This is a genomic window from Streptomyces sp. HSS9-12, from assembly GCF_054963655.1.
Map to the genome: position 1 here is coordinate 1 of NZ_JBUEGC010000049.1, position 49,580 is coordinate 49,580.

At 71.2% G+C, this 49,580-nt stretch carries 45 protein-coding genes and 2 pseudogenes; 23 read left to right on the forward strand and 24 right to left on the reverse strand.

Features of this window, described 5'->3' with window-relative positions:
• Nucleotides 1–10 precede the first annotated feature (10 nt).
• From ACY34J_RS22945 to ACY34J_RS22960, 4 genes are all read left to right on the forward strand, one after another.
• Nucleotides 11–538: a gluconokinase gene (locus ACY34J_RS22945; RefSeq protein ID WP_462728542.1), complete on the forward strand. Its 528-nt coding sequence runs from the start codon at nt 11–13 to the stop codon at nt 536–538.
• A 55-nt stretch (nt 539–593) separates the two neighbouring features.
• A complete protein-coding gene (locus tag ACY34J_RS22950; RefSeq protein WP_462728537.1) occupies nt 594–1,535 on the forward strand; it encodes an MBL fold metallo-hydrolase in 942 nt (313 codons plus the stop codon).
• A 162-nt stretch (nt 1,536–1,697) separates the two neighbouring features.
• Entirely contained in the window at nt 1,698–2,720 is a 1,023-nt protein-coding gene (locus ACY34J_RS22955; protein WP_462728536.1) for a phosphotransferase family protein, read from the forward strand.
• A 6-nt stretch (nt 2,721–2,726) separates the two neighbouring features.
• Nucleotides 2,727–3,941, forward strand: a complete 1,215-nt coding sequence (locus ACY34J_RS22960) for an acyl-CoA dehydrogenase family protein (protein ID WP_462728535.1) — start codon at nt 2,727–2,729, stop codon at nt 3,939–3,941.
• A gap of 418 nt (nt 3,942–4,359) precedes the next feature.
• Here the strand turns inward: ACY34J_RS22960 and ACY34J_RS22965 are convergent, their stop codons facing one another.
• From ACY34J_RS22965 to ACY34J_RS22975, 3 genes are read right to left on the reverse strand one after another with little or no spacing between them, the layout of a single operon-like run.
• Nucleotides 4,360–4,953 carry a TetR/AcrR family transcriptional regulator gene (locus tag ACY34J_RS22965; RefSeq protein ID WP_462728534.1) on the reverse strand — a complete coding sequence of 198 codons (594 nt, stop codon included), beginning with the start codon at nt 4,951–4,953 and terminating at the stop codon, nt 4,360–4,362.
• Between the two features lie 58 nt (nt 4,954–5,011).
• Entirely contained in the window at nt 5,012–6,667 is a 1,656-nt protein-coding gene (locus ACY34J_RS22970; protein WP_462728533.1) for a long-chain-fatty-acid--CoA ligase, read from the reverse strand.
• A complete protein-coding gene (locus ACY34J_RS22975; protein WP_462728532.1) occupies nt 6,664–7,431 on the reverse strand; it encodes an SDR family oxidoreductase in 768 nt (255 codons plus the stop codon). Before ACY34J_RS22975 ends, ACY34J_RS22970 begins: the two co-directional genes overlap by 4 nt.
• A 484-nt stretch (nt 7,432–7,915) precedes the next feature.
• Here ACY34J_RS22975 and ACY34J_RS22980 point away from each other — a divergent pair, with 484 nt between their 5' ends.
• Both ACY34J_RS22980 and ACY34J_RS22985 read left to right on the forward strand, forming a co-directional pair.
• Nucleotides 7,916–9,193 (forward strand): exo-beta-N-acetylmuramidase NamZ family protein, encoded by a 1,278-nt coding sequence (locus tag ACY34J_RS22980; protein WP_462728531.1) that lies wholly within the window; start codon nt 7,916–7,918, stop codon nt 9,191–9,193.
• An 86-nt stretch (nt 9,194–9,279) separates the two neighbouring features.
• Nucleotides 9,280–10,587 (forward strand): serine-threonine protein kinase, encoded by a 1,308-nt coding sequence (locus ACY34J_RS22985; RefSeq protein WP_462728530.1) that lies wholly within the window; start codon nt 9,280–9,282, stop codon nt 10,585–10,587.
• Between the two features lie 59 nt (nt 10,588–10,646).
• Here ACY34J_RS22985 and ACY34J_RS22990 read toward each other — a convergent pair whose 3' ends face one another.
• Nucleotides 10,647–13,478, reverse strand: coding sequence for a penicillin acylase family protein (locus ACY34J_RS22990; RefSeq protein WP_462728529.1), 2,832 nt, complete (start codon nt 13,476–13,478; stop codon nt 10,647–10,649).
• A 182-nt stretch (nt 13,479–13,660) separates the two neighbouring features.
• On the opposite strand from ACY34J_RS22990, the gene ACY34J_RS22995 reads away from it, so the two are divergent.
• Both ACY34J_RS22995 and ACY34J_RS23000 read left to right on the forward strand, forming a co-directional pair.
• A complete protein-coding gene (locus ACY34J_RS22995) occupies nt 13,661–14,272 on the forward strand; it encodes a hypothetical protein (protein ID WP_462728528.1) in 612 nt (203 codons plus the stop codon).
• Nucleotides 14,273–14,604: 332 nt separating this feature from the next.
• The gene (locus ACY34J_RS23000) at nt 14,605–16,050 is read left to right on the forward strand and encodes an amidase (RefSeq protein WP_462728527.1); all 1,446 of its coding nucleotides are present in this window, start codon (nt 14,605–14,607) and stop codon (nt 16,048–16,050) included.
• Between the two features lie 21 nt (nt 16,051–16,071).
• On the opposite strand, the gene soxR is transcribed toward ACY34J_RS23000, so the two are convergent.
• Nucleotides 16,072–16,533: a redox-sensitive transcriptional activator SoxR gene (gene soxR, locus ACY34J_RS23005; protein ID WP_462728526.1), complete on the reverse strand. Its 462-nt coding sequence runs from the start codon at nt 16,531–16,533 to the stop codon at nt 16,072–16,074.
• Nucleotides 16,534–16,640: 107 nt separating this feature from the next.
• Here soxR and ACY34J_RS23010 point away from each other — a divergent pair, with 107 nt between their 5' ends.
• Nucleotides 16,641–17,102, forward strand: coding sequence for a MaoC family dehydratase (locus tag ACY34J_RS23010; protein WP_462728525.1), 462 nt, complete (start codon nt 16,641–16,643; stop codon nt 17,100–17,102).
• Nucleotides 17,103–17,400: 298 nt separating this feature from the next.
• Here ACY34J_RS23010 and ACY34J_RS23015 read toward each other — a convergent pair whose 3' ends face one another.
• Together ACY34J_RS23015 and ACY34J_RS23020 are read right to left on the reverse strand one after the other, a co-directional pair.
• A complete protein-coding gene (locus ACY34J_RS23015; RefSeq protein ID WP_462728541.1) occupies nt 17,401–18,015 on the reverse strand; it encodes a TetR/AcrR family transcriptional regulator in 615 nt (204 codons plus the stop codon).
• 97 nt (nt 18,016–18,112) lie between these two features.
• Nucleotides 18,113–19,264: an acyl-CoA dehydrogenase family protein gene (locus ACY34J_RS23020; protein WP_462728524.1), complete on the reverse strand. Its 1,152-nt coding sequence runs from the start codon at nt 19,262–19,264 to the stop codon at nt 18,113–18,115.
• A gap of 60 nt (nt 19,265–19,324) precedes the next feature.
• On the opposite strand from ACY34J_RS23020, the gene ACY34J_RS23025 reads away from it, so the two are divergent.
• Nucleotides 19,325–19,987 (forward strand): TetR/AcrR family transcriptional regulator, encoded by a 663-nt coding sequence (locus ACY34J_RS23025; protein ID WP_462728523.1) that lies wholly within the window; start codon nt 19,325–19,327, stop codon nt 19,985–19,987.
• A gap of 284 nt (nt 19,988–20,271) precedes the next feature.
• On the opposite strand, the gene ACY34J_RS23030 is transcribed toward ACY34J_RS23025, so the two are convergent.
• The 4 genes from ACY34J_RS23030 to ACY34J_RS23045 form a co-directional block, all read right to left on the reverse strand.
• A complete protein-coding gene (locus ACY34J_RS23030; protein WP_462728522.1) occupies nt 20,272–21,357 on the reverse strand; it encodes a Zn-dependent alcohol dehydrogenase in 1,086 nt (361 codons plus the stop codon).
• Between the two features lie 261 nt (nt 21,358–21,618).
• The gene (locus tag ACY34J_RS23035; RefSeq protein ID WP_462728521.1) at nt 21,619–23,037 is read right to left on the reverse strand and encodes an aldehyde dehydrogenase family protein; all 1,419 of its coding nucleotides are present in this window, start codon (nt 23,035–23,037) and stop codon (nt 21,619–21,621) included.
• Nucleotides 23,038–23,144: 107 nt separating this feature from the next.
• On the reverse strand, nt 23,145–25,388 hold the full coding sequence (locus ACY34J_RS23040; protein WP_462728520.1) for a molybdopterin-dependent oxidoreductase: 2,244 nt from the start codon (nt 25,386–25,388) through the stop codon (nt 23,145–23,147).
• 109 nt (nt 25,389–25,497) lie between these two features.
• Nucleotides 25,498–26,100 (reverse strand): TetR family transcriptional regulator, encoded by a 603-nt coding sequence (locus ACY34J_RS23045; RefSeq protein ID WP_462728519.1) that lies wholly within the window; start codon nt 26,098–26,100, stop codon nt 25,498–25,500.
• A 117-nt stretch (nt 26,101–26,217) separates the two neighbouring features.
• Here ACY34J_RS23045 and hmgA point away from each other — a divergent pair, with 117 nt between their 5' ends.
• Entirely contained in the window at nt 26,218–27,552 is a 1,335-nt protein-coding gene (gene hmgA / locus ACY34J_RS23050) for a homogentisate 1,2-dioxygenase (protein ID WP_462728518.1), read from the forward strand.
• 85 nt (nt 27,553–27,637) lie between these two features.
• The gene (locus ACY34J_RS23055) at nt 27,638–28,384 is read left to right on the forward strand and encodes a GntR family transcriptional regulator (RefSeq protein ID WP_462728517.1); all 747 of its coding nucleotides are present in this window, start codon (nt 27,638–27,640) and stop codon (nt 28,382–28,384) included.
• A 409-nt stretch (nt 28,385–28,793) separates the two neighbouring features.
• Here the strand turns inward: ACY34J_RS23055 and ACY34J_RS23060 are convergent, their stop codons facing one another.
• The gene (locus ACY34J_RS23060; protein WP_462728516.1) at nt 28,794–28,994 is read right to left on the reverse strand and encodes a GntR family transcriptional regulator; all 201 of its coding nucleotides are present in this window, start codon (nt 28,992–28,994) and stop codon (nt 28,794–28,796) included.
• A 26-nt stretch (nt 28,995–29,020) separates the two neighbouring features.
• Between ACY34J_RS23060 and ACY34J_RS23065 the strand changes: the two are divergent.
• From ACY34J_RS23065 to ACY34J_RS23080, 4 genes and pseudogenes are all read left to right on the forward strand, one after another.
• Nucleotides 29,021–29,212 (forward strand): annotated as a pseudogene (locus ACY34J_RS23065) (IS256 family transposase); the annotation flags it as partial.
• 42 nt (nt 29,213–29,254) lie between these two features.
• Complete coding sequence (locus ACY34J_RS23070; RefSeq protein WP_462728515.1) at nt 29,255–29,986, forward strand: HAD family hydrolase; 732 nt, start codon at nt 29,255–29,257, stop codon at nt 29,984–29,986.
• 96 nt (nt 29,987–30,082) lie between these two features.
• A complete protein-coding gene (locus ACY34J_RS23075; RefSeq protein ID WP_462728514.1) occupies nt 30,083–30,550 on the forward strand; it encodes a GNAT family N-acetyltransferase in 468 nt (155 codons plus the stop codon).
• A gap of 753 nt (nt 30,551–31,303) precedes the next feature.
• Nucleotides 31,304–32,530, forward strand: coding sequence for a type ISP restriction/modification enzyme (locus ACY34J_RS23080; RefSeq protein ID WP_462728540.1), 1,227 nt, complete (start codon nt 31,304–31,306; stop codon nt 32,528–32,530).
• A 121-nt stretch (nt 32,531–32,651) separates the two neighbouring features.
• Here the strand turns inward: ACY34J_RS23080 and ACY34J_RS23085 are convergent, their stop codons facing one another.
• Nucleotides 32,652–33,044, reverse strand: coding sequence for a DUF302 domain-containing protein (locus tag ACY34J_RS23085; RefSeq protein ID WP_462728513.1), 393 nt, complete (start codon nt 33,042–33,044; stop codon nt 32,652–32,654).
• 196 nt (nt 33,045–33,240) lie between these two features.
• Between ACY34J_RS23085 and ACY34J_RS23090 the strand changes: the two genes are divergently transcribed.
• The 3 genes from ACY34J_RS23090 to ACY34J_RS23100 are packed head-to-tail and all read left to right on the forward strand — an operon-like array spanning nt 33,241 to nt 35,758.
• A complete protein-coding gene (locus ACY34J_RS23090) occupies nt 33,241–34,608 on the forward strand; it encodes an MBL fold metallo-hydrolase (protein ID WP_462728512.1) in 1,368 nt (455 codons plus the stop codon).
• Between the two features lie 35 nt (nt 34,609–34,643).
• Nucleotides 34,644–35,009, forward strand: a complete 366-nt coding sequence (locus tag ACY34J_RS23095; RefSeq protein WP_462728539.1) for a rhodanese-like domain-containing protein — start codon at nt 34,644–34,646, stop codon at nt 35,007–35,009.
• Nucleotides 35,006–35,758 carry a sulfite exporter TauE/SafE family protein gene (locus ACY34J_RS23100; RefSeq protein WP_462728511.1) on the forward strand — a complete coding sequence of 251 codons (753 nt, stop codon included), beginning with the start codon at nt 35,006–35,008 and terminating at the stop codon, nt 35,756–35,758. The genes ACY34J_RS23095 and ACY34J_RS23100 overlap by 4 nt, the downstream gene beginning before the upstream one ends.
• A gap of 8 nt (nt 35,759–35,766) precedes the next feature.
• On the opposite strand, the gene ACY34J_RS23105 is transcribed toward ACY34J_RS23100, so the two are convergent.
• Nucleotides 35,767–36,045, reverse strand: a complete 279-nt coding sequence (locus ACY34J_RS23105) for a metal-sensitive transcriptional regulator (RefSeq protein WP_462728510.1) — start codon at nt 36,043–36,045, stop codon at nt 35,767–35,769.
• 87 nt (nt 36,046–36,132) lie between these two features.
• On the opposite strand from ACY34J_RS23105, the gene ACY34J_RS23110 reads away from it, so the two are divergent.
• Nucleotides 36,133–36,699 carry a rhodanese-like domain-containing protein gene (locus ACY34J_RS23110; RefSeq protein ID WP_462728509.1) on the forward strand — a complete coding sequence of 189 codons (567 nt, stop codon included), beginning with the start codon at nt 36,133–36,135 and terminating at the stop codon, nt 36,697–36,699.
• Nucleotides 36,700–36,980: 281 nt separating this feature from the next.
• Nucleotides 36,981–38,192 carry a CaiB/BaiF CoA transferase family protein gene (locus ACY34J_RS23115; protein ID WP_462728508.1) on the forward strand — a complete coding sequence of 404 codons (1,212 nt, stop codon included), beginning with the start codon at nt 36,981–36,983 and terminating at the stop codon, nt 38,190–38,192.
• A 45-nt stretch (nt 38,193–38,237) separates the two neighbouring features.
• Here the strand turns inward: ACY34J_RS23115 and ACY34J_RS23120 are convergent, their stop codons facing one another.
• On the reverse strand, nt 38,238–38,510 hold the full coding sequence (locus ACY34J_RS23120) for a hypothetical protein (RefSeq protein WP_462728507.1): 273 nt from the start codon (nt 38,508–38,510) through the stop codon (nt 38,238–38,240).
• Between the two features lie 218 nt (nt 38,511–38,728).
• Nucleotides 38,729–39,532 (reverse strand): SGNH/GDSL hydrolase family protein, encoded by an 804-nt coding sequence (locus tag ACY34J_RS23125; RefSeq protein WP_462728506.1) that lies wholly within the window; start codon nt 39,530–39,532, stop codon nt 38,729–38,731.
• A gap of 209 nt (nt 39,533–39,741) precedes the next feature.
• On the opposite strand from ACY34J_RS23125, the gene ACY34J_RS23130 reads away from it, so the two are divergent.
• Nucleotides 39,742–40,923, forward strand: a complete 1,182-nt coding sequence (locus ACY34J_RS23130) for a DUF5925 domain-containing protein (protein WP_462728505.1) — start codon at nt 39,742–39,744, stop codon at nt 40,921–40,923.
• 93 nt (nt 40,924–41,016) lie between these two features.
• Here ACY34J_RS23130 and ACY34J_RS23135 read toward each other — a convergent pair whose 3' ends face one another.
• The 8 genes and pseudogenes from ACY34J_RS23135 to ACY34J_RS23170 all read right to left on the reverse strand — a co-directional run bounded on the left by ACY34J_RS23135 (nt 41,017) and on the right by ACY34J_RS23170 (nt 48,380).
• Entirely contained in the window at nt 41,017–41,394 is a 378-nt protein-coding gene (locus ACY34J_RS23135) for a GntR family transcriptional regulator (protein WP_462728504.1), read from the reverse strand.
• 159 nt (nt 41,395–41,553) lie between these two features.
• Entirely contained in the window at nt 41,554–42,669 is a 1,116-nt protein-coding gene (locus tag ACY34J_RS23140) for a methyltransferase domain-containing protein (RefSeq protein WP_462728503.1), read from the reverse strand.
• Between the two features lie 51 nt (nt 42,670–42,720).
• Nucleotides 42,721–43,155 carry a GNAT family N-acetyltransferase gene (locus ACY34J_RS23145; protein WP_462728538.1) on the reverse strand — a complete coding sequence of 145 codons (435 nt, stop codon included), beginning with the start codon at nt 43,153–43,155 and terminating at the stop codon, nt 42,721–42,723.
• Between the two features lie 5 nt (nt 43,156–43,160).
• Nucleotides 43,161–44,717: a carboxyl transferase domain-containing protein gene (locus ACY34J_RS23150; RefSeq protein ID WP_462728502.1), complete on the reverse strand. Its 1,557-nt coding sequence runs from the start codon at nt 44,715–44,717 to the stop codon at nt 43,161–43,163.
• A 163-nt stretch (nt 44,718–44,880) separates the two neighbouring features.
• Nucleotides 44,881–45,135, reverse strand: a pseudogene (locus tag ACY34J_RS23155) (hypothetical protein); the annotation flags it as partial.
• A gap of 73 nt (nt 45,136–45,208) precedes the next feature.
• Nucleotides 45,209–46,054 carry a carbon-nitrogen hydrolase family protein gene (locus tag ACY34J_RS23160; protein WP_462728501.1) on the reverse strand — a complete coding sequence of 282 codons (846 nt, stop codon included), beginning with the start codon at nt 46,052–46,054 and terminating at the stop codon, nt 45,209–45,211.
• Nucleotides 46,051–47,436 (reverse strand): MFS transporter, encoded by a 1,386-nt coding sequence (locus tag ACY34J_RS23165; protein WP_462728500.1) that lies wholly within the window; start codon nt 47,434–47,436, stop codon nt 46,051–46,053. Before ACY34J_RS23165 ends, ACY34J_RS23160 begins: the two co-directional genes overlap by 4 nt.
• Nucleotides 47,433–48,380 (reverse strand): carbon-nitrogen hydrolase family protein, encoded by a 948-nt coding sequence (locus ACY34J_RS23170; RefSeq protein WP_462728499.1) that lies wholly within the window; start codon nt 48,378–48,380, stop codon nt 47,433–47,435. Before ACY34J_RS23170 ends, ACY34J_RS23165 begins: the two co-directional genes overlap by 4 nt.
• A 140-nt stretch (nt 48,381–48,520) precedes the next feature.
• Here ACY34J_RS23170 and ACY34J_RS23175 point away from each other — a divergent pair, with 140 nt between their 5' ends.
• Entirely contained in the window at nt 48,521–49,555 is a 1,035-nt protein-coding gene (locus ACY34J_RS23175) for a LacI family DNA-binding transcriptional regulator (RefSeq protein WP_462728498.1), read from the forward strand.
• The last annotated feature ends 25 nt before the right edge of the window (nt 49,556–49,580 follow it).

The following is a 49,580-nucleotide window of genomic DNA, read 5'->3' on the forward strand; positions in this document are numbered from 1 at the left end:
GCCTGTGGGTATGACCGCGAACGACCGCCGGCCGAAGACCGCGTCCGGCCCTCCCGTCGTGGTCATGGGCGTCTCCGGCTCCGGCAAGTCGACCGTCGGCCGGCTGCTCGCCGACCGGCTCGGCGTCCCGTACGCCGACGCGGACGACTTCCATTCGCCGGAGAACATCGCGAAGATGTCGGCTTGTACTCCTCTCGACGACTCCGACCGCGCGCCCTGGCTGGACGCCATCGGCACCTGGCTGGGCGAACACGCGGACTGCGGCGGGGTGGTGAGCTGCTCGGCCCTCAAACGCCGCTACCGGGACCGGCTGGCCGATGCCGAGCCGAAGGCCTTCTTCCTGCATCTCGACGGTTCACCGGAACTCATCGCCGAACGGCTCGCACATCGCTCGGACCATTTCATGCCACCCGACCTGCTCCGCTCGCAGTTCGCCGACCTCGAACCGCTGGAGCCGGACGAGCACGGAGCCTCCGTACCGATCGACCGCTCCCCGCAACAGATCACTGACGCGGCCCTCGCCCAACTCCCCCGCTGAAGGTCCGCTCTGTCATGCTATGCCGGGCCCGTTACTGGCACAGGGGAGGACACCCATGACCGGCGCCACGCGCACGGAGGCAGACGCATCCGGCACGGAGCCGTACCACGTCCGGCTGACACCGGAGGTGGGAGCGTTCATCCAGCCCGACGGCGGCTGGTGTCTGAACAACGCCGGCTTCATCAGCGACGGGGACAGCACCCTGCTCGTCGACACGGCCGCCACCGAGCGGCGGGCGTGTCTGCTGCGCGACGCGGTCCTCGCAAGCGGCGCGCCCCTCCCCGGCACGGTCGTCAACACCCACCACCACGGCGACCACACCTATGGCAACTGCGTGTTCGCCGAGACCGCGACCGTCGTCGGGCACAGCGCCTGCCGCCGCGAGACCCTCGCCGCCGGGAACCAGCTGCACGCACTGTGGCCCGCGGTCGACTGGGGCGACATCCGTATCACCGCGCCGACCGTCACCTACCAGGACCGGCTGACCTGCCATGTGGGAGACCTCGAGGTGGAGTTGATCCACCCGGGCGTCGCACACACCACGGGCGACACCATCGTCTGGCTGCCGCAGCAGAAGATCGTCTTCACGGGCGACCTCATCTTCCACGGCGGCACGCCGTTCATCCCCCAAGGGTCCCTCACCGGCTCCCTCAAGGCGCTGGAGATGCTGCGTTCGCTCGGCGCACGGACGGTGGTCCCGGGCCACGGCGAGGTCACCGACGCCGGGGTGTACGACACCGTCGAGCGCTATCTGCGGTACGTCGCCGAGCTGGCGCAGACGGCGCGCGCGGCAGGCCACACACCGCTGGAGGCCGCCCGGAAGGCGGACCTCAGGGAGTTCGCGGAGCTGCGCGAGAGCGAGCGGCTGGTGGCGAACCTGCACCGGGCGTACGCCGAGCTGGACGGGCAGCCGACGGGTGCGCCCCTGGACGCGGAGGCCATCTTCGGCGACATGACGGCGATGAACGGCGGAGTGCCGATGGCCTGCCACGCCTGAACCGGCCTAAATCACCTTCCGAGCAGCACTTCTCTTCCTTTCGGCGCTGAAATCTGCTTCTGTGCGGCAGCGGACTGCTCTGGGACACTGGACGACATACCGACTGGTCGGCATGATGAGGGGCGACACCGTCCGCCCGCCCTCACGCCAGGAGTGTGCCCGATGAGCAACGACCACCCCCCAGGACTCGACCTCGAGCGGCTCCGCGGCCATCTGGACCGCGAGCACCCCGGACTGGTGCGGGGACCGCTGAGCGCCGAGCTGATCGAGGGCGGCCGGTCGAACCTCACCTACCGGGTCACCGACGGCACCTCCCACTGGGTCGTCCGCCGGCCCCCGCTGGGACACGTGCTCGCCACCGCCCACGACATGCGCCGTGAGCACCGGGTGATCAGTGCCCTCCACAAGACCGCCGTGCCGGTCCCGGAGCCACTGCTGCTGTGCGAGGACGAGTCCGTCATCGGGGCGCCCTTCTACGTGATGTCGTTCGTGGACGGCACCCCGTACCGGAGCGCCGAGGAGCTCACCACGCTCGGGCCGGAGCGGACCCGCGGCGTGGTGCTCGGACTGACGGACACACTGGTGGAGCTGCACGCCGTCGACCCCGGGTCCGTCGGGCTTGGCGACTTCGGCCGGCCCGAGGGCTTCCTGGAGCGCCAGCTGCGCCGTTGGGGGAAGCAGCTCGACGCCTCCCGCAACCGGGAGCTGGCCGGTATCGACGAGCTGCACGCGGGCCTGGGCAAGACCCTTCCGCACTCCCCCGCGCCGACCGTCGTCCACGGCGACTACCGGCTGGACAACGTGCTGGTCGGCGCGGACGACCGGATCCAGGCCATCCTGGACTGGGAGATGTCCACGCTCGGCGACCCGCTGACCGACCTCGGCCTGCTGGTGATGTACAGCCAGCCGATCGATGTGCCCGACTCGCCGGTCAGCACGACGGCCGGCGCCGCCGGCCATCCGGAGCCCGCCGAGCTGATCGAGCGGTACGCGGCCGGTTCGGGCCGGGATGTATCCGATATCGCCTGGTACACCGCCTTCGCCTGGTTCAAGCTCGCGGTGATCCTCGAGGGCATCCACTACCGCTTCACGCTCGGCCAGACCGTCGGTGCGGGCTTCGACCGCATCGGCGCTCTCGTCCCCGTCTTCATCGAGAACGGCCTCACCACCCTTCAGGAGGGCTGAGCATCCATGGACTTCGCATTCGATGCCCGCACGGAGGACCTGCGGGCCAAGCTCCTCGCCTTCATGGACGAGCACGTCTACCCGGCCGAGAAGGTCGTCGAGAAACAGCGCGAACAGCTCTCCTCCCCATGGCTGACGCCTCCGATCGTGGAGGAGCTCAAGGCCGAGGCCCGCAAGCAGGGGCTGTGGAACCTCTTCCTGCCGGACTCCGAGTACGGGGCCGGGCTGACCAACGTCCAGTACGCGCCGCTCGCCGAGATCACCGGCCGCAGCCCGCAACTGGCCCCGACGGCCCTCAATTGCGCTGCGCCGGACACCGGCAACATGGAGGTGCTGGCCCAGTTCGGCAACGAGCAGCAGCGCAAGCAGTGGCTGGAGCCGCTGCTCGCCGGCGAAGTCCGCTCCGCGTTCGCGATGACCGAGCCCGAGGTCGCCTCCTCGGACGCCACCAACATCGAGACCCGGATCGAGCGGGACGGTGACGAGTACGTCATCAACGGCCGTAAGTGGTACATCTCCGGCGCGATGAACCCGGACTGCGCGATCTTCATCGTGATGGGCAAGACCGACCCGGACGGCGCCGACATCCGCCGCCAGCAGTCCATGGTCCTCGTCCCGCGTGACACCCCCGGCCTCGAGGTCCGCCGCGCCATGCGGGTCTACGGCTTCGAGGACCACTACCACGGCGGCCACGCCGAGGTCGTCTTCAACGACGTCCGCGTCCCGGTCAGCAACCTCATCGGCGAGGAGGGCGGCGGCTTCGCCATCGCCCAGGCGCGCCTCGGGCCCGGCCGGATCCACCACTGCATGCGGCTGATCGGCATGGCCGAGCGGGCGATCGAGCTGATGTGCCGGCGGGCCGTGGGCCGTACGGCCTTCGGCAAGCCGCTGGCCCAGCAGGGCGTCGTCCACGAGTGGATCGCCGATGCACGGGTCGCCGTCGAGCAGTTGCGGCTGCTGGTGCTGAAGACGGCCTGGCTGATGGACACCGTCGGCAACAAGGGCGCGCACACGGAGATCCAGGCCATCAAGATCGCGACGCCGCGGACGGTCGTGGACATTCTGGACCAGGCGGTGCAGTTGCACGGCGCGGGCGGCGTCAGCCAGGACTTCCCGCTCGCCGAGCTGTGGGCGGCGGCCCGTACGCTGCGGATCGCGGACGGGCCGGACGAGGTGCACCAGCGGTCGCTGGCGCGGCGTGAACTGAAGCAGCACGTCTAGCGTCAGCCAGGGTGTCCGGTAGCGAGGTGACCTGGTGCGGTCAGCTGCAAGGCGCCGGATCGGCCTCGTAGTGGCCTACTCGGTCGATCGGGCAACGCAGCAGATGGCCGTGCCAGGGCGGCGAGCGGGGCAAACCCTGGCTGACGTGGCACCAGCCCTCCGGGCCGGGCCCGATGTCCCCGTGCCACGGCGCGGGGGCTTTCCCGCCCGCCCCGATGTGGGGCGGGCGGGGAACCCCCCGGCGCGATGTGGGGCGGGCGGGGAAACCCCCGGCGCGAGCACCGGGCAATGAGCAGGCCCAGGCGCGGCCCGGCTTCGCGGCGCGACCGAGGTGCGAGGGCCCGGGGGCGGTCCGCCCGCCCCACATCGGGGCGGACGGACCCCGGCGCGAAGCGCCGGGGTCCGTAGCAGCCGACCGCTAAGGCCGCAGCGCTCGGAGCAGCAGATCCGCGAGATGGTCAGCGACCTGCTGCGGCGAAAGCGGCCCCTCCGGCCGGTACCAGTTCGACAGATGGTGCACGGACCCGAAGTGGTAGTCCACCACCAGGTCCGCAGGCGTCTCCTTGCTGAACACGCCCGCCTGCTGCCCCTCCTCGATCAGCGCCCGGAACCGCTCGTGATAGCGGCGCCGCTCCGCCCGCACCTGCTTGTACTTCTCCGGGCTGAGCTGGTGCATCGAGCGGAAGAAGATCGTGGCGTCGTCCAGGTGCTCGATGGTGGTGACGACCACGTCGGCGGCCGCGTCGCGCAGCCGCTGCTCCACGGGCGCGTCCGCACCCGCGAACGCGTCCAGCCGCTCCTGCTGGAGCCGCAGCAGCCGCCCGTACACCTCGTGCAGCAGATCGTCCTTCGAGCCGAAGTAGTGGTAGAGGGCGCCCTTGGTCACCCCGGCCGCCTCGACGATCTCCTGCACCGACGTCCGGTCGTAGCCACGCTCCGCGAACAGGCGGGTGGCGGCGGCCAGTAGCCGCTGCGGCACGGGTGTCCCGTCGCCCTCCGTCGTTCTGGCCATTGCCACCACCTGCCCCTCTGGTTCGTTCGCTCAGCGCCTCGTCGCCCAGCTGCCCGGCTCACACGCGGGTGCGCAGTTCCCGCCGCAGGATCTTCCCACTCGTCGTCTTCGGGAGCTCGGGCAGGACCTCCACCTCGCGCGGGTACTTGTACGCGGCGAGCCGTTCCTTGCAGTACACCACCAGCTCCTCCGGCGCGGCGGACTCCCCCGGACGCAGGCTCACGTACGCCTTCACCGTCTCGCCGCGGTAGCTGTCCGGTACGCCCACGACCGCCGCCTCGCGCACCGCGGGGTGGGTGTAGAGGACGTCCTCGACCTCCCGCGGCCACACCTTGAAGCCGGAGGCGTTGATCATGTCCTTCTTGCGGTCGACGACGTAGAGCCAGCCGTCAGGGTCCATGAAGCCGATGTCGCCGGTGCGCAGCTCGCCGTCCGGCATCGCGGCGGCGCTGTCCTCGGGGCGGCGCCAGTAGCCGGGGACGACCATGGGGCCGCTGACGAGGATCTCGCCCTGCTCGCCGAAGGGGACCTCCTTGCCCGCCTCGTCCACGATCCGTACGACCGTGTCCGGGCCTGGCACGCCGACGGCCAGGGTGCCGGAGCCCGGGTCGACCGGCGCTTCCTTCTCCGGCGGGACGCTGGCGCAGGGCGCGGTGCACTCCGTGAGCCCATAGCCGTTGCGGATGTACGGGCCGAACGCCGCGCGGAACTTCTCCACCAGCGCGGGCGGCACGGGCGCACCACCGGAGGCGATGATGCTGAAGGAGCTGAAGTGGTCGCGGCTGACCTCGGGGTGGGCGGCCAGGGCCATGTACGCGGTGGAGGGGCCGACGGTGTAAGCGGGCCGGTGCTCGGCGAAGGCGTCCAGGACGACGCCGGGCTCGAAGCGGTAGGCGAGGGCGAGGGTACCGGCGCCGGCGATCGATGCGGCCAGCTGACAGACCATGCCGGTGATGTGGAACAGCGGCGCGAGCGCGAAGATGCAGGAGCCCTCGGGCAGTCCGAGTCCGGTGTGCATCCGCTCGGCGTTGTAGGCGATGTTGCCATGGGTGTTCATGGCGCCCTTGGGCGCGCCGCTGGTCCCGGAGGTGTAGCTGATCAGCGCCACATCGTCGGAGGACAGCTCGCGGCCCATGGGGGCGGCGGCGCCCGTGCGGGCGACGGCCAGAAGGTCATCGGTGTCCTCGGGCCGCGGCAGGCGCGCGCCGCGCAGCACGCGCCGGTCGTCGCGGGACTGCAGGGCGAGATCGCAGGCCGTGAGGGCGATCCGTACGGGCGAGCGGGCGGCGGTCCCGCGCAGATAGTCCTCCCATGCATGGTCGGCGCAGACCAGCGCCGTGACCTCCGCGTCACCGAGGACATGGGCCACTTCGCGGTCCTTGTACATGGGGTTGACCGGCACCACCGTGCCGCCCGCCTTCCACGCACCGAGCAGCGCGAGGACGAACTGCGGGGTGTTCTGGAGCAGGATCGCCAGCCGGTCGCCGCGGGCGAAACCGCGCTCGGCGAGGTAGCCGGCGACGGCGTCGGAGAGCTCGTCGATCTCGCGGTAGGTCAGCCGGCCGTCGAAGTAGACGAGCGCGGGGTGGTCAGGGGCCCGGCGCACCGCGGCACGGAAGGCATGCAGCGGAGTCTCCGGCGGCTGGATCGGGGCCCGCTGGGCCTCGGTGAGCTGCGCGAGCCAGGGCTTGGCGGCGTAGATGGACGAGTTCATGCCCGGCTGCCCCCTTCCCACTTCTGCTGCAGGTGGTTCATGCCGGCCAGCCAGCGGTCCGGCTCGGACGCACGGTTGACGTAGAAGTCGGCCGTCTCGGGGTGCGGAAGGATCAGGAAGCGCCCCTCCGCCATCCCGGCGAAGAGGGCGTCGGCCACGTCCTCCGGCTCGATGGCGGTGGGTGCCAGCACCAGTTCGCCCGCGCTGCCCGCCGCGCGGAGCATGTCCGTACGGACGCCCTGCGGGCAGATGGCGTGCACATCGATACCGCGGTGCCGGTGGGTGAGCGACAGCCACTCGGCGAAGGCGAGCGCGCCGTGCTTGGTGACGCTGTACGGCGCCGCGCCGATCATGGTGAGCAATCCGGCCGCGGAGACGGTGGAGATGAACCGGCCGCTGCCGCGCTCCAGCCAGGCGGGCAGCAGCTCGCGCGCGGCCCGGACGTGGGCCATCACATTGACGTCCCAGGCGGTGGCCCACACCTGCTCGTCGGCCTCGGGGCCGCCGCCGGAGGCAACACCGGCGTTGGCACAGTAGATGTCGATGGCGCCGCCCAGCGCCTCAAGAGCCGCGGGGACGACACCGGAGGCGTCGCCGCCGAGCGCGGTGCCACCGATCTCCTCGGCTATGGCCTTCGCCCTGCTCTCGTCCAGGTCGTTGACGACCACCCGGGCGCCTTCGGCTGCGAACCTGCGCGCGAGCGCGGCGCCGATGCCGCCGCCCGCCCCGGTGACGACCACTGCCTGGTCCCGAAACCCACTCACGATCGGCCTCCCTCGACTCGACTGTCCCAGCGCTCCACGCCGGCTCCCCCCGCCCACCCGCTCAGGGCCGGGTGGGCGGGGACGCTGCGGACATCAACGGCTGGCGCCGCGGGCGAGCCGCAGGCGCGGAATCCTGCGGCAGACTAACCGGTCGGTATGTGCAAACGGAAGAGCGCGAGAGGCCGTCTGCCCGACTCGGACCAAGGCGACCGAGCACGGTTGTTCCCCCGTGGGCGGCAGCGCGCTAGCGTGCGTGGTCTACTCCACGCCTCGCCGGTCTCGGCCGCAGTGCTCCCGGCGCGAGTGAGCCGAAGGGCGCGCCGGTACCGAAAGACGGGGGCACCCCCTGGGGGCACCCCTGGGGACAGCCCTGGGGGCACCCCTGGGGGCACCCCCAGCGGTAGCTGGGGGAGGCAGCTGGGGGAGGCAGCAAGCGTCGGAGCGAGGAACGAGCGACAGGTAACCCGATCCCGGAGGTGCGTGCATGAGTCTGTCCCGAAGGAATCTGCTGGCAGCCACCGGAGCCGTCGCCGCGGCGACCAGTGCCCCACCGGCCCACGCGACCACGGACGCGGACCGGCCCAACCCGGGCCTGCGGCAGGTGCGTACGGGCTTCGCACGGCTCGCGGCCGACGGTTACGCGCTCCTGACCGGGCAGCGCGTCGGCGTCATCACCAACCCCACCGGGGTGACCGCGGACGTCCGGCACATCGTGGATGTGATGCACGCCGACGACCGGGTACGGCTGACCGCGGTCTTCGGCCCGGAACACGGCTTCCGGGGCACGGCACAGGCGGGCGGTTCCGAGGGGCGCTACGAGGACCCGGCGACCGGGCTGCCGGTCTTCGACACCTACCTCAAGAGCGGGCAGGAACTCGCCCGTATCTTCACCGACTCGGGAGTCGACACCCTCGTCTTTGACATCCAGGACGTGGGGGCGCGCTTCTACACCTACATCTGGACCCTGTACGACTGCATGGTGGCGGCGGTGTCGGCGGGCAAGCGCCTGGTGGTGCTGGACCGGCCCAACCCGGTGACCGGGCGCGGCGCGTACGGCCCGGTGCTCGACAAGGCGTACGCGACGTTCGTCGGCCGCGAGCCGATCGCGCAGGCGCACGGTATGACGGTCGGCGAGCTCGCGCTGCTGTTCAACGCGGAGTTCGTACCGAAGGCGACAGGCCGGTCCGTCGAGCTGGAGGTCGTGCGGATGGCGGGCTGGCGGCGCGGGCAGTTCTTCGACACCACCGGGCTGCCGTGGGTGCCCCCGAGCCCCAACATGCCAACCCCGGACACCGCGCTCGTCTACTCCGGCACCTGCCTGTTCGAGGGCACGAACCTCTCCGAAGGCCGGGGCACCACCCGGCCGTTCGAACTGCTGGGGGCGGACGGCATCGACCGCCGGTGGGCGGCGGCCGCGGGTGCGCTGGAGCTGCCGGGTGTGCGCTTCCGGGAGGCGTACTTCGCCCCCACCTTCTCCAAGTTCCAGGGCAAGACGATCGGCGGTGTCCAGCTGCACGTCCACGACCGGGAGTCCTACGACCCGGTGCGCACCGGCATCGCACTGCTCGTCACCGCGAAGGAGGTATGGAGCGGCTTCGCCTGGCGCTCCGACAACTGGATCGACAAGCTCACCGGCTCCTCCACGGTCCGGACGATGATCGATGCCGGGGCCGGGACGGACGAGGTGGTCGCGGCCTGGCAGGACGATCTGGCGGCATTCCGGCGCATCCGGGCGGAACATCTGCTCTATCGGGGGAATTGACAGGCAGTTCTCCCTGCGCGAGCTATGGCCGACTACCAAGCTGGTTGCGATGATATGCGCCACATCGAGCGGGCTCGGGGGTAGCCATGGCGGGAATCGGCGTGGAACCGTACTGGGAGTTGACCTTCGACGCGGACGGCGACGCCTCGCCGCGGCAGCGCGACCGGCTGGTCGAGCAGGCCGCGGAAGGCGTCACCGACCTGGTGGTGTTCGCACACGGCTGGAACAACGACCGGTCGATCGCCACCGACCTCTACAAACGCTTCTTCGCGCCGTTTCCGCGGCTGCTGGCCGGCGCCGACGGCACGAGCGTCGGCTACGTCGGGGTGCTGTGGCCGTCGATGCGGTTCACGGACGAGCCCATCCCCGACTTCCCGGCGGTGACGGGTGACATCGGCGCCACCGCCCTCCGCCCGGGCCTGGATGAGCCGACACGGAGCGCACTGGCCGGTGTCTTCCCCGGCCGCGGGGCGGTGATCGAGCGGATCGCGGAACTCCTGACGCAGCGCCAGGATTCACAGGCGGCGTTCGAGGAGTTCGCCCAGCTGGTCCGGCAGCTCGTCGCCGTAGAACCGCGGACCGCGGCAGCACGCTCCGAGGCCGGGGGCGAGGAGCACCTCGACCTTCCCCCGGCCATGCTGGCCGACGACCCGGTCGAGGTCTGCCGGCTGTTCACCATGACGCTGGAGGAATCCGGCGTGCCCTCGCAGGCCACGTTCCTCGGCGACGGGCTGCGCCGGCTGTGGGGCGGCGGGCAGGAAGTACTGCGCCAGGCCACCTACTACGCCATGAAGCGCCGGGCGGGCACGGTTGGCCAGGCGGGTCTCGGACCCGTACTGGGCCGCCTCGCTGTCGCCGCCCCCCGGCTCAGGATCCATCTGGTCGGGCACAGCTTCGGCGGGCGGCTGGTGTCCTTCGCACTACGGGGGCTGCCCGGCGGCGTGAACGCGGTGAAGTCCATGACGCTTCTCCAAGGCGCCTTCTCCCACTACGCATTCGCGGGCCGGCTGCCGCACGCGAGCAGCCGCGGTGGCGCGCTCGACGGAGCGCACCGCCGCGTGGACGGACCTGTCGTCTCCTGTTTCTCTCGCCATGACACGGCGCTGGGAGTCTGGTACCCCCTCGCCTCCCGTACGGCCGGTGACTCGGCCGGGCTGCTGGACCTCGGTGCCCGCTGGGGCGCCATCGGGTTCGACGGCATCAAGGCCGTGGACGGGGCGAAGCGGCTGTCCCTGGCCCAGGCGCTCGACGGCCCCTTCCCGCGCGGCGGATGCGTGAGCGTCGATGCGGCCGCGGTCGTACGGCGCGGCGGTCCTCCGACGGGGGCGCACAGCGACATCTGTCACGACGAGCTGGCCCGGATCGTCCTGGCCGCGGGCCGTATCGGCCGCTGAGCCACCGCTCCTGTTGCCGAGACCGGGTCGGCAACAGGGGCAGCATGGGTGTACTGGGCTCAGCGGTGCCTCGGGAACTCCACCACCTGCTGGTAGGTCGGCCGGTTCTGCCAGCTGATGAGGGGATGGGTGATCCCGCCCAACGCCCGGTGGGCGATCGTGTCGGAGCACCACTGGTCGCCCGCCTTGCAGACGTCGTCGCCGGGGTATACCTCGGTCGCCGGCTTCGCCACGGCCTGCTTCAGCGTGGCCAGCAGTGTGTCCCGGCACGCACCGGAATCGCCGTTGCCGCAGTACGCCTTCGCCAGCGGACCCTTCACCGGCCGGCCCAGCACCCTCCGCAGGTCCTTGTCGACGTAGGCCCACCAGCCGGACTGGAACGCCGAGCCCGCGTGCCCGCCCATAGGCCCGTGCCCGGCCGACGGCGACTCGTCGATGGACAGCCGGCCGCGCAGCGCGTCGAAGAGCTCACCGCCCAGCCCCGGCCGGAAGGCCGCCTCGACCAGCAGGGGCCACCAGGCATCCATGACCCGTACGGCGTCGGGATGGAGATAGGTGTGCGAGCCGGGTGCGGTCTCGCGGCGCTGCGAGCCCGCCGCCTGCCAGGACTCCAGCTGCTGAACCGCCGTGGCCAGCCGCGGATCGGTGACGGGCTTGCTGCGCAGCACCTTCAGCAGCTCGGGCAGCACATCCTCGCCCCGCAGGTCGGTGACGGCCGCCTCGGCCATGGCGCGGGTGAGCGAGGCGCGTGTCACCCCGCCTCGCTCAGCGAGAGCGGACACCCGGTCGTCGAGCAGATCGCCGCGGTGCACCGAGCCGTTGCCGAAGCCGGCCGAGCTGTAGGCCTTCGCCTGCTTGTTGTTCCAGGAGATGTAGTAGTCCTGGTCGACCGACTGGGGGTGCTGCTCGGGCGGAGTGTACGCGGCGGTGTTCGCCTGTGGGTCGAAGTCTCGCCATTCATAGGCCTCCCGAGCCCACACCGGCAGCGCGGGGTCCACGCTTGCCGCCCGCACCGGGTTCAGGCCGCTGTTGTAGTACGCGGTCTGGCGGGAGTCGGCGTAGAACCAGTTGAAGGTGTAGCCGATGTGCTGGACGGCGTGCTGGAAGGACGCCGCGTCGTGGACGTACCCGGGGTCGTTGAGCATCTGGAAGCCGATGATCGGGTCGGCCTCGTGCCGGTAGGTGGAACGCAGCGCGGTGTACGCGACGGGCTTGCCGTCCACCGTCGCCCGGTGGGTCACCGTGCCGTACGCCGTGCGGTACACCTGCAGCCTGTACGAGCCCGCGGCCGTGGAGTCCGCGAGGGACGGCTTCCAGGCGTTGCGGCGCTCCAGCTTCTCCATCGGTACGCAGCTGCCGCGGTAGCGGTAGTGGGTGGCGTCCTTGCCGGGGGCGGAGCCGTCCGGGGAGCAGAGCTCGACCGCGTAGGTGTCGGTGATGTCCTGGCCTGCGGAGGTGGCGCTCCAGGAGTAGTCCTGTCCACGGCCCAGCTGGACGTACATGCTGATGCCCGCGAACGAGGCGCCACGGGCGCTGATGCCCGGCCCCTGCAACTCCTGGAGCATCAGCAGCTGGGGGGCGAAGTAGCCGGTCTGTGGGCCGAAGACGGCGACAGGGTGGCCGCCGGCCGTGTGCCGTCCGGAGACCAGCAGGGCGTTGGACATGCCGTGCCGTTTGCGCAGCAGGTCCCTGGGCAGCACCCCGTCGTCGTACATCCCCTGCAGGGGCTTGAGCCTCTTCGGCGCCTGCACCCGGTCCTTGGCGCCGGTCCTGGCGCCGCCCTCACGGTCGAACACCAGCGGTTCGGCGGTGACGGATCCCGGGTCGGGCATGGCCGTGCCCTTGGCGTGCCGCGGCTTGCCGGCGTACGGGAAGCGTTGCCCGTCGTGAACGGTCAGCACGGCCTCGGGGTCGTTGCGCTGCCGGAACGACTCCCACACCCTGGTGCCCTCCGCCAGGCCGTACCTCTTCTGGGCGGCCAGGAGGGACAGCGCGGACTCCACCTCTCCTCCCCCGCCGCTGCCGAACAGCCCGCCGACGACGGAGGCGAGGGCGATCAGGTCGGTGAGCTGGAAGGGCTCGATCTCGCCGGCGTTGGTGATGGGGTCGATATGGCCGGTCAGGACGTACTCGCCCGGGAAGTACCGGCCGTTCTTGGCCTTCTCCCGGTAGGCGTTGATGCCGTCGACGTACGCCGTGGCGTCGGCCAGCGCCTGCTTGCCGCGCTCACCGCCGGTCGCCGGGATCCGGTCGATCTGCGCCTGGAGGTCCTGCTCGGTGTACGGGGCCTGGCGGAAGAAGTCCTGCTCCAGGCCCTGATTGGCCGGTGCGCCGCCCGCCAAGGGGGTCAGCTGCCCGCGGCCGGCGTGCCGGAAGAGGTCCATCAGCCACAGCCGGTCCTGGGCGGCCGCGTACCCGGCCCCGAACTCGGTTCCGTAGCGCGTCGTCCCCTTGATGTGGGGCACCCCGGTCTTCTTGTCCCGCGTGATCGTCACATCGCCGCGGGGCTGGGTCACCGAAGCGGCCTGGTCCCCCGGCACGCCGAAGGAGGCGTCGTTGAAGAACGCGGTCAGTGTGTCATCGGTGAGGGACGGGTAGCCGCCCGCCAGGTCGCCGTACGGGCCGAGCTGGTCCGAACTGTGGGCGGGCCGGGTGCCGAGGATGCGGTGCGCGAGGATCTCGACGAGCGTCGCGTTGCCGGCTGAGCCCGGCGGCAGGATGTCGGCGCACTGCCCGGCGCAGTAGTCGGCGTCGGGTGGTGTGGGATCCGCCGACGCCTGCGGCAGGGGTGCGAGCAGCCCCGCTGCCAGCGTGACCAGCGCGGTGGCGACCAGTGATGTGCGGGTACGTATGGGTCCGCGGACGGTGTGACGTACGAGGCGCCGTCGCATGCGTACTCCTCCCGTTAGAGGTCGCCGGACGTTACCGGCGGTACCTCACAACTGGAAGATGAGTGCACGTCAACTTCTGTAAATGCCCGGAAATTTGTGGCCTCCCGAATCGAATGGATCCCCCTGCCCGCGCCGTACGTCAATTTGTCAAAGCCGAAGTACCCCCCACGGAGGTGGAAGGAATGGCCGGCTTCAGAAGTCTCGCCGAACACGTGCGTGACCCTCGGATCCCTCTCGATCAGCGGCGCACCGCCCTGCGCAAGTGCGTGGAGAAGTTCGCCCCGTACGGGCATCGGGCGACCTGGCACCACCTGTGCACCCGGGCCGGGGTCGGGACGGAGGACCGGCAGCCGGACCCGGCGCGGCTCGCGGGCGCGCTGGCGGAGTTGGAGGAGGCCCGGCGGCTCTGGCTTGCGTACGACCGGCAGTTCGCCGCCCGCCGCAAGCTGGAGAAGCGGGCGGGCATACGGCGGCCCACCGCCCTCGACGACTGGCACCGGCGCACCTGGGGCGGCTGCGGCATCGCCTGGTGCGACGACCCCTTCCAGCACCCGGCCGCTCCGCTGGCCGATGTGGTGCGCCGGCTGATCACCGCGCTGGAGTCGCGGCCGGGGCGCACCTGCCCGGTCTGCGCGGACGACCGCATCGTGTGGCGCCACGGCCTGGCCCGCGACCCCGCGGCCGGGCCCGTCTGCACGGGCTGCGGGATAGCCGTCCCGGAGCCGGCACTGACGCCGCAGGCCCTTGGCGCGGCCAGGCGGCGCTGCGAGCCGGCGCTGTTGTCGGCCTCCTGAGGCGGGGCGACATCGAGGCTCGGTTCGCCTCCGCGCTCCCCCTGGGGGTACTCGACCAACGCAGGGAGGTGCCCCCACTGCCTTTCGACCTGGGGGCACTCCCCCAGCTACCGCTGGGGGTGCGCCCACCCAGGCGAAGCTCTGGGGGAGAAGCTCTGGGGGAGCGCCCTCCGGGCCACTCGCAACCGCGGCCGGCGGGCAGCAGGGTCCGTACCTGCTGCCCGCCGGCCGCCCGAGCGGCCGGATTTCCTCGGCCCGGACCGTCGGGGACTGTTTCGCTACCCACCAGTAGTGCGAGGATTCGAGCCATCAGCCGAGAGGATGGACGGGCAATGGCCGAGCTGCACGATCTGACAGCCCTGGAGCAGGCGGAAGCGATCCGGCAGGGCACGGTCTCACCGGTGGAACTGACCGAGCACTACCTCCAGCGCATCGACCAACTGGACGCGACGCTGGGTGCGTTCATCACCACGACGCCCGAAGCCGCCCGCAAGCAGGCCGCGGAGGCCGAGAGCGAGGCGGTGGCGGCACGCGGCGAGGGCCGGCGGCTCTCCCCGCTGCACGGTGTGCCGGTGCCGGTGAAGGACCTCAACCTGGTGGCCGGCGTCCGCTGCACCTTTGGCTCCCTGGCTTTCGCGGATCACATTCCGGCCGTCGACGATCACGTCTACACCCGGCTCCGGGAGGCGGGGACGATCCTGCTGGGCAAGACCAACACCCCTGAGCTGGGCCTGCCCTGCTACACCGAGAACCGCATCGCGCCCCCGGCCCGCACCCCTTGGGACCTCGACCGCTCCGCGGGCGGATCGAGCGGCGGGGCGGCAGCGGCGGTGGCCGGCGGGCTCGCGCCCATCGCGCACGGCAGCGATGGCGGCGGCTCGATCCGGATCCCGGCGTCGGTGTGCGGGCTGTTCGGCATCAAGCCGAGCCGGGGCCGGGTGAGCGGGGGCCCCGCCCTGCACGACGTCAGCGGACTGAGTACCTCCGGGCCCCTCGCCCGTACGGTCGCCGACGCGGCTGTGCTGCTCGACATCCTCGCCGGGCCCATGCCGGGCGACGCGTACGGCGCGCCGTCGCTGCCCGACGGCGAGTCCTTCCTCGACCATGCCCGGCGGCGCCCTGCGGACCGGCTGCGGGTGGTCTCGCTGCTCACGCCGCCCGTGCCGGGCGTGGAGGTGCACCCGGACTGCCGGGCCGCGGCGGACGGCGCGGCGGCGCTGTTGCGCGAACTCGGGCACCACGTGGACGAGCTGGAACTCCCAGCGGACGACGGGGTGCGCTCCGCCTTCTCGACCGTCTGGGATGTGATGGCGCTGGCCCGCCCGCTGCCGCCCGGTACGGATCCGCTGCTGCAACCGCTCACCCGCCATCTGCGCGAGCGCGGCGCCCGGGTGTCGGGCCAGGCGTTCGCCGAGGCGCTGTACGCGTTCCGGGGGCTGGGCCAGCTGGTCGCGGACGCGCTGCTGACGCCCGGGACGGGCTACGACGTGATCCTCACGCCGACGCTGGCGCAGCCGCCCGCCCCGGTCGGGGGCCTGCGCGATGACGCCGACCCGGAGGCCGAGTTCGCGGGGATGGCCGCCTTCACCCCGTACACGCCGCTGTACAACGCCACCGGGCAGCCGGCCGTAAGCCTCCCGCTGCACTGGACGGACGAGGGGCTGCCGATCGGGGTGATGCTGGGCGGCCGGTACGGCGCGGAGGCCACACTCATCCAGCTCTCGGCGGAGCTGGAGGAGGCCCGGCCGTGGGCGCACCGGCGGCCCCCGGTGTGGTGACAGCCGTCGGCCGTCCGCGGCTCAGCGCTTGCGGTCCACCAGCAGCGCCGACCCGCTGCGCTGCTCGCCGAACCGGTCGTCGGGGTTGGAGAGCACGCAGGTGTCGAGCGAGAGGCAGCCGCAGCCGGTGCAGTCGGTGAGATGGTCGCGCAGCCGGCCCAGCTGCTGGATCCGCTGGTCCAGCTCCGAGCGCCACCGCTCGGAGAGCCGGGCCCAGTCCTCGCGGGTGGGGGTGCGCTCGTCGGGCAGTCCGGCGAGCGCCTCCCGGATCGTGGCGAGCGGGATGCCGACGCGCTGCGCGGCGCGGATGAAGGCGACACGGCGCAGCGCGTCCCGGCTGTAGCGGCGCTGATTGCCGGCCGTACGGCGGCTGCTGATCAGCCCCTTGGACTCGTAGAAATGCAGGGCGGAGACTGCCGCGCCACTGCGTGCGGACAGCCGGCCGACGGTGAGCTCATGGACACCGGTGGGAATCCGAGGCACGGGTCACCACCCTACGTCGGCACGTTTCGCTCATGGCGTTGACAGTGGCCCACCCACGCAGCATGCTAAGCAGTCGCTTAGAAGCTCGCATCAGTGGAGGTAGGGACATGGCGGAACCCCGGGTCTTCGCATCGCTCGATGAGCTGCGGTCCGCGGTCGGTACGCAGCTGGGCACCAGCGACTGGCTGGAGGTCGACCAGAAGCGGATCGATCTGTTCGCGGACGCCACCGGCGACCACCAGTGGATCCACGTGGACCCGGAGAAGGCCGCGGCCGGTCCCTTCGGCACAACGATCGCGCACGGCTACCTCACCCTGTCGCTGCTGCCGGCCTTCCTCCCGCAGCTGCTGCGGGTGGAGGGAGTGAAGATGGGCATCAACTACGGCCTGGACAAGGTGCGTTTCCCCGCCCCGGTGCCGGTGGGGTCCCGCCTTCGCGCCACGGCGACGATCTCCGATGTGACGGAGGTTCCGGGCGGCGCCCAGCTGGCGATGACGGTGACGATCGAACGCGAGGGCGGCGACAAGCCGGTGTGCGTGGCGCAGAGCCTGAGCCGCTTCTACGTCTAGGCCTGCGGCCCGCGAGACGGCGGTCCGCGAGGGCCGCCGGCCCCGCGGGAGCGGGACAGCGCCGCGTCGGGCCGGGGCCGGGGCCTCCGGGAGTGGGGTTCCCCATGCCGAAGGCCAGGGGCGGTTCCTGGACTGCGCATTCTCGGGCCTGGCGGCCCTGAAACCGCTTTTACGTCCAGGAACCCCCTCCCTCCGACCCCGGCCCCTTATCTGCGTCGCCGACCTCCCGGCCCAGTGCGTGGCGCAGAGCCTCTCCGTCATTCCTCGCTGCCGCCCTGAACCAGTGGCGCCCAGCTCTCTACCGGGGCGCCCCGACCATGCGCAGAACGAGGTCCGCGTACAACTCGCCGACCTCGTCCGGCGTACGGCGGCCCTGGATGTTGAACCAGCGGGCGACGTCGAGGCACAGCGACAGAACCGCCAGCGTCGTGCCGGACACGTCCGGAACGTCGAAGTCCCCCGCGTCGACACCGTCCTGGATGATCGAGCGCATCGCGCCGTCGACGGCACGGCGCAGGCCGAGGATCTCCGCGTAGTGGTCCTCGGCGAGCGCGCCGAGCTCGTACTGGACGACCCGGGCGGTGGTGTGGTGCTCGGCGTGCCAGCGGACGAAGTCCCGTACGGCCTTGGCGAGCCGTTCGGCGGGGCTGCCGGGGCCGGCCGCCGCGCCCTCCAGGATCTGCAGCGCCAGCCGGTGCCCGACGCTGCTGATCTGGTAGAGCAGTTCTTCCTTGGTCTTGTAGTGGATGTACAGGGCGGCCGGACTCATGCCCGCGCGGCCGGCGATGTCGCGCGTGGTCGTTGCGTGGTAGCCGCGCTCCGCGAAGGCATGGACGGCAGCGGTCACCAGCCGCCTGGCCGCGTCCGGGGAGACATCGGCCCAGACCTCGGTCTGCTGCTCCTCGGTGTCCATCGCAAGCACGCCCCGTTTCCTCGGCCCGTCGAGCCCTCCAGTGACAGGACGAACACCATACCCCCGAGGCTGAGCAGTCGCTTAGAGGAGGCCGCCGTCAGAACGCCGAGACACCGGTCAGCGCCCGTCCGATCAGCAGCTTCTGGATCTGGCTGGTGCCCTCGTACAGGGTCATCACACGGGCGTCCCGCAGCAGCTTCCCGGCAGGGTACTCATCGATGTAGCCGTAGCCCCCGAACACCTGGAGGGCGTTGTTCGCGCAGCGAACGGCGGCCTCGCTCGCGTACAGCTTGGCCACCGACGACTCGGTGGCGAACGGCAGCCCGCGGTCGATGTGGTCGGCGACCTGCCACGTCAGCAGCCGCGCCGCGGCCACGTCCACCGCGGTGTCGGCGATCAGCTCCTGCACCAGCTGGTGGCCGGCGATCGGCATGCCGAACTGCTCGCGCTCACCCGCGTACCGCACGGCCGCGTCGAGGCACGCCTGGGCGATGCCGACACAGCCGGCCGCGACCGACATCCGGCCCTTGGCGAGCGCCGACATGGCGACGGAGAAGCCCTTCCCCTCCGGTCCGACCATGGCCGAGCCGGGGATGCGGACGCCGTCCAGGACGAGTTCGGCGGTGGCCTGCCCACGCAGCCCGAGCTTGCCGTGGATCTCGCGCCGGGTGAGCCCGGGGGCATCAGCGGGGACGAGGAATGCGCTGATGCCCCGGTGGCCGCTCTCCTCGCCGGTGCGCGCGAAGAGCAGGACGACATCGGCCCAGGTGCCATTGGTGATGAACATCTTCTGGCCGGTGATCAGCCAGTCGCCGCCGTCGCGCACCGCCCGAGTGGTCAGGCTCGCGGCGTCCGATCCCGTACCGGGCTCCGTGAGGCCGAAGCAGCCGATCGCCTCGCCCGAGGCCAGCCGCGGCAGCCAGTCCCGCTTCTGCTCCTCGCTCCCCCACGCGGCTACCGACTTGGCGACCAGGCCGAGCGAGACCGACAGGATGCCGCGCACCGACGAATCGCCGCGCCCCAGCTCCTCGGTGACCAGGACGTACGCGAGGTGGTCACCGCCCGAGCCGCCGTACTCCTCGGGGAGGGTGAGCCCGAGGAACCCCAGCTCTCCGAGCTGCTTGACGATGCCGCGGTCGACGCTCTCCGCCCGGTCCCAGGCGGCGACGTGCGGAGTGATCTCGCGGTCGACGAAGTCCCGGGCCAGCCGTCGGACGGCGGCCTGCTCCTCGGAGAGCTCAAGGTTCACGGCTCGGCACCTCTCCTTAATTAGCAGCGCTAGTTTAAGTTGGCCTCTACTATGTGCCGCATGGCACGCCCCCGCAAGCCCCTGCTCAGCCGCGAGCGCATCGTCGCGACGGCGCTCACGCTGGTGGACGCGGAGGGACTGCAGGCGGTCTCGACGCGACGGCTTGCTGCTGAGCTCGGAGTCAGCGGCCCGTCGCTGTACAACCACTTCACGACCAAGGACGAGCTCCTGGACGCCGTCGCGGACATGGTCGTCGCCCAGGTCGATCTGTCGATGTTCGACAGGGTTACGGACTGGCGCACGGCGCTGCTGGAGTGGGGCCGCTCGTATCGGGCGGCGCTCGCCGCGCACCCCAACATCGTCCCCTTCCTCGCACAGGGCCCCGGGCGCCGCCCGGCCGGCCTGCGGATGGCCGACGCGGTCTTCGGCGGGATGGTCCGGGCGGGCTGGCCGCCCGCCCAGGCGACCCGTATCGGTGCACTGATGCGGTACTTCGTCGCCGGCTCGGCCCTCGGCTCGTTCGCCCGCGGCTTCGTCGACGACGCGACGGCCTACGACCCGGCCGATTACCCGCACCTCGGGCAGGCGCATCTGCTGGCGGAGCATCAGCAGCAGGTGGACGAAGGGGCCTTCGAAACCGGCCTGCGGGCGCTGGTGGACGGACTGGCGCTGCAGTACGAGCAGATGGCTGACGCCACGATCGGCTCCGCCGGCGGAAGGTGACGACCCCGCGGCACCACCGCACGTATATCGGCGTCGAGGGGAGTGAAGCTCCCAAATGCTCGGCCGCGTCCAGGGGTTGGTCGAGCCTGGGATAACTCTTCCCCGGAAGGCGATCCATTTCCCGGCCCCCGCCAAGACGCAACCGGAGGCCCCGGGCCCGGCCCGACACCGCGGCGCGCAGCGCACGGCGCGCGGCCCGGCCCGACACGGCGGCGCGCGGCCCGGCCCGACACGGCGGCGCGCAGCGCACGGCGGCGCCCAGCGCACGGCGCGCCGCCCAGCCGCTACGGAAAGACCACCAGCGCCCGCCCACCCCGCCCCGCGAGCATCGCCTCAAACGCACCCGGAATGCCGTCGAGCCCAATGCGCTCGGTGACCATGGCGCTCAAATCAAGCCGCCCCGCGCGCACATGCTCAGCCAGCACCGGCAGATCCTGCGCCGGGTCGCAGTTGCCGTACACGCAGCCGGAGAGTGTGCGGCCGAAGTGGAAGATCTCCAGCGCGGAGAAGGACACCTGCTGCTCCTTGCCGCCGATGCCGACGACCGTCGTACGGCCGCCACGCCGGGTGCTGTCCCAGGCGGTACGGATCGTCTGGGCGCGGCCGACGCATTCCACGGCCACGTCGGCACCGTGTCCGCCGGTGAGCTTGCGGATTCGCTTGGCGGTGTCATCGGCAGCGGTCAGGTACTCCGTGGCGCCCGCCTTGCGGGCCAACTCCTCCTTCTCCGGGGAGACGTCCACGGCCACGACCGTCTCGGCACCCGCGATACGAGCCGCCTGGATGGTGGCCAGTCCTACGCCACCGACGCCGAAGACCGCGACCGACTCGCCGCGTCGTACCTTCGCCGAGTTATGGACCGCGCCGTAGCCGGTGAGCACCGCACAGCCGAGGAGAGCCGCGTCGGTGAGCGGAACCCCGTCCGGGAGGGGCAGCACGGCGTGCTCCGAGACGACGGTCTCCTCGGCGAAGGCGGCGGTGCCGAGGCCCGGGTACAGCTCCCGCGTGCCGGCGGCGGTACGGGCGTACGGCGCGCCGGCACCGGCGAGGGCATTGGCGCACAGCCAGGGCTCGTCGAGCCCGCAGTAGTGGCAGCTGCCGCAGGACGGCGCCCAGTTGAGGACGACGGGGTCGCCGGGCGCGACGGTGCTGACGTCGTCGCCTACGGCGGTGACGGTGCCCGCGCCCTCATGCCCGAGGACGGCCGGGACCGGCTGGCGCAGCGTCCCGTTGGACAGGGAGAGGTCGGAGTGGCACACCCCGGCTGCGGCGATCCGGACCCGGACCTGCCCGGGTCCGGGGGCGGGCAGGTCGATGTCGGTGAGCTCCAGCGGAGCTCCGACAGCGGACAAGACGGCGGCACGAACCACGGTTTTCTCCTTGGAGCGGAGGGCACTTGGGGGCCGGGGCGCGGCGCGCCCGCGTTTTTGCGCACACCCGCCGCTTTCAGCGCGGGCACGCTTCGGGTCGGGGCCCGGGGCCTCCGGGCCCCTTACGTCTCGCCGGCCACGCCTTCGTGTCCCGTCAGCGGCGCTGCGCGGATTTCAGGACGCGTAGGTGGGCAGAGGCGCGCCACGGGCACCGGCACCGCATCGTCCGACCGGCAGCGCCGCGGCAGGAGCGAAGTTTTTTCAGAACTGCAGCGACTTCGTCTGGAGGTACTCGGTCAGGCCGTGGGGTCCCAGCTCGCGGCCCACGCCCGACTGCTTGTACCCGCCGAACGGCGCAAGCGGATTGAAACGTCCGCCGTTGATGTCGACCTGCCCCGTCTCGAGGCGGCGGGCGAAGGCCACCGCCTCGTCCTCGTCGGCCGACCAGACCGCACCCGCGAGTCCGTAAACCGTGCCGTTGGCGATACGCAGGGCGTCCTCTTCGTCCTCGTACCTGAGGATGGCGATCACCGGGCCGAAGATCTCCTCCTGAGCGATCGTCATCTCCGGGGTGACATCGGCGAAGACCGTGGAACGGATGTAGTAGCCCTTCTCGCGGCCCTCGGGGGCATCCGGGCCGCCCGCGACAAGGCGGGCGCCCTCGGCGATGCCCCGCTCGATGTAGTCGCGGACGCGGTCGCGCTGCTTGGCGTTGACGACCGGGCCGAGGCGGCTGGCGGGATCGTTCGGGTCGCCGGGGACGTACTTGGCGGCGGCGGCCGCGGCGAGTTCCACGGCCTCGTCGTAGCGGGCGGCGTCCACCAGCATCCGGGTCCAGGCGCTGCACGTCTGACCGGAGTTGGCGAAGACGTTGGCGACGCCGACCTTGACCGCGCGGGCCAGATCCGCGCTCGGCAGGATGACGTTGGCGGACTTGCCGCCGAGTTCCAGGGCGACGCGCTTGACGGCGGCACTGGCGATGGCGCCGATCCGCTTGCCGACGGCCGTGGATCCGGTGAAGGAGACCAGATCGACCTCGGGGTGCTCGGCGAGCGCCTGGCCGGCCACCGGACCAAGGCCGGTGACGAGGTTGAACACCCCGGCCGGGAGGCCGGCTTCGTGGATCGCCTCCGCGAACAGCTGAGCGACCAGCGGGGTGTCCTCGGCCGGCTTCAGCACGATCGTGCAGCCCGCGGCGAGAGCCGGGGCGACCTTGGCAACGACCTGGTGCAGCGGGTAGTTCCAGGGGGTGATGGCGCCGACGACGCCCACGGGCTCGTGCAGCACGGTGGAGTTGCCGATCCGCTCCTCGAAGCGGTACGAGCCGGCGAGCTCGGCGTACGAGGCGGCGACGGCGATCGGCAGGTCGGCGTGCACCGCCTGGGCGAAGCCGAGCGGCGCACCGAGTTCGGCGGTCACGGTCTCGGCGATCTCGTCCCGCCGGGCGGCCAGGGCGTCGCGCAGCGCGGCGATCCGGGCGGCCCGCTCGGCGGGCAGGGTGGCGGCCCAGCCGGGGAAGGCGGCGCGAGCGGCGCATACGGCGGCGTCGATGTCCTCCGCGGTGCCGGCCGGTACGACACCCATGACCTGTTCGTCCGCCGGATTCACGACCTCGATGGACTCGGGGCCTGCGGACGGCCGCCAGTCGCCGTCGATGTACATCCCGTCGTGGGCCTTCATGTGCGTCCTCTCGCTGCCCGTCGGATGCGCTGTGCAGGCACCTAAACTAGCGACGGTAGTTTTCGTGCGCCAGAAGGTCCTGTGTGTGCCGCGGCACACGTTGCGCCTTACCCGGCGGGGGCCACCTGAACCGGGAAACCGTTGAGGACCGCCGTGCCGGACAGCGGGTCGAGGCGGCTGCCGTCGAGCAGCTGGTTCACATTCGCCCCGGCGTCGGCCGCCGCGACCGTCAGCCGGGTGCCGGGCCGGTCGTGTCCCCAGCCGTGCGGCAGGCTGACAACCCCGGTCCGTACCAGGTCGGTTACCTCCACCGGCACCGTCAGCTCCCCGCCGTCTCCCTTCACCAGCGCCGCCCCGCCGTCCGCCAGCCCGAGCCGGGCCGCGTCCTCGGGGTGCACCTGGAGAGTGCAGCGGTTGCTGCCGCCGGTGAGCGCGGGCACGTTGTGCATCCAGCTGTTGTTGGAGCGCAGATGCCGGCGGCCGACGAGCACCAGCCCCGCGGGGCGCTCCCCCAGCGCCCGCCGCAGCCGCGGCAGGTCGGCGGCGATCGGCTCGGGCCACAGTTCGACCTTGCCGCTGCGTGTCTTCAGCACCTGGGGGATGCGCGGGGTGAGCGGGCCGAGGTCGATGCCGTGCGGCTGGGCGAGCAGCCGCTCCAGGTTCAGGCCGCCCTCTCGTGCCCCGAAGCCGTCACCGTACGGGCCGAGCCGCAGCATCATGTCGAGCCGTCGCTCAACGCCGGTCGTCCCTGTCAGCGCGGCCGCCAGCTCCTGCGGATCCCGGCCGTGCACGCTCGAATGCGGGTCGGCCACGGCCTTGGCGAGGCTGCCCGCGATGACCTGGTCGTCGACGGCAGTCGCTGGGGTCCCCCCTGCCGAAGGCAAGGGGAGCATGCCCGCGACGCACAGCACGAGCCGCGCCAGGATCTGGCTCTCGTCGGGCCGGCCCTCCGAGAGGGGCACGGCAGCCCGGCTGTAGCGCACCTGGTTGCGTACGGCCAAGGCGTTGAAGGCGAAGTCGTGGTGCGGGCTCTGCGAGGGCCGGGGCGGGGGCAGCACCACGTGCGCGTGCCGCGAGGTCTCGTTGAGATAAGGGTCCACGCTGACCATGAAGTCCAGGCCGGCCAGGGCCCGGTCGAGCCGGTCGCCGTCGGGCGCGGAGAGTACGGGGTTGGCGCCGATGACGATGGCCGCCCGCACTCGGCCGTCTCCCGGCGTGTCGATCTCCTCGGCGAGCGCGGCCAGCGGCAACTCGCCCTTCGCCTCCGGGTGTCCGCTGACCCGGCTGCGCCAGCGGCCGAGGGCGAAGCCCTTGCCAGGGCCGGCCGGGCGCGGCGCGCGGTCCGTGGCCGCGAGCGGGAACATCGCGCCGCCGGGCCGGTCGAGGTTCCCGGTGAGCGTGTTGAGCACATCGACAAGCCAGTTGGCCAGGGTGCCGAACTCGACGGTGGAGCTGCCGACCCGGCCGTAGACGGCAGCGGTGGGGGCCGCGGCCAGCTCCCGGGCGATGGCCCTGATCTCCTCCGCGGACACATCGCACGCCTCCGCCACCGCCTCCGGTGTGAAGCCGGCGACGGCGGCCCGCACGTCCGCCACACCGGTCACGTGCTCCTCGAGCGCACCGAGGGCGATGAGGTCCTCGGCGAAGAGCACCTGGGCGAGGGCGGCCAGCAGCAGGGCGTCCGTGCCGGGGCGTATGGCCACATGCCGGTCGGCGAGTTTCGCCGTACGGGTACGGCGCGGGTCGATGACGGTGAGCGTGCCGCCGCGGCGGCGCATGGCCTTGAGCCGGCCGGGGAAGTCGGGCGCGGTGCACAGGCTGCCGTTGGAGTCCAGCGGGTTGGCGCCGATGAGCAGCAGATGGTCGGTACGGTCCAGGTCCGGGACCGGGATGGCGAGCGGGTCGCCGAACAGCAGGCCGCTGGAGACGTGCTTGGGCATCTGATCGACGGTGCTGGCCGTGTAGAGGTTGCGGGTGCGCAGCATGCCGAGCAGCACGGGCGGATAGAGCGCTCCGGCGACCGTATGGACGTTGGGGTTGCCGAGGACGACCGCGACGGAGTCCGGGCCGTGCTCCTCGATCAGCGGCCGCAGCCGGGCGGCGACGGCGTCGAACGCCTCGTCCCAGGTCGCCTCGCGCAGCTCTCCGTCGCGCCGCACGAGCGGTCCGGTGAGCCGGTCGGGGTCGCCGTCGAGTTCCCCGAAGGCCGCGCCCTTGGGGCAGATGAAGCCGGAGCTGAACACATCGTCGCGGTCGCCGCGCACGCCCGTGACCCGGTCCCCCTCCACGGTGAGGACGAGACCGCAGGTGGCCTCACACAGCGGGCAGATACGCAGGGCGGTACGGCTCATCGGTCTCTCCCTGGGTGCCGGGCGGGGACATGCGGCGGTCACCCCGCCGCCGACAACGTCCCCCTGACCATACCGACCGGTACGCACGTACGGCAGTCCCTGTCCACACTCAGTCGAGAATGCGGGCCAGATAGGCGCGCAGCAGCTCCTTGGTCTCGGCGATGATCGCCGGATCGCCGGACGGGACGGTACGGAAGGCGAGCTGGAGGAGCGCATCGGCGGCCTCGACCCCGATAAGGAACGCGCGCTGCAGCTCCTCGTCCGGCTCCCGGCCAAGCCGTTCGGCGACGAGGAAGCACAGCCCCCGGGCCACCTCCGGGGTGGCACGTTCGGATGCCTCGGCAGCGGTGGAGGGCACGCTGAAGTCGAGGAGCGCAAAGCCCGGTACGCCCCGCTTCATGGCGATGTACACATCCACGACGACGTCGAGGGCGCACCGCCACTCCAGCGGCTGGGCGGCATCGAGCCCCTGGGTCACCCGGGCGAGATGGCGCTCGAGATTGCGGTGCGCGAGCGCGTCCGCCATGGCGCGCTTGTTGCCGAAGAAGCGGTAGACCGAGCCGATGGGCACGCCTGCGCGAGCGGCCACCATCCGGGTGCTGAGGTCCTCGTAACCTGTCTCGCCCAGAACCTCCGCACAGGCGTCGAGGATCCGGGCGAGCCGGTCGGCGCTTCGCTGCTGGATGGGGGCCCGGCGCAGGGGCGGACGCATCGGTTGCCGATCACTGGACATATGCACGGCCCCATCATGCCTTCCGAGGTCATTGACGCACCCTCCAGCTCATTCCTATGGTCTTGCATAGAAATCATTGAACGGCGGGAGCACGCGATGAGCGGTACGGGGAACGAGCAGACGAAGAAGACGGCCGAAGGGTTGGCGTACTCCCCCGGTTTCGGGAACCAGCACAGCTCGGAAGCCGTCCCCGGCGCCCTGCCCATCGGACGTAACTCGCCGCAGCGCGCACCGCTCGGGCTCTACGCGGAGCAGCTCAGCGGCAGCGCGTTCACCGAGCCCCGGCACCACAACCGCCGCTCGTGGCTCTACCGCATCCGCCCCTCGGCCGCGCACCCGGCGTTCGTACGGATCGACAACCGGGCTGTGCGCAGCGCGCCGCTCGACGAGACCGTCCCCGACCCCAACCGGATGCGCTGGAACCCGCTGCCGCTGCCCGTACAGCCGACCGACTTCGTCGACGGCCTGTGGACCCTCGGCGGCAACGGCGACGCCCGGCAGCGCACCGGCATGGCCGTGCACCTCTACCGCGCCAACACCTCCATGACAGACCGGGTCTTCTCGGACTCCGACGGCGAACTGCTGATCGTCCCCGAGCAGGGCGGGCTGCTGCTGCGCACCGAGTTCGGCCTGCTGCGCGCCGAGCCGGGGCATATGGCCCTGATCCCGCGCGGCGTGCGGTTCCGGGTGGAGCTGCTGGAGGAGTTCGCGCGCGGCTACATCTGCGAGAACTACGGCCAACCGTTCACCCTCCCCGAGCTCGGCCCGATCGGCGCCAACGGCCTCGCCAACCCCCGCGACTTCCTCGCGCCCACCGCGGCGTACGAGGACCGCGAGGGCCCGGTCGAGGTGATCAACAAGTTCTGCGGCAACCTCTGGGCGGCGACCTACGACCACTCGCCGCTCGATGTCGTCGCCTGGCACGGCAACCATGTGCCGTACGTGTACGACCTGCGCCGCTTCAATGTGCTCGGCACCATCAGCTACGACCACCCGGATCCGTCGATCTTCACCGTGCTGACCTCGCCGACGGACACCCCGGGGCTGGCGAACGTCGACTTCGTGGTCTTCGCCCCGCGCTGGCTGGTCGGCGAGGACACCTTCCGGCCCCCGTACTTCCACCGCAATGTGATGAGCGAGTACATGGGGCTGATCGAGGGCGCGTACGACGCCAAGGCTGCCGGTCCGGGGGGATTCGTACCGGGCGGCGGCTCGCTGCACAACATGATGTCCGCGCACGGCCCGGACCGTGAGACCTTCGACAGGGCGAGCGCCGCCGAGTTGAAGCCGCAGAAGATCGATGACGGGCTGGCGTTCATGTTCGAGACCCGCTGGCCGGTGACCCTGACCGCACAAGCGCTCTCCGCCTACCACTTGCAGCGGGATTACGACGAGGTGTGGCAGGGTCTCGAACGCCACTTCCGCCCGTAGGAGCCCACGGCCGGCCCGCCCGTTGCCGGCCGGCCGAGGCACTCGTACCGCCCCGCCCGCAGCCCGTGAAGCAGGAGCACCTGCCGTGACCGCCTTCGCCCCCGACTCGCTCGTCCTGAACCGCAAGCTGCCGCTGTGGTACCAGGTCTCGCAGTCGCTGCGCGCCTCGATACTGGGCCGCCGCCCGGAAGAGCCGCTGCGGCTGCCGACCGAGGGCCAGCTCGCCGAGCACTACGGCGTGAGCGTGCTGACGATGCGCCAGGCGCTCAAGGAGCTGGAGGAGGAGGGGCTGATCAGCCGGCACCGGCGACGGGGCACGTTCATCGAGCCGACGGCGCAGCGCGGGGCGCCGGTGCGGCTGCTCGGCTCGGTGGACGCCATCGTGGCGCAGCAGTCCGGCGAGCACACCACGGTGCTGGGCCACGGGCCCGTGCCCGTACCGGCGGAACTCGCCGATTTCTTCCCGGACCTGGACGAGGTGGTGGAGTACCGGCGAGTGCGCTGCGACGGCAGCGGTGGTGAGCCGACGAACTGGGCGGAGAACGCGGTACGTCCCGAGCTGGCCGAGCGCATCGATGTCGCCGATCTGACGCGCTGGCCGATGACGAAGGTGCTGCGGGACGCGGTCGGGGTGAAGATCGGCCGGATCACCGACACGGTCGAGGCACGGCTGGCCGACCCGGAGACGGCCCGGCTGCTGGATGTACCGCTGCTCAGCCCGATCCTGCACTACACGGGTGTGACGTACGACGAGAGCGGCCGCGTCGTGGACGTGGCCCGCATCCGCTACCGCGGCGACCGGTTCTCCTTCACGGTGACCTTGCAGGCGTGACCGCCCGCATGACGCACCCTGTCCGCGACCTTCTCGCGAGCCGCCGCTCGGCGCCGAGTGGACGACGGTGTATCTGCGCGAGCAGCTCGCCACCACCCCGGCCACTGGCTACCGCGCGTGGGGCGCGCAGTGAGCGCCCGGCGGCCGGCGCCTGCCTTACGGTGCGCGTCGATGCGATCTTGTCTGATGACCTGGCGGTAATGATGCGCACCCGTATGACGGCGCCTGCGCCGTGTGTACCGCAATGCGTGGGCGATGGGCGTCTGCCCGGACGGTGTCGTGCCGGACATCCGCGCGTGTGACGCCGTCCCGCATGACTGGCGCCAGACGCCCGTCGGACACGCGAAGTACCGCGCAGGCGGGCGGGTGTCTTGTCAAACCATCAACGCATCGTCGCCGGTCAGAGCCCCTACGCGTCTCCGCGCTCTTCCGGCGTCAGCACGTAGGTACCCATGCCCGTCTCTGAGCGAGTCAGCCCCTCAGCGCGCACGGCTTCCATGGCTCGCTGAGCGGTGCTGTTCACCACTTCGAACTCAGCAGCCACTTGCACCACGCTGGGAATCTTGCTGCCGGGCGGATAGGTCCCGTCCTTGATGCGCTGAATGATCACAGCGGCAATCTGGGGCCACATCGCCCACGAAGGTCACCCGGGGCGCCGGCAGCCCGGCCGCCGCGCTCGCTATGGTCTTCAAACTCGCCGAAGCCGCCCAGACCCGCTGGCGCGCGGTCACCGCACCCCACCTCGTCGCCCTCGTCCGCGCGGGAGCCACCTTCGCCAACGGCCAACTCGTCGCACGCCCCGACGAACAGGCAGCAGCCGCCAAGTGATCCGGGGACGAGCCACGCGGTTCACTACGGGATGATCCTCCCATGGCGGATGTGATTTTCTTCGATCTGGACGGCACCCTGGTCGATCATCGAAGCGCAGTCTTGGAAGCGATCGGCCAGATCGTCCAGGCCGCACCGAACGCGATGGCTCCACCGGAGGAACTGGTGACGTTGTGGTGGACGCTGGAGTCGCGCCACATGCGGGAATACCTGGCCGGTCAGTGCTCCTTCGCCGAGCACCACCGACGCAGGCTCCGTTCCTTCCTGCCCATGCTCGGCGAGCCGGTCCCTGAAAACCCCGACCTTCTGGACGCCTGGATCGCCGAGCGCTACCTCACCGTGTTCGAGGAGTCCTGGCGGTGCTATCCCGATGTCCAGCCCTGCCTGGAGAGCCTGAAACGGCTTCCCCGAGGACCGCGTCTGGCCGTTCTCACCAACGGGGACCCCGAGCAGCAGCGCACCAAGCTCGCCCGCTTCGGCCTTCTCGAATACTTCGAAGCCATACTGACCCCGACCGAGCTCGGTGCGGCCAAGCCCGTCGCCTACGCCACCGCCTGCCGACGGATGCGGACGGACCCCGCGCAGGCGATCAACGTGGGCGACATGCTGGAAAGCGACGTAAACGCAGCCGCCCTCGCCGGGCTCACCGGCATCTGGCTGGACCGCGGCATCGACTTCGTCACCGGTGGACCATCGCCGACGGCAGACGAGACGGTCCTCCGCATCGAACAGCTCACCGACCTCCCCGACCACCTATCACGCACAAACGCCTGACCGGCTCTCACGGCCGTCGTAAGTGAGCTGACTTGACGGCACCGACCGCGCGCGGGCCCACGGTGCGAAGAACGACTAATGCGAGAGAGGGAACCGGTGAGCAACACCGATATCAACGCCGAGCCGGTCGACACGGGTGACGCCCGGGAGCTGCTGGAGGAATATCAGCAGGAGCTCTTCCAACGCTGGAGTGGTCCGCTGCTGCACGATCAAACCGAGGCGCCGGCGGCCAGCACGGGACTGGTCCCACCCGGCGGGCTGCTCCTTCTGGCGAGGGTCAACGGCAGCCCGGCGGGCTGCGTTGGCATCCGGGCGCTGTCCCCAGGCGTCGGCGAGATCAAGCGCATGTTCGTGCGGCCTGCATTCCGCGGCCAAGGGATCGGCCGGAGCCTGCTGACTGCCGTCGAAGCTGAGGCTCGCAAGCTTGGCCACACCCGGCTACGGCTGGACACCATGGAGGAACTCACCGAGGCTCGGAGCCTCTACGCCGCCTCCGGCTACATCGAGATTGCCCCGTACACCACCAACCCCTACATCCGGCACTGGTTCGAGAAGACCCTCTGAGTACACGCCTGTCGCGCGAGATCTGCTGCTACGACAAACGACACGAGCCGCATCCAGCCTCAGCAGGAGATCTGATCCACAGGAATTGACAATGACTCTAGTGGCTCCGGGAACGTCGGAGGGTCCTACGGGGCTTCGACGTTCTGCTCAGGTCAGCGTCACTCAGGCGGGTACGGATGGCTCAGCGCCACGGACTTTCCGTTTCCCCACTCAGTAGAGGTTGGGACTCAGCAGGGCGGTCATCTCCAGTCGGCAGGCTGATGCTCGACGGTCGGCTCGGTGCGGGATGTGGGCAGTTGGTAGACGAGCTGTGGTTTCGTACTTCATCCATTTGGAAGGCCGGGCATCACTGCGGTGATAGCGCGAGTGTCACGTATCGTCCGTGGTCCGGCCCGTGAGCCGGTCGTATAGGACGCGGCCCTCGGCGTGGACGCGCCACCGGTCCGGGTAGCTCATCGCGTCCAGTGGTGCGGGCGGGCTGGGAAAATCCCGGCGCTTCGCGCCGGATACGATGCGGGCGGCAGGGGGCGGATCGCCCGCCACTTTCACCGCGCCGGGGAGGGCGGCTGCGTGAGCGCACCACACGCCGACCGATGGAGCGGTCCCGGCATCGACGCCGACGGGGACCCACCCGCGGCGGACCGCCGGGCACCTTCCACCGGAACGGGCGGCACTCCCCCGCCGACCGCCACCCCCGCCGGGACGGCACACGGCGTCGGCCCGCTCGCTGACGCACCCCTCCTGAGCGACCTCATGCCGTGGTCCGTCGCGCCGCTGCACACAGGCCGCGCCTGGCCCCTGGCGCCCGACCCCGCATCGCTGCGGGCCCGCTGGGACACCCTCATGCGCGCCGAAGACGACCCCGCTCGCGAGGCGCTGTTCCAGCCGACGCGCTCGCGCGGCCTGCGCACCACCGTCCCCCAGCTGCCCGGTCACGCCTCCGCCACCGCTCCGCTCGCCGCGGAGACCGGCCCGTGCCCGGAGCCCGTACGGATCCTGCATGGGCCGTTCGACCGGCAGTGGATCCTCCCCGACCACCGGCTGATCGACGCGGCCCGGCCCGAGCTGTGGCGCGTCGCCGACGAGCACCAGATCCATGCCGTCGAGCCGGGCCACCTCCCGCAAGTCCCGGGCCCGGCGGTCGTCTTCTCCGCGCTGCTGCCCGCGAGCCCGCCCATCGCCGCCGCCCCGGCGAAGTCTGGTACGGGACGTCCACCGGCCGCCCGCCCCGGCCGGATCCGCCCGCTCTACCGCCGCCCCGGCGGACGCGAGCCCAACTTCGCACCGGGTCTGCTCGACACGCTCTCCCACCGCCTCGACCGTCCCGTGACGGCCCTCGACCTGCTCGCCTGGGTCGCGGCGGCGGCCCAGCGCCGCCCGGACGGCGGCTGCGCCGTACCGCTGACCGCATCCGCCGAACTCTGGGAAGCCGGGCGGGAACTGGGCCGCCGGACGCTGTGGCTGCACACGTACGGCGCGCGCTGCGGTGCCCATGCCGAGGACCGGCCCAAGCTGCCCGGCGGGCAGCGCCCGTACGTCCGGGCCGCCGTGCCCGCCGTGCCGCCACCGGCCCTGCACTACGACCCCGAGGAGCGGGCCCTCCACCTCGGGGAGGGCCGGATCTCCCCCGTGCCGCCCGCGGCCTGGGAGCTCCACGCGGGCGGCGTCCGCGTCCTGGAGCACTGGTACGAGCGCCGTACGGCCCCGGCCGCCCCCGGCTCGCTGGAGGCGATCCGGCCGGCCGCCTGGCCGAGGGAGTGGACCTCCGAACTCCTCGAGCTGATCACGGTGCTCGCGCTGCTCGCCGAACTGCGCCCGCGCCGACAGCAGCTGGCCGCGGAGTTGGCGAGCGGCCCGCGCCTCACCGCGGCCGATCTCCATCACGCCGGCGTCCTGCCCGCGCCCGCCGCGGCCCAGCGCCCGGCCTCCGTGCTCGACCATCTCGAGGAAGGCCCGAACGGGCAGTTCGCGCTGCTGTGAGTCCGAGATGGGGGCTGCTCGGTTCGCGGCCGACTGAGTGCCTGCCGAGCCCGCCCGCCGGGGCTGGCTTGCCGCGCCTACCGTACCGGCGACGGGCTGGCAGGAGGGCCGGGGCGCCCGGTTACCGGGTGAGGGCGTCCAGGGCTGCGTCGAGGCGGGAGGTGGCTTCGCCGGCCACGGGCTTCATGGCGTCGAGGCCGGTGAGGGTGACCATGGTGTTCGGGTCCAGGGCCTGGACCAGGGTGTGGTCGCCGTCGCGGCGGACGACGACGTTGCAGGGCAGAAGCAGACCGACGGTGCGGTCGGCTTCCAGCGCCTGGTGGGCGAGCGGCGGGTTCCACGCGCCCAGGATCAGGTAGTCCTCCATGTCGCGGCCGAGCTTGGCCTTCAAGGTGGCTTTGACGTCGATCTCGGTCAGGACGCCGAAGCCCTGACTGGCCAGTGCCTGGCGGACTGCGCCGACGGCGGCGTCGAAGTCGGTGGTGGCGAGGCGAACGGTGCGGTCGTAGGACACGTGCGCTGCTCCTTCGGCTGTGGGGGAAGACCCCGGCTCCTTGATACCCGGGCGGGGTACCCGGGGCTCTTGAAGGCAATGCCGGACAGGGGGCATTTCACCCTGAGAAATACCCCCGCGGGTATTGCTGTTAGAGTAAGGAAAGATACCCCCCGGGGTACATCGTTTCCGATCGTTCCGGGAAGGAGCCACAGCCGTGTTCTTCGTCGACACCCTGGAGTTCGAGGGCCTGGGCAACCGCAGTTACCTGGCCGGCGGCACCCGCACTGCGGTCGTGGTCGACCCGCCGCGCGATGTCGACCAGGTGATCGCCGCCGCTGCCGGGCTCGGGGTACGGATCGCATACGTGGCGGAAACGCACGTGCACAACGACTACGTCACCGGCGGTCTGGAGCTGGCCCGTCTCACCGGCGCCCGCTACCTGGTCCCGGCCGCCGCACATGTCTCCTACGCCCGCACTCCCGTCGCGGACGGCGACACGGTCACGGTGGACGAGAACCTGGTGCTGCGGGCGATCGCCACCCCGGGGCACACTCCTCACCACACCTCCTACGCGCTTGAGGAGGACGGGCATGCGGTGGCGGTCTTCACCGGCGGCTCGCTGTTGATCGGCTCGGTGGGCCGTCCGGATCTGGTGGAGCCGCGGCTGACCGAGCAGCTGGCCCGCGCCCAGCACGCCTCCGCTCACCGGCTCGCCGACGAGCTGGACGACGAGGTGCCGGTGCTGCCCACGCATGGTTTCGGCAGCTTCTGTTCCTCCTCGCAGGCCGAGGGTGATGCGACGACCACGATCGGCAAGGAACGCACGAGCAACGACGCGCTCACCCTGGACGTGGACACTTTCGTCGCCCGCACGCTGGCCGGCCTGGAGGACGTGCCCGCCTACTACGCCCACATGGGCCCGGCCAACGCCGCCGGCCCTGCGCCCGTTGACCTCACCCCGCCCGAGCCCGCCGATGCCGCGCAGATAGCCGAGCGTCTGGCGGCCGGTGAGTGGGTGGTGGACCTGCGCAGCCGAGTTGTCTTCGCCGAAGGTCATGTGGCCGGCTCGTTCAACTTCGAGGGAGAGGGCAAGCTCGCGACCTATCTGGCCTGGCTGATCCCGTGGGGCAAGCCCGTCACCCTGCTCGCCGAGACGCCCGCGCAGATCGCCGACGCGCAGCGGGAACTGGCCAGGGTCGGCATCGACCGCCCGGCCGCAGCCGCGACCGGCGACCCGGCGGGCTGGGTGCGGACAGGCGAGCAGCTCGCCTCGTTCCCCCGCGCGGCCTTCGCCGACCTGGCCGCCGCCCGCGAGCGGGGCGAGCACGTGGTGGTGCTCGATGTGCGCCGCGACTCCGAACGAGCCAAGGGCCATGTCGAGGGCTCGGTGCACATCCCGATCCACCAACTGCACGGCCGCCTCGGCGAGGTCCCGGACGGCACCGTGTGGGTGCACTGCGCCGGCGGGATGCGCGCGGCGATCGCCGCCTCCCTCCTGGACGCGGTCGGACGCCGGGTCGTCGCGGTCGACGACGGCTTTGAGGCCGCCGTTGACGCGGGCCTGACCGTCACCTGCCCCTGAACCCCCTTCCCTCACCCGCACAGTGAAGGCACGTGATGTTCCTCTTCCGCTTCAACCGCGGTCACAGCCGCCTTACCCCCGAACAGGCCCGCACCCGTACCAGTGACGGCACTGCTGTGCTGCTGGACGTACGCGAGGCTGCCGAGTGGAGGGCCGGGCACGCGCCCGACGCCGTCCACCTGCCGCTGACCCGCCTGCAGGCCGGATCCGCCCTGCCGGACACCGTGCAGAGCCGGCCGGTGGTAGCGATCTGCCGCTCCGGGCACCGCTCGCAGCAGGCCGCCAAGCTGCTGGCCTCCCGCGGCATCGACGCCGTGGACGTGGCCGGAGGCATGACCGCCTGGGCCAGGGCCGGACTGCCAGTGGTCGACGAGCGCGGACGGGACGGCCGAATAGCGTGAGCGCCCTGATCCTGGCCCTGACCGCGGGGGCCGTCGTCGGCCTGGCGCTCGGCGCCCTCGGCGGGGGCGGCAGCGTCCTGGCCGTCCCGGCCCTGATCTACCTGCTCGGCTTCACCCCCGCGGCAGCCACCACCGCAAGCCTGCTCATCGTCACCGCCACCTCGCTGACGGCCCTGTATGCCCACGCCCGCGCCGGCCACGTGCGCTGGCGGGCCGGAGCGGCGTTCGCCGCCGCCGGAATCCTGCCCGCCGCGCTGGCCGGAGCCGCAGCCGCCCACCTGCCCCAGGCGGTCCTCACCGCCGGGTTCGCCGTCATCGCCGCCCTGGCCGCAGCCCGCATGCTGCGACCGGCCACCACCGGAGCGGACAGCACAGACCGGCAGGTGCGCCCGGCGAAGGCGGCGGGAACCGGCGCCGGGCTGGGCGCTCTGACCGGGCTCCTGGGCGTGGGTGGAGGCTTTCTCGCCGTCCCCGCCCTGGTCACCGTCCTGTCCTTCGAGATGCAGGCCGCCGTCGGCACCAGCCTGCTGGTCATCACGGTGAACTCGCTGGCCTCCCTGGCCACCCGCTCCGGCGCCGCCATCACGCTCGACTGGGCGGTTATCGGCCCCTTCACCGCGGCCGCGATCCTGGGCGCCTGGGACGGCAAACGCCTCGCGGCCAAAGTCTCCGGCTCCCGCCTTCAGCAGGTCTTCGCGTGCCTGCTGCTGGCCGTAGCCGCCTCCATGATCATCGACGCGCTGACATGACCGGGATCTCACGCCAGGGAGAGAAACAGCTTCTCCAGCCTCGCCCGCATCTGCTCTCGGTCCCCGGCCGCCTGCCCGCCCTCGGCCACGCAGTGCTGCAGACCCGTGGCGATGATCGCGAACCCGGCCCGGTCAAGGGCCCGGGAGACTGCCGCGAGCTGCGTGATCACGTCCTCGCAGTCCCGGCCGTCCTCGATCATCTTGATGATCCCGGCGATCTGCCCCTGTGCCCGCCGCAGCCGGTTGAGCACGCTCTTCAGCTCATCGGCCGCCATCTCCAGCTCCACACATCCTCCTGGAATCGATACCCCCTCGGGTATTCTAGCCCCGTTCTGTACCGCATCCGAGAATCCGAGAAAAGGAACCTCCAGCACGTGAGCACCCCCGCCGCCCTCCACCCCGCCCAGGCCGCCGACGAGCTGGCCCAGTACACCGTCATCGACGTGCGCACCCCAGGCGAATACGCCGCAGGCCACATCCCCGGCGCCCACAACATCCCCCTGGACCACCTCCACACCGCCCTGCCCGCCCTCGGGACGGCAGCCGCCCGAGGCCGACTGCTGATGGTCTGCGCTTCCGGCAACCGCTCCGCCACCGCCTGCGAGCAGCTCGCCGCCGCCGACATCCCCGCCACCACCCTCACCGGGGGCACCACCGCCTGGATCCAGCAGGGCCACCCCGTCCGCCGCCACGCCACCGCCAAGGCCGCCTGGCCCATGGAACGCCAGGTCCGCCTCGCCGCCGGCTCCCTCGTCGTCGCGGGCCTGGCCCTGGGCACCCGCTACCGCCACGCCCGCTGGCTGTCCGCCGCCATCGGCAGCGGCCTGGTCTTCTCCGCCGCCACCAACACCTGCGGCATGGCCGCCCTGCTCGCCAAACTCCCCCACAATCAGCCCCGCACCACCGACCTCAACGCCACCCTCGACGCCCTCGGCCGGTAACGCCACCGACGGCCGTCACCTGGCGCGAGCAGACTCGTCAGCTCGGCGATCGCCTCCGGCGACGGCTTGAAGTAGCGGCGGACGTTCTCCGGCTTCTTGTGCCGCGACCGCAGATATTGGGGTGCCATCTGTGGAAGAACTTCACGACCGGTCTCGCCGTCGGCGCCCCGTCCGCCGTCTACCAGGACCGTCGAAGGCTCAGCGCACGATCTGACAACGGATGTTCCTCAGTCTCCGAGATCACCTGGCGTCCGTGCCCCGCACAGGGTAGGACCCTGAGCATGGACAACCCCGCACGGCCGCAGCCCCTCCCGCTGGAGGGCATCACCGTGGTCGCCGTCGAGCAGGCCGTCGCCGCTCCCTTCGCCACCCGCCAGCTCGCCGATCTGGGAGCGCGGGTGATCAAGGTCGAGCGGCCCGACGGCGGGGACTTCGCGCGCGGCTACGACACCGCGGTGCGCGGCCTGGCCTCGCACTTCGTCTGGGCCAACCGCGGCAAGGAGTCGATCACGCTGGATCTGAAGGACCCACGGGGCCTGGAGATCCTCGAGCAACTGCTGGCGGACGCGGATGTCTTCGTACAGAACCTCGCCCAGGGCGCGGCGGCCCGGCTCGGCCTGGACGCGGCCGCGCTGTGCGCCCGCCATCCGCGGCTGGTCGCCGTCGACATCTCGGGCTACGGCCCCGACGGCCCGTACGCCCACAAGCGGGCGTACGACATGCTCGTGCAGTGTGAGGCCGGGCTTGTCTCCGTCACCGGTACGCCGGAGCAGCCGGTGAAGGCAGGCATCCCGGCGGCCGACATCGCCGCCGCCATGTACGCGTTCTCCGGGGTGCTGGCGGCCTTGCTGCGGCGCGGGACGACGGGCCGCGGCGGCCCGGTCGAGGTCTCGCTCTTCGACTCGCTGGTGGAGTGGATGGGGCATCCGCTGTACTTCGGGTCGCACTCGGGCACGCCCCCGGCGCGCACGGGACTCGCGCACGCCGTCATCGCGCCGTACGACGCCTATCCGACGGCGGACGGGACGCTGGTGCTGCTGTCGGTGCAGAACGACCGGGAGTGGCGGCGGCTCGCCGAACAGGTGCTGGAGCGGCCGGAGCTCGCAGACGACCCCGCGTACGCCACCAATGTGGCGCGCACGAGCCACCGGGAGAAGACGGATGCCGTGGTGGGCCAGGCGCTGTCCGCACTGACGGCGGACGAAGCGGTGGAACGGCTGGAACGCGCGGGCATCGCGTGCGCGCGGCTCAACGATGTGGCCGAACTGGCCGACCACCCGCAGCTGGCGGCCCGGAACCGGTGGCGGGAGGTGGACTCACCGGTGGGGCCGCTGCCTGCCCTGCTGCCTCCGATCAACCTGCCCGGTGGGAAGCGCTCGGAGAGGATGGCCGGTGTGCCCGCACTGGGCGAGCACACCGACGCGCTGCTGCACGCCCTGGGGTTGACGGACGCGCAGATCAGTGCGCTGCGCCGGGACGGTGTGATCGCCTAGGGCCGGCAGGCCGCCCGGGCTGGGGAACCGCTGGGTGCCGTAGGGTCAGTCGCGGCTGCCGAACAACGAGCGACGCAGACGCCGCAGCGGCGCGAAAAGTGAGACACGCGACACGCGCGCGCCCCGGCCCGAGGTGGTGCGGGTGACGTCCCGGGAAGCTATCTCTCGCATCAGCAGGGTGGCCTCCTCCGCTTCGCGCTGCGGCGCGGCGGGACCGGCCAGCACGGCGAGATGGCGGTCGAGGCGCGTACTGGACGCGCTGCTTCCACAGGTGACGGCAGGCACCCGAGCCCTGCCGCGCATTGCTATCTGTTCCATGACACTCCCCACCCAAACGAGGCACCCGGCCCAGGCAGGTTAACCCTACCGTCCCGTTGCGTCACCTGTGCATCGACGCCATGCGGATTCACCGCCCCCGCAAGGGGGTTGACGCTCAAGATTCGAACCGGGTTGCCCGGAGCGGGTGGATCGGCGGCGGAGCGGAGGCCCCGACGGAGCCGGGGCCTCCGGCAGCTGGCCGCCGCGCGGGCCAGCGGTCAGGCGGCCGAGAAGACGGGCAGATAACCGCCGGACTGGCCCGCGGCGTTGGGGTGATAGGAGTTGTCCACGGGCCAGGTGACGCTGTGGATCCACGGAGCTGTGGTGCAGATCTCGTGACCGGCGAAGGTGGTGCGGACATCGCCGAAGGAAAAGCCGTGGTCCGCGGCGCGCTTGGCGATGGCGGCGTTGAGATCGTCGGAGGCGAGGTTGAGTGCCGCCCGCTCCTTCTCGCTGAGCCCCGCGATGCAGGTCCCGTTGAGCTTGTACAGGCGCGGATAGCCGAGGACGACGACGCGAGCGACGGGGGCCTTGCTGTGGATGGCCGAGTAGACCTGGTCGAGCTTGGCGGGCAGCGTGTTGGCGACATAGTCACGGGCCTGCTGGACGCGCTGCAGACAGGTGTTCTCCGAATAGAGCACACAGGTTGTCATGACATCGGAGAACCCGGCGTCGTTGCCCCCGATCGTGATGCTGACGAGTCCGGTGCCGGCGTTGAGGGGTCCGAGCTGGTTCGCCAGAACATCACCCGTACGGGCCCCGGAGCAGGCGGTGAAGGCGAACGACGCGGGCGAGTTCGCGGCGGCCCACAGGGCGGGGTAGGCGCGGGTGCTGCGCTTGCAGGCACCGCTGCCGCTGTCGTAGCTGCCCGCCCCAACGCCGGACGAATAGGAGTCGCCGAGGGCCACATAGCCGGGAACCGCGGCCTGTTCGGCCGCATGCGCCGCGCCCGCCCCGGTGAGAGCGAGCGCTAGGGAGAGAAGGGTTGCGGACGCTACGGCCGCATATCGGGACAGTTTCATGGAACCTCCCTTTAGCAGGATCTCTGCCACATCTGTCGTAGCAGCGCCCATCCAACTCCGGAAGTGTCCATGCCAAAATTAGCGGTGAATTCGCCTTTGTTATCTCCTTATCGGACCTACGAAATGACATGGCGTCATGCCCGACGTCCCGGAAGTCAGGCGTGACGGACCGTAAAACTTGGGTGCGCAGGCCCAGTCCGTGCCGGATCATGGGCGGCATGCGTCCCGTACGACCGTCCGACCGCAGGAGGCACCCCCTGGGCACCGATGCGACGCCCGATCACGATCCCGTGCCCGAGCCGGCCAAGGCCCATGAGGCACTGCCGTTCCGGGTGAAGCTGGACGACAGCGACTCCCCCGCCGATGTCGTGGACGCGCTGTTCCTCGGCCGGTTCGCGATCGGTGAGCAGCCCTACTCGCGGTCGCGCTCGATCGACCGGGTCAAGTCCGGGGCGCCGCTGCTGCCGCCCGCGGCGAAGGTGCTGCGCTCGGCGCACGACGACGACCGCAGCGCGGTACTCGCGGAGGGCGACGGCTGGACGCTGCTGGTGTCGCGCTGGAACCGCGGCGCGGATGTGACGGTGACGGCGGTCGACGACGAGCTCGCCGAGACCGTGCTGCGGCAGGCCGTCGACGGTGCCGAGGACGAGCCGGAACCGCAGCCGGAGAGCGTGTCGATGGGGTTCTGGTACATCTCCCCGCGGCGCGGGCCGCACCGCACCACCCGGCAGATCACGGCCGGTACGTGGGCGGACATCCGGCCCAACTACACGGCCCCGGTCGCCGACGCCATGGACCGGCTGATGAAGGTCACCCCGGACGACATCTCGGGCCGGCTGCTGCTCCTGCACGGGCCGCCCGGTACGGGCAAGACATCGGCGCTGCGGACGCTGGCCCGGTCGTGGCGCGACTGGTGCCAGGTGGACTGCGTGCTGGATCCGGAGCGGCTGTTCAACGACATCGGCTATCTGATGGACATGGCCATCGGCGAGGACGACAGCGCGGGTATGGGCCGCTGGCGGCTGCTTCTGCTCGAGGACTGCGACGAGCTGATCCGCGGCGAGGCCAAGCACACGGCGGGTCAGGCACTGTCGCGGCTGCTCAACCTCACCGACGGGCTGCTCGGCCAGGGCCGCAATGTGCTGGTGGGCGTCACCACCAACGAGGACCTGGAGCGGCTGCATCCTGCGGTGGTCCGGCCGGGGCGCTGCCTGGCCCGGATCGAGGTGGGGCCGCTGACGCGGCGAGAAGCGGTGAACTGGCTGGGCACGCCTGAGGGCATCGGACGCGAGGGCGCCACGCTCGCGGAGCTGTACGCCCTGCGCCACGGCACGGGCCCGGCGTCGGTTCCCGCACCGACGCCGGGAGCGGACGCGGGGCTGTATTTGTAGTTCAAAACACCCGGCGCGCCAGGTCGATCAGATCCGTGATCCCCAACCTGGGCCTTGTTGTGTCGTTGACCGAGGCAGCCCCGGTGCTGGGCTTCACAACTCCGAATAGGCGGCACGCAGCGCGTCCTGAACCGCCGCCAGGGCGGCGGCCCGGTCCAGGCCCAGACGGCGGGCGCGCTGGGCGTAGGCCGCGGCCGCCGCGGCCGCCTCGCGTTCCGCCGCTTCGCCCGCGGCCGCGATGAACGTGCCGTGGCGGCCTCGGGTCTCGATCACCCCGTCGGACTCCAGCGCGCGATACGCCTTGGCGACCGTGTTCGCCGCCAGCCCCAACTGCTCGGCGAGCCCGCGTACCGTCGGCAGCTTGTACCCGGCCGGTAGCGCCCCCGACCGCGCCTGGTCGGCGATCTGGGCCCGTACCTGCTCGTACGGCGCGTCGGCTGCGCTGGAGTCGACGGTGACCTTCAGGCTCACGGGGGTTCTCCTCGGAGTGTCGCTGTGCTGACACGGTTTGTCGCACCCATTGTCTGGCAGGCCCGGCTGACGACACGCCGTGGCACGTGGGCGCCGCGTTGCGCCCCGGCGCGCTCGGCCGCCACCGCGGCGCCCTACTGGGCGCATTACGCCTCGCTGTTATGTGACCGGGAGCGGCACCGCCCGTTCCGGCCCCTTCGGGTCGTACGCGATCGAGTCCCCCGACCGATGCCAGTGCAGCACGAAGCGGTGGCCGGCGCGGTAGGCCTCCAGCCCAACCCTGCAGTAGGCGACCATGTCGTCCGGCAGGCCGTCCAGCGGAAACCAGTCGAGCTGCGAGCACTTGTCGGGCTCGCGGTTGACCGGCTCGCCACCGGTGCCATACGCGGCCTCGAAGAACCAGCCCATCCGGGGCTGCCCATCCGGCCCGCGGTGCTGCATCACGAGAGCCACCCGCAGGTCCTCCGGTACGAGATCGATGCCGATCTCCTCGCGTGCCTCGCGCACCATGGCCTCGCGTACGTCCTCCCCGTCCTCGGCATGCCCGGACGGGGCGTGCAACAGACCATCGGCGTAGCCAGTGTTGGCACGGCGCGCCAGGAGAACGTCGTCCCCACGGCGCAGAATCAGATGGACGTCCACCACCTCGCTGTGCCGACGGGTCGGCGTGGGGTGCACCACCATGGCGTACCGCTCGTCGTCCACCGCCCGGCCCCACAGCACCGGGTCACCGGACAGCCGCTCGCAGTGGACCCGCGTGGCCAGCGGGGCGACGGCTTCGGCGAGCGCGTCGGCGGGAATGCCCACCGGGCTCTCCGGGCCGCCCCACACGCCCTCGATGAGAACCAGCCGTCCGCCGTCTCGCAGCAGTCCGGCCCAGCGCCCCAGTACGGCGGCCGGGTCCGGCAGCGCCCACAGCACGTGCCGGACCAGGACCACATCGAACGACCTGCCCGCCACGGGTGGTTCAGCGGCATTCCCGACGAGGACTCGCGCGCCCGTCCCGGCGAGCTTGTCCCGGGCCCGCTCCGCCATCCGCGGGGATTGGTCCACGGCGGTCACCCGATGTCCGGCTTCGGCCGCCAGCAGTGCCAGGCTGCCCGTACCGCAGCCGAGGTCGAGGACGTCGGACGGCGCTGTGGGAAGCCATTGCGCGAGCCGTGCCGCCCAGGCCGACCGTACGGCTGGGTCGCGCAGGCCGTGGTCGGGTTCGTTGTCGAAGTCCGCCGCGGCGGCATCCCAGTACGCGGCTGTCACTGCCGTCCTCTCACTCATGACGGGATCATCACAGCCGCCACTGACAATCAGGGGTGCCGCCCGTGGCAGTCAGAGGCGCTTGCGGTAGTGGATGCGGTCGTACGGACCGTCCTGCCGACGCTCCGTCACCTCGTAGCCGTAGCGCGGATAGATCTCTTGGTTCTCCCACATCAGTGCGTTCGTATAGAGGCGGATCTCGGGCAGGCCGCGCTCACGCGCGTGCGCCTCGGTGAAGGACAGCAGCCGCCTGCCCAGGCCGCGGCCGTGCGCCTCGGGGTGGACCGCGATGCTCTCCAGGTAGAGGTGGTCCTCCTCGGGAACGAGCACCAGCACCCCCACCACCGGATCGCCGGTCACATAGACACGACCGGCTGCGATATCGGCCGCGTGGTCCGCGTCCATCGGGGCGGGACGGATCCCGATCCGGTCGAGGTAGGGGTGGTAGGCGGCGTCGGTGACCGCCTTGACGGCGGGTGCGTCGGCGGGCGTCGCGGGGCGGATCATCTCGTTCACAAGCGATTATCCTGCCCGGACGGGCGTGCGGCGGCCAGGCCCATTGCGCGGTGCCGTTGCCTGCGGGCGGCGAGGCGAGCGGTGGGGTCCTGGGCGCGCAGGGCGGCCAGTTCGCTGCCGAGCACGGCACCGAGGCGGGCGAGGAACGCGCCAGGGTCGTCCGCCGCATCCCCATCCCCGCCCGCATCCGGAGCCTCCTCGACAATCCGGTCGACGATGCCATGGGCGAGGAGGTCGGCGGAGCGCACGCCCTGGCGGTCGGCGACCTCGTACGCGCGGTCGGTGGTGCGGTACAGGATCGCGGACGCCCCTTCGGGCGGCAGCGGAGACAGCCAGGCGTGCCGCGCCGCGATCACCCGGTCGGCGGGCAGCAGCGCGAGCGCGCCGCCGCCCGCGCCCTGGCCGAGCAGCAGGCACAGCGTCGGCGCGGGCAGGCTCACCAGGTCGGCGAGGCTGCGCGCGATCTCACCTGCCAGACCGCCCTCTTCGGCCTCGCGCGACAGCGCGGCGCCCGCGGTGTCCACCACGGTGAGCAGCGGAAGATCGAGTTCGGCGGCGATCCGCATTCCGCGGCGGGCCTCGCGCAGCCCGCCGGGACCGAGCGGGGGCGCCGCCTCGCCGATGCGGTCGTGGCCGAGAACGACGCAGGGAGTGCCGCCGATCCGGGCCAGCGCGAGGAGCAGCCCGGGATCGTGCTCACCGGCCCCGGTCCCGCTGAGCGGGGTGACCTTGCGTCCGGCGACGTTCAGCAGCTCCCGTACCCCGGGTCGCTCGGGACGCCGTGATCTGCGGATCGACTCCGCGGTGGGCGCGACGTGGGGTGGGGCGGCCGGCACGGCGGGCGGCGGTTCCTCCGCGACGGCGGGGACATCGCCGCAGAGCACGTCCAGCGCCCGCGCCGCGGCGCCCCCCAGCTGCGGGACCGGGAGGACGGCGTCGACCAGCCCGTGGGCCAGCAGGTTCTCCGCGGTCTGGACGCCGGCCGGGAACTCCTCCCCGTACAGCGCCTTGTGCACCCGGGGGCCCAGGAAGCCGATGAGCGCGCCCGGTTCAGCCGCGGTGACATGGCCGAGGGAACCCCATGAGGCCAGCACTCCCCCGGTCGTCGGGTCGCGCAGATAGACCAGATAGGGCAGTCCGGCGGCCTTGTGGGCGGTGACGGCCGCGGTGACCTTCACCATCTGGACGAAGGCGACGGTGCCCTCCTGCATCCGCGTGCCTCCCGAGGCGGGCGCGGCCAGCAGCGGCAGCCGCTCGGCCGTGGCGCGTTCCACGCCGCGTACGAGCCGCTCCCCCGCCACAACGCCGATCGATCCCGCGAGGAAACGGAACTCGCAGGCCACGACCACCACCGGGCGTCCCTCGATCCGCCCCTCACCGGTGATGACGGACTCGTCCAGGCCGGTGCGCTCGCGGGCGCGTTCGAGTTGCTCGCGGTAGTCCGCGTCCTCGGTGGTGACGCCCACAGGCTCGTCCCAGCTGCGCCAGCTACCTGGATCGACAACGGTTTCGATCAGCCGCAGCGCCGGGCTGCCATGGCTCGGTCCGGTCATGGGGACACCCTGCCACGGCAGCAAGTGCAGCGGCTTCTTAATGATCGCTGTGCGCTGCCTTAAGCGGACCGTAAGGTGCTCGCGGCCTCCCTGTGCAGGTCAGGGGAGGCCGCGAGCAGTCTCGGCGCTGTAGGGAGCCAAACTGGGAGCCACCGCAGTTGAATCATGCGGGTTGACTCGGGTCCGTATCGGCGGAGTCCTCCTCGTCCTCTCCGAAGATGTCGTCCATGGCTTCCGTGCCTTCCGTCACGACGGGCCGCAGCTGCTTGCGGTAGACCTTCTCAGTGGTCTGGCTACCGCTGTGGCCGACCACGCGAGCGATGACCTCGATCGGGATGCCGTGGTCGGAAAGCAGCGAGACAAAACTGGTCCGAAGTTCGCGTGTCGTCCACTCGTGGGGCTTCTCGAACCCAGCCGCCTTGACTTCTCCGGCTCGGGGATCAACAACTCCCTAATCCAGCAGCCGAAGCTGATGCACCCGGCGCAGAACGTCAGGAGACGAGGTCGCGGTACAGGTCCGGTCGTCGCTGGTCGAGCAGGGGGTAACGGTTGCGCATGGTGTCGATCAGGCCGAGGTTGAGGTGGCTGGTGACGACTCCTTCGACATCGGAGGCGGTGGCGATGACGGTGCCCCAGGGGTCGGCGATCATGGAGCGTCCCACAAAGCTGATGCCGCTTGCGGGTTCCGTTCCTACCTGCCCGGATGCGACGACGAAGACCTGGTTCTCCGCTGCGCGGGCGCGGATGAAGAACTCCCAGTGGTCGAGTCGTGGACTGAGGAAAGCGGAAGCACAGACGATGATCCGTGCCCCCCTCAGGGTGAGCACCCGGTAGACCTCGGGGAAGCGGAGGTCGGAGCACACGGTGACGCCGAGGGGCCCGATTCCGGTGTCGAAGACCGGCAGATCATAACCGGCTTGGACCTTGTCGGATTCACGGATGCCTCCTTGGATGTCGACGCGGTTGGGTGCGTCGAACAGGTGAGTCTTGGCGTACGAGCCGATGATGCGCCCGTCCGGGCCGATGACGGGGGTCAGGTTCTGACAGCGGCCATCGGGGAGCCGGGCATACAGCGAGCCGACGATGTGCAGCTGGTGCTCTTTGGCTTTCGCCGCTAGCAGGTCGGTGCTGGGGCCGGGGACGGGTTCGGCGATGTCGCGGTAGCGGGTGGGGGTGGAGTAGCCCAGGCCGGTCCACACCTCGGGCAGGACCACGAGTTGGGCGCCTTGAGCCGCGGCTGTGTCGATCAGGCCGAGGCAGGTCTTGACGGTGCCGTCCTTGTCCTCGTCGCGGGCGGTGAACTGCACGCAGGAGACGGTCAGGGTGTCCATGGTCATCGGGTTGCCTGCGCTTCCTGGGTCGGGTTGGCGGATTCCTGTGTTCCCGCAGCGGCGTCGGCGGCATCTTCGGTGTGCACCAGGGAGCTGCGGTAGGACTCGGGCAGGCGGACGGCGACGGCGAACACGCAGGCCGAGAGCACCGCCATGTAGACGGCGGGGGCGAGCAGGCTTTCGGTGACCTCGACCAGCCACGTCCCGAGCAGCGGGGCGGTCCCCCCGAAGACCGCGTAGGCGCTGTTGTAGCCGATTGCGGAGCCGCTGTAGCGGGTGCGGGTCGGGAACAGCTCGAGGAACACGATGCCCACAGGGCCGAAGAACACTCCAAGGGCGAGGGCCAGCAGGCTCTGGCCGGCGATGGCCGTGGCCAACGATCCTGCGCTGGCCAGCAGGTAGGCCGGGATGGCCAGGAGGGCACTCAGTGCGGCGCCCAGCATCATGACGGGGCGTCGCCCGATGCGGTCCGACAGCAGCCCGGCCAGCGGCATCGTGATGAAGGCGACGGTGAGCGCGATGCTGTTGGAGATCAGTGACGCGTTGCTGTCGAGGCCGACCGACTCGGACAGGTAGGTGGCGAAGTAGCCGGTGAGGGTGTAAAAGCCCAGCCCGGACAGCGCGGCCATGGCGAAGGAGAACCCCAGTGCGCGTCGGTGCTCGCGCAGCACCGTGGCGATCGGGGCCTCAGACACCCGGTGCGCCGACTGAGTGGTCCGGAACGCGGGAGACTCGGCAACGCGGGTGCGGATGTAGAGGCCGACCAGCGAGATCACGCCGCCGAACAGAAACGGGATCCGCCAGCCCCAGGACTCGTAGCTCGACGGACTGAGCGTGTTGGTCAGCAGCAGCACGAACAGGGCGGCGAAGACCGCCGGAAGGTTGGCGAAGGAGTAGGTGAACCCGACATACATCCCCCGGCGGTGGTCCGGTGCGTGCTCGGCAACCAGGGCGTTGGAGCCCATGGCCTCGCCACCGGCGGACAGCCCCTGCAGCAGGCGGCAGACGACCAGCAGGATCGGTGCGGCCAGGCCGACCTGTGCATAGGTCGGCAGCAGACCCACTGCGGCAGTGGAACCGCCCATCAGCAAGATCACCGTAGCCAGGACGCCCCGCCGCCCGAGCTTGTCGCCCAGATGGCCGAACAGCAGCCCGCCCACCGGGCGCATCACGAAGCCCACCGCGTAGACCGCAAAGGTCGACAGCAGGGAGGCGACACGGTGCTCGGCGGGGAAGAACAGGGTGGCCACCACCGAGGCGGCATAGGCGTAGACGACGAAGTCGTACCACTCGACGAATTGGCCGATGGCCGCGGAGACCACTACACGCCGTCGACCGGAGTGGTCCGCGTCGTGGGAGCTGGCCGAGGTGGCAGGAGATGTGCTCATTTGGATCCTCCGGCGGTGGAAAACACGGCAGTTGCGCGGGGCTCGTCCGGGCTGCCTGGGTGTTCGGGGGAGGGCGGGTCTGCGGGTGTCCGGTCTCCGGCAGCCGCTTCGGACGACCTGGGCGACGCGGCCACCACGCGGTAGCGCCGATGTGCCAGAGACGGGACCATTTCGCGTACGTGGCGCAGGTGTGCGGGATCGAGCCGGTGTACGGCCACTCCCTCGGCCCCCACGCAGGTGGCGGCGGTGAGCCCGAGGGGGTCGAGGATCATGCTCAATCCGGCCGAATGCGGGGGTGGCTGGTTGGAGGCGAGCACGTAGCAGGTGTTCTCTATGGCCCGAGCGCGCAGGAGTGCCTCCCAGTGCATCTCCTTGTGCGGCCCGGCGACCCAGGCCGAGCTGACCACGAGCACATCGGCGCCACGGTCGACCAGGGCGCGGGCGATCTCGGGGAACCGCAGGTCGTAGCAGTTCAGCAACCCCAGGGTGAAGTCGCCGACTGTCACCGTGCACAGCTCGGACAGGTCCGGATAGGTGCGCGCCGCCGTCACCTTGTCCGACTCTCGCCAGGAGAACGCGTCGAACAGGTGCACCTTGTCGTACCCGGCCCGCAGCGAGCCATCGGGGCCTACCACGATCATGCGGTTGTGCGGCGGTGCGTCGGGCACGGGGGCGAACACGCCGACGATCACTGTCGTTCCCGTCGTCGTGGCGACCTTCGACACTCCGTCGATGAACTGCTCGCTGGCCCCCTTGGCGGCGGCGGCGAGTTCCTCGGAGGGAACGTCCCAGGCATACATCGAGGCCTCCGGGAAGGCCACCAGTTCCGCGCCCTGGGAGGCGGCCGCCGACGCGAGCTCCTCGACGCGGCGCAGGTTCGCTCCTACGTCGGTGTCGGCCGCGAACTGGGCCACGGCCGCGCTGAACCCGCCCGGCGCCGTCACGGAAGGGCTTGTCCGAGTCAAGAGCACACCCCTGTCAAAACGTTTTGAATCAAAACCTTTCGCATACCATGGCCGCAGCAGGTCGGCCGGTCAAGACCCCGAACGCGGGTGACCTCGAGAAGCACCAGAAGTGAGGATTGATGGCCAGGCTGTCCGACGAGGCGCCGCCACCGCAGCGGGTCACCATCCGCGATGTCGCCGAACGCGCGGGGGTGTCCATCAGCACGGTGTCGCACGCCTTGTCCGGCCGCCGAACCATCTCTGCAGCCACCAAGGCGCGCATCCTCCAAGCCGCGAAGGACCTGGGTTACGGCGCCAACCCGCTGGCCCGATCGCTGCGCACCGGACGATCGGGCATGGTCGGGCTGATCCTGCGTCCCCGGGACGCGGTGCACGGGTCGCTCCACAGGACCGAGACCTTCACCCGGCTCTCCGGCGCCATCGCCACCGCGGTGCTGGAACACAAGATCGGCCTGGTCCACGTGCCCGACATCCTGGACCCTGCCGCGCCCCGCGTGCCGATGGACGGCTGCATCGTCGCCCACCCCTATGGGCAGGATGAGGTGCTGGAAGAGCTGCTGAGGCGCGATGTCCCCGTGGTGACCGTGGAAGAGGACCCCGACCGGCCCGACTTCCCCTGGTCGGTCCTGCTGGACCACACCAGGGCCGTCACGACGCTGCTTGATCGTCTGCGTGACCAGGGCGCCCGGCACATCATGCTGCTGACCGGCACCGAGGACAACGCCTGGAACCGCCGCTCCCGCGAGGCCTACCTGGCCTGGACACGCCGGCACCGTGCCCGGCCCCACCACGAATCCCTCTACGAAGGCGAGGGGGTGCAGGGAGCGGCACGCCTGATCACGCCCATCCTGCGCGGCAAGCAGCGGCCGGACGCCATCATCGCGGCGGCCAGCCGATTCGCCGCGGGTATCGCGGACGCCGCCGACGACCTCGGCATTCGCATCCCCACCGAACTGATGCTGGCGTCACTCACCGACAGCGAATACACACGCGGACACAACCCACCCATCTCCGCCGTCGACCTCGTCCTCGAAGACCTTGCCGTTGCAGCAGTCGACTTGATGCTGCAACGGTTGGCAGGCAAACCCGCACCCGCCCAGCCCCCGATGCTCCAACCAGTCCTGCACTGGCGTGCGTCCACAATCCGTTCCTGACGCTTGACGTTCTTGCCGCCTTAAG

Coding starts and splice junctions, on each gene's coding strand:
- ACY34J_RS22945 (WP_462728542.1), top strand. CDS start 11: ATGACCGCGAACGACCGCCGGCCGAAGACCGCGTCCGGCCCTCCCGTC.
- ACY34J_RS22950 (WP_462728537.1), top strand. CDS start 594: ATGACCGGCGCCACGCGCACGGAGGCAGACGCATCCGGCACGGAGCCG.
- ACY34J_RS22955 (WP_462728536.1), top strand. CDS start 1,698: ATGAGCAACGACCACCCCCCAGGACTCGACCTCGAGCGGCTCCGCGGC.
- ACY34J_RS22960 (WP_462728535.1), top strand. CDS start 2,727: ATGGACTTCGCATTCGATGCCCGCACGGAGGACCTGCGGGCCAAGCTC.
- ACY34J_RS22965 (WP_462728534.1), bottom strand. CDS start 4,953: ATGGCCAGAACGACGGAGGGCGACGGGACACCCGTGCCGCAGCGGCTA.
- ACY34J_RS22970 (WP_462728533.1), bottom strand. CDS start 6,667: ATGAACTCGTCCATCTACGCCGCCAAGCCCTGGCTCGCGCAGCTCACC.
- ACY34J_RS22980 (WP_462728531.1), top strand. CDS start 7,916: ATGAGTCTGTCCCGAAGGAATCTGCTGGCAGCCACCGGAGCCGTCGCC.
- ACY34J_RS22985 (WP_462728530.1), top strand. CDS start 9,280: ATGGCGGGAATCGGCGTGGAACCGTACTGGGAGTTGACCTTCGACGCG.
- ACY34J_RS22990 (WP_462728529.1), bottom strand. CDS start 13,478: ATGCGACGGCGCCTCGTACGTCACACCGTCCGCGGACCCATACGTACC.
- ACY34J_RS22995 (WP_462728528.1), top strand. CDS start 13,661: ATGGCCGGCTTCAGAAGTCTCGCCGAACACGTGCGTGACCCTCGGATC.
- ACY34J_RS23000 (WP_462728527.1), top strand. CDS start 14,605: ATGGCCGAGCTGCACGATCTGACAGCCCTGGAGCAGGCGGAAGCGATC.
- ACY34J_RS23010 (WP_462728525.1), top strand. CDS start 16,641: ATGGCGGAACCCCGGGTCTTCGCATCGCTCGATGAGCTGCGGTCCGCG.
- ACY34J_RS23015 (WP_462728541.1), bottom strand. CDS start 18,015: ATGGACACCGAGGAGCAGCAGACCGAGGTCTGGGCCGATGTCTCCCCG.
- ACY34J_RS23025 (WP_462728523.1), top strand. CDS start 19,325: ATGGCACGCCCCCGCAAGCCCCTGCTCAGCCGCGAGCGCATCGTCGCG.
- ACY34J_RS23035 (WP_462728521.1), bottom strand. CDS start 23,037: ATGAAGGCCCACGACGGGATGTACATCGACGGCGACTGGCGGCCGTCC.
- ACY34J_RS23040 (WP_462728520.1), bottom strand. CDS start 25,388: ATGAGCCGTACCGCCCTGCGTATCTGCCCGCTGTGTGAGGCCACCTGC.
- ACY34J_RS23045 (WP_462728519.1), bottom strand. CDS start 26,100: ATGCGTCCGCCCCTGCGCCGGGCCCCCATCCAGCAGCGAAGCGCCGAC.
- hmgA (WP_462728518.1), top strand. CDS start 26,218: ATGAGCGGTACGGGGAACGAGCAGACGAAGAAGACGGCCGAAGGGTTG.
- ACY34J_RS23070 (WP_462728515.1), top strand. CDS start 29,255: ATGGCGGATGTGATTTTCTTCGATCTGGACGGCACCCTGGTCGATCAT.
- ACY34J_RS23080 (WP_462728540.1), top strand. CDS start 31,304: ATGCCGTGGTCCGTCGCGCCGCTGCACACAGGCCGCGCCTGGCCCCTG.
- ACY34J_RS23095 (WP_462728539.1), top strand. CDS start 34,644: ATGTTCCTCTTCCGCTTCAACCGCGGTCACAGCCGCCTTACCCCCGAA.
- ACY34J_RS23115 (WP_462728508.1), top strand. CDS start 36,981: ATGGACAACCCCGCACGGCCGCAGCCCCTCCCGCTGGAGGGCATCACC.
- ACY34J_RS23120 (WP_462728507.1), bottom strand. CDS start 38,510: ATGGAACAGATAGCAATGCGCGGCAGGGCTCGGGTGCCTGCCGTCACC.
- ACY34J_RS23125 (WP_462728506.1), bottom strand. CDS start 39,532: ATGAAACTGTCCCGATATGCGGCCGTAGCGTCCGCAACCCTTCTCTCC.
- ACY34J_RS23130 (WP_462728505.1), top strand. CDS start 39,742: ATGGGCGGCATGCGTCCCGTACGACCGTCCGACCGCAGGAGGCACCCC.
- ACY34J_RS23140 (WP_462728503.1), bottom strand. CDS start 42,669: ATGAGTGAGAGGACGGCAGTGACAGCCGCGTACTGGGATGCCGCCGCG.
- ACY34J_RS23145 (WP_462728538.1), bottom strand. CDS start 43,155: ATGATCCGCCCCGCGACGCCCGCCGACGCACCCGCCGTCAAGGCGGTC.
- ACY34J_RS23150 (WP_462728502.1), bottom strand. CDS start 44,717: ATGACCGGACCGAGCCATGGCAGCCCGGCGCTGCGGCTGATCGAAACC.
- ACY34J_RS23160 (WP_462728501.1), bottom strand. CDS start 46,054: ATGACCATGGACACCCTGACCGTCTCCTGCGTGCAGTTCACCGCCCGC.
- ACY34J_RS23165 (WP_462728500.1), bottom strand. CDS start 47,436: ATGAGCACATCTCCTGCCACCTCGGCCAGCTCCCACGACGCGGACCAC.
- ACY34J_RS23175 (WP_462728498.1), top strand. CDS start 48,521: ATGGCCAGGCTGTCCGACGAGGCGCCGCCACCGCAGCGGGTCACCATC.